This is a genomic window from Methanobrevibacter sp., assembly GCF_030539875.1.
Classification (GTDB): domain Archaea; phylum Methanobacteriota; class Methanobacteria; order Methanobacteriales; family Methanobacteriaceae; genus Methanocatella.
This window is the reverse complement of record NZ_JAUNXI010000013.1, coordinates 1-48,105: the sequence shown is the minus strand read 5'-3', so window position 1 is coordinate 48,105 and position 48,105 is coordinate 1. Positions and strand designations below refer to the sequence as shown.

Here is a 48,105-nt window from a genome sequence, read left to right as displayed (position 1 = left end):
GATTCTGTTGATTTCGGTATTTCTAGGTTGCATACTAGTATCGTTGTTTCTAATGCAACTGGACATCCTGGTGATAAAGTTACAATAACTATTAAAGTCAGTACTGAAGATGGGGTTCCATTTAATGGGGATGTTGATGTTATTTTACCGGATGGTAAGAAAATAACTGTTCCTGTAGTTAATGGAGCTTATGAATTAGAATGGATTATCCCAAAAGATGCAAAAAATAATGATATGTTCAGTATTTTTGTATTGTTTGGAGGCAATTCAACATACTTCGGATCCAACAGCACAGGATTTATTAAAGTCATTGACAATCAAGATCATAATAAGACTAATCATACCAACAAAACTAACCATACTAAACACGGTAGTTTAAATGATAATAATATGCTTATGAATAAGACTGGTAATCCATTATTAGTATTGCTAACTTCATTGGTTGTTTTATTTGTATCATTCAAACGCAGAAAAGACAAATTTTAATATTACTATTTGGTATTAAGGAGAATTTAATTCTCTTTAACTTTTATTTTTTTTACAATAATTTTAAGCTGTATTTTATTTCCAGTATTTCCCGCCTATTGAATATTGATTTGCTTTTACTGGATATTTCATAACTTTATTTCTTGTAATAATTGTCTTTGTAATCATTAGTTAATTAATTTCTATCTGAATTATATTTTATTCGTAAAAAAAGAAAATATTTAGGGCTGTTTTGAAAATTAAAAAAAGAGATTTTTAGAAATTTAAAAAATAAAAAGAAGAGGGTAGAGCTAGAAAGCTCCTCCGCCTCCTCCTCCTGAACCTCCTCCAATATTACCAAAGTCGCTGGAATCGGAATAACTGTTTGTAGTTTCACTGGTGATGAATGCTGTACTCATCATTCCATATCCTCCATAATAATGATACCTTATTATATCATCATCGAATTCGGAAATATTCGGCATTTGCAGTTTCATGGATTCATAAACCTCTTCAGCTACTCCAAGAGCAGCTCCATAAATCAAGTATTCTTTCCAGATAACTATTGATTCTGGAGGGTGTTCTTTAATTAAACTGTTGTCTATTAAAAAACTCTTTAAGTTATTCCATTTGAGATAGTAGGTTCTGCCCTCTTCAGTCCATCTTCCAAAAATATCCTCATCCATCATAATAATTGCAAATGAAAATATTCCTAAAGCAATTCCTGCTACAACACAGAAAAATCCGGTTGAAAGGTTTGTATAAAATCCAAGAGGAGCTATAATTATTGCGTATATGATTCCCAATATTCCCATAATATTAATTATTGTAGAACCGGTATCATCAAAGTATTTCTGAATGTTGATTTCATCTTTAACGGAGGCTTCCCAGTCATGAACTTTATCATTAAACCATAGGGCTTCATCTTCTTGTGTTAATTTATTGCTGAATGATGAGAGATTTAACATGTCATTTGTTGAAAAATTATGCAAAGCGTCATATACAATTTTCTCAGAGTCAGTTAATCCTTCTTTGCTATTAAATTTTAAAAGCAAATCGCTCATTTCACTATCCTCATCAATGCCTGAATCTAATGTAATGGCTTTTTTGTCAATGAGATTCATTATTGAAGCTTCAAAACCTTTCATATTCGGGGTTCCGATTTCTTTTTTGTTTTCAATTAATGCATTAACAATTTCTGGCGGATCATCAGTTGGCAAATCCCTTTCATAAATTCCATCATAGGCTACTTCAGGTTCTCTACCGTATCTTAAATAGATAAATAATGCACTAATAGGGCTTATAAGTGTCAATAATCCCAAGATTATATAAGCCACGCTCCAAAAATTTCGTTCGTTAATGCTGTCTTCTAAATTTTTCAGTATCATTTCGCGACCATTTTTGTCAACGTTTTTTGCATATGCTGCATTGTCATCGAAGTCGGTTAATGGCATTAAAACGAGTAATTCATAGAATTCGCCTTTTGGAATTGAATTGCTTTCTGCTGTAATTGTATTGTTGTTTATTGATGATGTTTCATTGTATTCCTGAGGATTTAGGAAATATTCATTTCCGCTGTCTCCTGGTAAATGTATGCTGGCTGTTAACTTATCTGCCCCTACATCCCACTCTTCACCCCAGAGTTTAAATTGAAGAGCTCCAATATCATTAAAAAGAGTTACTACATTAGTCATATCATAGCTAATGTAAATTTTCACGTTACAGTCTTTTATTCCCTGTGTGTGAGCAGCATCAGAGTATAAATAAATCTTTAAATGTTTATAACCGTCATCATCATCAATTTCTTTTAAAACAGGATATGCTCCCTGGGCATCAACCTTAATATTTTCAATGCTTTCTCCGGATTTTAGGGGAATGTCTCTATAAACTCCATTAAAAGCTCCGTCAAATGAATAATCATATTCTTCTTCTACATGTAGCAGACCATCCTTTCCAACTGTTAAGTCAACAAATGCATGTGTTATTGAATAGCTTCGGTCATCATCATCTGCTGATACACATGAAAGGGTGGAAAACAGTATTAGAAACAACATGATTATACAAAATGTTTTTCTAATAGTCATATAAACCCACCATTTATTATTTTTTTAAAATTCAACTTTAGGTACGGCCTTTTCTGTTTCTGGAGCTTCAAAGAATGTTTCTTCTTTAAAACCGAATAAACGTGCAAGAATGTTGCTTGGGAATTGTTGACATGAATTATTGTATTTTAAAACAACATCATTGTAAAATTGTCTTGAATATGCAATTTTATCTTCAGTTTCACTTAATTCATTTTGCAATTCTTTAAAATTAGTGTTGGCCTTTAAATCAGGATAACTTTCAGCAACCGCAAAAAGTGTTTTCAATGCTCCTGTTAACTGGTTATCTGCAGCACTTACTTCTTCAATAGATGATGCATTCATAACTCCTGCTCTGGCTTTGGTAACTTCTTCAAGAACACCTTTTTCGTGAGAAGCGTAACCTTTAACAGTTTCAACAAGATTAGGTATTAAATCGTTTCTACGCTTAAGCTGAACATCAATTTGTGAATAACTGTTTTTCACACGATTTCTAAGTCCAACAAGATTATTGTACATATGTATTATTGTTCCAATAACAATAACTATTATTACCACTATAACTATTATTATAAGGCTCATTGTATCACCACATTGTTATATATATAAGTAGGATTGATATATAATTTTGTTTTCCGTATAGTAAAAATAAATTAATTGATGCAATCATTTAATTTGTATAAATTATAGCTTTTAAACAATACCTTTATATAGGTGAAAGTTAATACATTATTATATCATATTGTTCTAGACGATATGATTTGCAAGTATTTGCTAGCTATTATATGCCGAGATAGTCTAGCCTGGTAAGGCGCGAGACTGGAAATCTCGTGGGCGTTCAGCCCTCCTGGGTTCAAATCCCAGTCTCGGCGTTTATTAGTTTTTAACTATATTTTTTTAACTTTATTAAAATACTTGTTAAGCTGATATTTTTGCACTCTTAGTTATCATTAACTAAGTTTATAACTGTTGAAAGAACTGTGTTTTGAAAATCAAAACATTCGAATCTATTACTAACGTCTCGTAGATTCGCTCTATAAATGGAGGTTATTTAATGGAAGACGATTTTAAACATTTAGTGCGTATTTCAAGAAAGGATGTAAATGGTAATAAAACCATTGAACATGCTTTAACTGAAATTAAAGGTGTGGGAATCTCTTTATCTAAAACTATGTGCCGTACTTTAGACTTAGATTTAGATGCTAAAATTGGATACATCGCTGACGAAGATGTTTTAAGAATTGAAGAAATTTTGGAAAACCCTCAGAAATTTGACATTCCAAGATGGATGTTAAACCGCAGGGAAGACTATGAAACTGGTGATGACATTCACTTAATCGAATCTGATCTTGATATGACTTTAAGGGATGATTTAAACAGAATGAAAAAGACCAGAAGTTACAAAGGTAGAAGACACGAAGTTGGTTTACCTGTTAGAGGTCAAAGAACCAAATCTACTTTCAGAAAAAGTTCTTCAGTTGGTGTAAAACGTTCACGCGGATAGGCATGGAACTTTTTTTTAAGAAATTTAATATTTTAAATTCAATTTTATAAAGGAGATGTTTTAATGGGACAACCTAGAAAATCAAGGAAAAAGTATAATACACCACCACATCCTTGGAATGCGGAAAGAATTAAAAATGAAAATAAATTAATGGCTAAATACGGTTTAAAAAATAAAAAAGAGATTTGGAAAGCCGATACTTTAGTCAGAAGATACAGTAGGGAAGCAAGATACTTACTTGGGTTCTCAACTGATCAGATGCAAGAAGAAAAATTAGAATTATTAGGACACTTAGCTAGAACTGGTATTTTGCCTGAAGGTGCTGCTCTTGAAGAAATCTTAGATTTAAACGTGGAAGATATCTTAAGAAGAAGATTACAAACTATTGTATACAATAAAGGTTTAGCTCGTACTCCTAAAGAAGCAAGAATGTTTGTTGTACATGGACACATAGCTTTAAATGGTAAGAAAATTAACTCACCAAGTTATGTAGTTTTAAGAGGACAAGAAGAAGATATTGGATTTTACAGATCTTCCCCTGTAGCTAAACAGATTGAAGAGTACAACAATAGTAAAGCTGATAAAGTTAATACTGAGGAATAGAGGGTGTAACTATGGCAAAAGATGAAAAATGGGGTATAGCTAATATTTACTCATCATTCAACAACACTATTATTACTGTAACAGATATTACTGGTGCTGAAACTATTTCCCAATGGTCTGGTGGAAAAGTTGTACGTGCAGACAGACAACAAGCTTCACCTTTTGCAGCTATGGCTGCAGCAACTAGAATAGCTGATGATGCTAAAGAAAAAGGATTCGTTGGTTTGCATATCAAAGTAAGAGCTCCTGGTGGAAACGGACCTAGAAGTCCGGGTCCTGGTGCACAAGCTACTATTCGTGCTTTAGCAAGAGCTGGAATTAAAATAGGAAAAATTGAAGATATCACTCCAATCCCTCACGACGGTACTGGAAGACCTGGTGGTAAAAGAGGAAGAAGAGTTTAGATGGAAGGGTTTAATATGGAGATAGAAGTTAAAAGTCAAAAGGATGATGAAATTGTATTCATTGTTCGTGATGCAGAAGTACCTTTCGTTAATGCTATTAGAAGATGCGCTATGGTGAACGTGCCTAAAATAGCTATTGAAGATGTGAATATTATTAGAAACGATTCTGCAATGTTTAATGAGGTGCTTGCTCATAGGCTTGGTTTAACTCCTTTAGTTTCTGATTTAGATGCTCTTGAAGGTTTATCTTTACCAGAAGATGATGATTGGGAAGAATATTCCAATGGAATTATGTTTACTTTAAATGAAGTTGGTCCTAAAGTTGTTTACTCTAAGCATTTAATATCTTCAGACTCAAAAATTAAACCGGTATACGATACTATTCCTTTAGTAAAACTTAAAGAAGATGAAGAACTCAAAATAGAAGCTGTTGCAAAAGTAGGTTATGGAAAAGAGCATGCAAAATGGATGCCAACTACAGTTTGTGCTTACAAACAGTATCCAGACATCACATTTAATGATGATGTGGAAATTGATTATGACTGTGCATCTGCATGTCCTAGAGGAATCTTAAAATCCGACAGAAGATCTAAAAAGATTAAAATTTTAGATATTGAAAATTGTGCTATGTGCAAAAGCTGTGTTAGGGCTTCAACTAATGGCTACATAAATGTAGGGTATCGTGAAAATGATTTCATATTTAGAATAGAAACTGATGGATCAATGCCTCCTAAGGAAGTTTTATTAAAAGCTTGTGAAGTATTAGGTGAAAAAGCAGATAAGTTTATCAGATTTAGTGAAGAAGGAGGAAGTAAATAATGGCAAAAAAGATTATAAAAACTAATCCTAACCTTATTGAACTTATTAATAAACTTTATGAACAATCAAGAAGTGAAGATGCAGCTATTTGGAAAGATGTTGCTCAAAGACTTGAAAGGTCTAACAGAAGAACCGCTGAAGTGAATTTGTCTGATATTGCAAGACATGCTGATGCAGGTGAAACTATTTTAGTACCTGGTAAAGTTTTATCAAATGGTAATTTAACAGAAAAAGTAGATGTTGTAGCATTAAAATTCTCAGCTAAAGCACAAGAGAAAATTGAAAGTGCTGGTGGAGAATGCATCTCAATTGATAAGATAATCGAATCCAATCCTAAAGGATCAAACATTAGGATCATGGAATAAATAGGGTGTTATTATGATTATTGATGGAGAAGGATGCGTTTTAGGAAGATTAGCTAGTATAACTAGTAAAAATCTTTTAGAAGGCGAAGAAGTAGTAATTATTAATGCTGAAAAAATTATGTTAACTGGTAATAAGGATTGGGCTTATGCTAAATACAAACAAAGAGTTGACAGGGCAAGTATTTCTAACCCTCGTGATTTAGGTCCTAAATATCCTAGAAGACCGGATGATATATTTAGAAGAACTGTAAGAGGAATGTTACCTTTCAAAAAATCTAAAGGTAAAACTGCATTCAAAGGATTAAAAGCATTTGTTGGCGTACCTGCAGAATATGCTGATGCAGAACTCACAGCAGTTCCTGAAGCAGAATACAAGAACATTAAAAAAGGTATCGAATTAGGAGAAATCTCCAAACTTTTAGGAGCTACCTTTTAGATAAATGGATGTGTAATAATGGTTAAAGTTATTCATACAAGTGGAAAACGTAAAACAGCTATTGCTAGAGGTACTGTTCGTGAAGGAACCGGTAAAGTTAGAATCAACAGAGTTCCTTTAGAACTTTATTCTCCAGAGCTTGCTAACTTAAAATTACAAGAACCATTAATCTTAGCTGGTGACTTAGCTAATGAAGTGGATATCAACATTCACGTTGTTGGTGGAGGAGTAATGGGTCAAGCTGAAGCTGCACGTATGGTAATTGCAAAAGGATTCGTCCAATGGTCACAAGATATGGATTTAAAAGATAAATTCATACAATATGACAGAACCATGTTGGTTGGTGACCCAAGACGTTCAGAACCTAAAAAATACGGCGGTCCTGGAGCAAGAGCTCGTAAACAAAAAAGTTACAGATAATTTCGTCTGTAATTTTATATGTTATTAAATTAAAAAAGATGATTTGAATGATTCCTATTAGATGTTTAAGTTGTGGAAAACCTGTATCAGCAGTCTTTGATGAATACAATAAAAGAGTTGCTGCTGGTGAAAAATCTAAAGACGTTTTAGATGATTTGGGTTTAACTAGATATTGTTGTAGAAGAATGTTAATTTCTCATGTGGAAACATGGGAATAGATTTTACAAAATCGTAGGGATATTTTTTTAATTAAAAAATTTATAATCTTGGTAAAATATATGCCTAGAAATGGAGTAATATTCATGGATGTTGAAAAAAAATTAACAAGGTTTGAAAGGGCTAGACTTCTCGGAGCTAGAGCAATTCAAATATCAATGGGTGCCAGGCCTTTAGTTGAAATTAAAGACTCTTTAGATCCTATTGATATAGCTTACGAAGAACTCAAAGCTGGAGTTTTACCATTAGATGTTATTAGATATGAATAAATAGTTTTTCTATTTATTCCTAATATTATATTTAAAAAAAATAAAAAATACCAATATAATACTATAAAGAAACTTACTGATTTTTTAGGAGTATAGGTTAGTTGGTAACAAATTAAATGGCACTGAGGTGTTTTTTTTGGTTAGTATAATAGAAGACGTCCAAGTTCGAAAGATTTTGGATAGCAGAGGAAACCCTACTATTGAAGTAGATGTAGTTACTTGGAATAGTTCGGGCAGGGCTGCTGCACCTAGCGGAGCAAGTACTGGTTCAAGAGAAGTAGTATCTTATCCTAAAGGTGGAATTGATGAAGTTGTTAGTGAAATGGAAGATTTAATCGCTTCCGAACTTATTGGAATGGATGCTGAGGACTTGGCAACTATTGATGAAGTTTTAAGGGAAGTCGATGGAACTGATAATTTGTCTGCTATTGGAGGCAATACTACTGTTGCTATATCAATGGCAGTGGCTAAAGCTGCAGCTGCATCTTATAATATGCCATTATATAAATACATTGGTGGAAATTTAGTAAATGAATTACCTTTCCCTTTAGGTAATATGATGAATGGTGGAGCACATGCAGGTATTAACGCACCGGACATTCAGGAGTTTCTGGTAGTTCCTACCGGAGCTGATAATGTTGCTGATGCGATTTTTGCAAATGCTTCTGTTCACAAAAAGTTGAAAGAATTAATTCAAACTAAAGATTCAAACTTTACTGGCGGTAAAGGTGATGAAGGAGGTTGGATACCTAATATTTCTAATCTCGCAGCTTTAGAAATTCAATCACAGGCTTGTGAGGAAGTTGGCGATGAATTAGGTATCGAAATAAAGCCTGCTTTGGATATGGCTGCATCTGAATTATGGAATGCAGATGAGCAGAAATATATTTATGCTCAGGACGGTATTAAAAAAGATACCGGAGATCAAATTGATTTCGTAAAAGATATTATTGATACTTACAATATGTTTTATGTAGAAGACCCATTTGAGGAATCTGACTTTGAAGGATTTTCCCAATTGTCTGCAAAAGCTGGCGATAAATGTCTTATTTGTGGTGACGATTTGTTTGTTACAAATAAAAGGTTATTGGCAAAAGGCATTGAAATGAATGCTGCAAACGCCATAATTATTAAACCAAATCAAATAGGTTCTTTATCTGAAACTTATGCTACTGTTAAATTAGCTAAAGAAAATAATATTGTCCCTGTTGTATCTCATAGGTCTGGTGAAACTACTGATGAAACTATTGCACACTTAGCAGTCGGTTTTTCATCTCCAATGATAAAAACCGGAGCTATTGGCGGGGAGAGAATAGCTAAATTAAACGAACTTATCCGTATTGAAGAAGAACTTCCTAATCCAATGATGGGTAAATTTTAAAAATAATTTTGAGGAAAAAATTATGTCTAAAATAACTATTGATTATGATAAATGTGATGGTGCAGACTGCGTCGAATGCGTTGATGTTTGTCCTATGGAAGTATTAGTTCTTAAAGGAGACAAAATCGAAATTGTCGATCCTGATGAATGTAGCTATTGTGAAGTATGTATGGACGTTTGTCCTAATGATTGTATTAATGTTGAAGATGATTTTTAAATGAGGTGTAAAAATGGCAAATGATGAACTTTTAATTGACTTAGATAATTACTTAGCAGCTGGTTTACATATTGGTACTCAACAAAAAACCAGTGATATGGAAAAATATATATTCAGAGTAAGATCTGACGGTTTATACGTATTGGATATTCAAAAAACTGATGAAAGAATCAGACAAATCGCAAAACTTTTAGCAAAATACGACCCTGAAGATATTTTGGTAGTTGCTACCAGACAGTACGGTCAGGCTCCTGTTAAAAAATTCGGTGAACTTACCGGTGCAAAAACCATTCCTGGAAGATTCATCCCAGGTACTTTAACCAACCCGAATTATGCTAAATTCATTGAACCAAAAGTTATTGTTGTAACTGACCCAAGGTCTGATGCACAAGCTGTTTTAGAATCCAAACAAAACGGCATTCTCGTTGTTGCATTATGTGATACTGAAAACTTACTCAGTTTTGTTGATATTGCAGTGCCTGTTAACAACAAAGGTAGAAAAGCTATCGCTTTAGTTTACTGGTTACTTGCAAGACAAATCTTAAGAGAAAGAGGGGAAATTCCTGAAGACGGAGACTTAGATATCGGTCCTAATGACTTTGAACTTAAATTTTAAGTGAGTTAAATGTTAAGACAACCTGCTGTAGCCGGATCATTTTATCCGAATGATGCCGAGAATCTAAAAAGAATTATTGAAAGCTGTTTTTTAGATAAATCAGGCATAGGTTTCATACCTAAATTAAATAAGTTTGAAGGTAATGATTATCCTATCAATGTTATGGTCCCTCATGCAGGTTATCAATATTCTGGTGCAATATCCACTCACGGCTATTGCAGCATAGTTACTAATGGTTTTCCTGATGTTTTTATTATTATAAGTCCAAACCACACTGGTTTCGGTAGTGAAATTTCTATTTTCAATGAAGGTGAATGGATAACACCTTTAGGCAATGTTGAGGTTGACTGCGAATTTGCAGACGAAATCATTTCCATTTCAGATATTGCAAGTTCTGATTTCACTGCTCATGTCAATGAGCACAGCATAGAAGTTCAACTACCATTCCTTCAATATTTTTCTTCTGATTTTAAAATTGTTCCAATAACTATGGGTGTGCAAACTTTTGCCACCTCAAATGATTTGGCTAATGCTATTTTTGAAGCCGGAAATAATCTGGATAAATCTTACTGCGTTATTGCAAGCACTGATTTATCTCATTTTAATAATCAGGAAAAGGCAAATAAAGTTGATGGATTTGTTTTGGAAGATATTGCGGAAATGAATGAATTCAAATTATTTGAAGAAGTCGTTCAATATAATATTACTATGTGCGGATATGGTCCTGTAATGACTGCCATTTCACTTTCTAAAATGTCCGGAAAGGATTCTTGTGAAATATTGGCATATCAGACCAGTGGTGATGTTACTGGCGATTTAAGTTCTGTTGTTGGATATGCTTCAGGTGTTTTTAAATAAGGTGTTTTTATGATAGCTAAAGCTTCTGCTCCGGCAAAAACTATATTATTTGGTGAGCATTCTGTTGTTTATGGCGAACCTGCTATTGCAGGTGCTGTTAATAAACGTGCTTTTGTCACAATTAAAGATTCAGATTCGGATATATCTATTTTTAAAGCACCGGATATAGGATTTGAAGCAGAATTGATTTCAACACATAAGAAATATGTTTTAAGAAAAGGAAAACCTGGTATTATTAGATATATTTTAGAATGTCTTTACAAAGCACATGACCACTCTCCAATTGAAATAACATTATCTTCCAATGTTCCTATTGGTTCAGGGCTCGGTTCATCAGCGGCAGTTACAGTAGCTACACTTGCTGCATTATATAGATATCATAATATTCGTTTTAATAAAAAATCTCTAGCTCATGATGCTCATATGGTGGAACAGGCTGTTCAGGGAATGGCCAGCCCGCTTGATACTTTGGTTTCCACCTATGGAGGGCTTGTTTATTTATCTAAAAATAAAAAGGTTGAACGTTTTAAGGTAAACTTCAATGCTCCATTTGTTGTAGGGTATACTAATAAGCATGGAAATACTGGCAAAATGGTTAGAGATGTTAAAAATTTAAAAAATAGAAATCCAAAAATTATAGATCCTGTAATTGCTGCTATGGGCAATTTAACTAATTATGCAAAACAGGCCATCTTGAAAAAGGATTATAATAAAATTGGTGAATTAATGAATATCAATCACGGATTTTTAGATGTTATTGGTGTAAATACATTGGAATTGTCTCGTATGGTATATAATGCAAGAGAAGCCGGAGCTATTGGTTCTAAAACTACTGGTGCAGGTGGCGGAGGCAGTATTATTGCTCTTTGTCCGGGAAAAGTTGACGAAGTTGCAGATGCTATTGCCTGTGATGATAATATTTTGAAAGTTAAATTTACTAAAAGAGGCGTCTCTTCAAGGGTTTATAAGTGATTTCATGATTATTTTAAAAATTGGCGGAAGTATTTTAACAAACAAGGATTCTTCCAAAAGCGAAGTTGATTTTGAAAGTCTTAATAGAATAGCTTTGGAAATTAAGTCTTCCTTAGATAATTCTTCTAAAGAAATGCTTATTGTTCATGGTGCAGGATCATTTGGACATCCGCCTGCTAAAAAATATAAGATTGGTGAGGTATTTGACGAATCCGAATATCCTCAAAAGCGTATTGGATTTTGTGAAACTCAAAATGCCGTTAAAAGATTGAATATGAATGTTTGTGAAGCATTCATTGAACAGGGATTGCCCGTTGTTGCAATTCCTGCTTCAAGTTTCATGACAGCCACCAATAAAAGAATCACTCAAGGCAACTTGGATTCATTTGAAAGATATCTCAAAAAAGGTTTCATTCCTGTAATTTACGGAGATGTTGTTTTGGATGATGAACTGGAAATATGCGTAATTTCCGGTGACCAGTTAATCCAATACCTTGCGGTGAATCTAAATCCGGATAGGGTAATTCTTGCAACAGACGTTGACGGAGTATATAATAAAAACCCGAAAACACACGATGACGCTATATTTTTTGATAAATTCTCTTCACTTGAGGATTTGGACACCCTGGAGGGAACCACAAATATTGATGTTACCGGCGGAATGGTTGGAAAAATTAAAGAATTATTATATTTAGCAGATTTGGGAATTGAATCTAAAATAATAAATGCTGAAGTTGAAAATAATATTTTCAAGGTATTGGAAAACGAAGACGTGAAAGGAACTGTAATTTCAAGGGGAAATTAATATGATTTCAGATAGAAAATTGGAGCATTTATTAATTTGTGAAAATTATGATGTTGAGTTTAAAAATAAGACAACCGGATTTGAGGATATTGAATTAATTCATAATGTTTTGCCTGAAATTGATAAAAATGAAATTGACTTATCCACATCTGCTTTCGGTAAAAAATTAGATTCACCACTGTTTATCACAGCTATTACTGGAGGTCATCCTGCCGCAAAGGAAGTTAATAAACAATTAGCTATTGCAGCTGAAAATAACAATATTGCTTTGGGGGTTGGTTCCCAAAGGGCAGCATGTGAACATCCTGAACTTGAAGATACTTATACTGTAGTTCGTGAAAATGCACCTAATTGTTTACTTGTCGGCAATATTGGAGCTCCACAGTTAAATCTGGCTGAAAAAGCAGTGGAAATTTTAGATGCGGATATTTTGGCTATTCATTTAAATCCTCTTCAAGAATCCATACAGCCGGAAGGGGATCTTGACGCCAGAGGCTATTTGGACTTAATTGGCCAAATTGCAGGTTCTGTTAAAATCCCTACTGTTGCAAAGGAAACCGGTTGCGGCATTTCTGCAGAATCAGCAAAATCACTTGTAGATGCCGGAATTGATTTTATTGATGTGGAAGGTGCTGGCGGAACTAGCTGGGCAGCTGTTGAAACATACAGGGCAGATGACAGATATCTTGGAGAAACATTTTGGGATTGGGGTATTCCAACTGCAATCAGTACTGCTGAAGTTACAAATGCTGTAAATGTTCCTGTAATTTCATCCGGTGGAATTCGCAGTGGTCTTGAAGCGGCCAAAGCTATTGCTCTTGGAGCAGATGCTGTTGGTATGGCATTGCCTTTCTTAAAAAATTCCACTTCTCAAGACCAGTTAAATAAATTCATTTCCAGATTTAATGATTCATTAAGAATTGCAATGTTTTTGGTTGGAGCCAATAACATTGAAGAATTAAAACAAAGTAAATTAGTCATACGTGGGAAAACAAGAGAGTGGCTTAATGAAAGAGGTATTAACACAAAAATTTATTCGAGGAGATAAGACATGAGCGTTGAAGTTATCGCTATTGGTGGATACCAAGAAGTCGGGAAAAACATGACTGCTGTCAAAATTGGTGAAGATGTAATCATTTTTGATATGGGTATTCATTTGGACAGAATTAGTATGCATGAAGATACAGACATCGATAGAATGCATAGTTTAGATTTAATTGAAAGAGGAGTTATTCCAGACGACACATTGATGAAAGATGTTGATGGAAAAGTCAAAGCAATAATCTTCTCACACGGTCACCTGGACCACATCGGTGCAGTTGCCAAATTGGCACACAGGTATGATGCACCATTAATAGGAACGCCGTATACTGCTGCTTTAATTGAAAAACAAATTAAAGGAGAACGTAAATTCAAAGTAACCAATCCTATCAGGCCTTTAAATGCAGGCAGCAAATTAAAACTTTCAAAGGATATTACATTGGAATTCGTTCAGTCAACTCACAGTATTCCGCAGGCGGTATTTCCTGTTTTACACACTCCTCAGGGAGTCATTGTTTATGCATTGGATTTCAAATTTGATAATCATCAGAAAGTATCTCCACCACCTGATTATAAAAGGTTAAGGGAATTAGGTAGGGAAGGAGTCCTTGCTTTAATAGTTGAGACAACCAATGCAACAAATTATAATGAGGTCAAAACTCATTCGGAGCGTATTGCTCGAAATATTTTAGAAGATGTAATGAAAGGGCCTTTACAGGAAAAAACTGGTATGATTGTCACCACATTTTCATCTCATGTTGAACGTGTACAGTCTATTGCAGATATTGCCAAAAAAAGTCACAGGGAAATTCTTTTCCTTGGCAGATCAATGGAAAGATTCTGCGGTATTGCACAAAAATTAGGTATTTTAAAATTGCCGAAAAATGCCAGTATTTATGGTTCTCCTAAAGCCATAAATAAAGCTTTAATGAGAGCCGATGAAGACAGGGCTAATTATTTGCTTGTAACTACAGGACACCAAGGTGAACCTGATGCGTTACTTCCAAGAATTGCTAATGGTAGAACCCCATTCAACATTAAAAAAGGAGATAATGTTATTATTTCAGCACCTATTATTCCTAATCCTACCAATGCTGCTAACAGGCACATTATGGAGAGAAGATTAAAATTGAAAGGTGCAAGAATTTATCCTAATGCTCACGTTTCCGGACACGCTGGAAGAGAAGATCACAGAGAATTCTTACGTATGTTAAAACCACAACATATTATTCCTGCACACGGAGACTTAACCATGCTTTCTGCTTATGCTGAACTTGCTGAAGAAGAAGGATACAGAATTGGATATGATGTTCATATTTTAAGAAATGCACAAGCACAAGTTTTTAAAAGTTAAAGGAGGAATTTAAATGAGTGATGTAAAAGAAATATTGGGAAATTATTCCACTGATATTACAAAAACAATTGAAGAAGAATTATCTGCCATTACTCCGGATAATCTTGCTGAAGCATCAGTTTATCTTACAAGGGCTGGTGGTAAAATGCTTAGACCAGCTTTAACATTGATAACTGCTGAAGCTGTTGGGGGATCTCACAAATCAGCATTAAGGCCTGCTGCAGCTATTGAATTGATTCACACATTTTCACTTATCCATGATGATATTATGGATCAAGATGACATGAGAAGGGGAATGCCTTCTGTTCATAAAGTTTGGGGTGATGATGTAGCAATTCTTGCAGGAGATACCTTATTTTCAAAGGCTTTTGAAATTATTATTGGCAATGTAGGAACCAGTCCTGAACAAAATAATAAGGCTTTAGCTACCGTTGCTGATGCATGTGTAAAAATTTGTGAAGGTCAGGCATTGGATATGGGTTTTGAAGAAAGATTCGATGTGGCTGAAGAAGAGTACATGGAAATGATTTTCAAAAAAACCGGTGCTTTAATAGCTGCTGCTACCAAAGCGGGAGCCATTATGGGAGGGGCATCGGATGAAGTCATTGATGCAATGTATGATTATGGTCGTTTAATAGGTCTTGCTTTCCAAATTCAGGATGATTATCTTGATTTGGCATCTGATGAAGAAACATTAGGTAAACCAATAGGTTCTGATATAGGTAAAGGTAAAATGACTGTTATTGCAATTAAAGGTTTGGCCAGTGACGATTCCGGCAGATTGCTTGAAATCCTAAAAGATGATGAAAACTCACCTGAAGATATAGGCGAGGCAATTGGAATTTTAACAGATTGCGGAGCTATTGAATATGCTCGTAATTTGGCATTGGAATCTGTAAATCAAGCAAAAGAACTGCTTGAAATTTTGGATGATTCTTCATTTAAACATACACTTGTTAAAATTGCTGATTTTGTACTTGAGAGAAGTGCATAATTATTTCTCTCACTTTTTTTAATTTTTATATAACTGGACGATGTTTTATTCTTTCATGTAACTTATAACGGAATATAACTTCATTTTTTTAAATTTTTGGATGTTGGAATGGTGAGGTTTAGGGGTATTTTCTCAATTGTAATAATTTTTTATAAATTTTTATTATTTGAAGTAGTATTATTTTAGTAAAAAGTATTACTAAATTTTTTTTATCATAAAAATCACTCTTTTGTTTTGATTTTAATTTATTGTCTGTTTTTTTAACAGTTATGAATTTATATTCTTTTTTTTAATTATTAATCCATTTAGAATTCTTATCTATTGTTTTTTTTCTAATGTTGGCTTTTTTTAAAAATTCATCAATGTATTATTTTTTCGTATTTAAGGATTCTATGATATTAATTTTAAATAATATCTGTTTATATTAATTTTTGTTAAAAAATACTTTTTTATTATTTTTTATTTTTAATTTAAACACTAAATCAATCAAAATAATTTTGATAAGGTTTATATGGTTATTACTTGTTATAATAGTATAGATTATTTGATTAGTTTGTTAATTAGATAATTTTGGTTATTAATTATTAATAAATAGTTTGTGAGAGTTATGGAAATTTATATGCAAAAAATTGGACTGATTAGACCAGATTCAAATCCTAAAAATTCAAGTTTGGATTTAGGTATTGACTGGAGTATTGATTATATTCATAATAGTCGAAATGAACTAAATTTTAATATTATTTTAAAATCTACTGAAACTTTTAATTTAAGCTTTAAAATTGAAGGGATCGTGTATTTGGATGCGTCTGAAGTTTTTGTTCAGGAAGATGTTTCTCAAATAATATTTTCCCGTGCATGCAATGTTCTTATGAATATGGTCTCTTTAACCGCTCAATCAAGTCATATTTTGTCAAATGAAGAGAAATGTCCAAGTTTAGACAGTGAACATGTTCCAGATACTCTTTATAACTAAGTTTGGTGATTTATATGTTGGAGATTAAACATACATTATGTCCATCCTGCAGTGTAGGTTGCGGAATTAATGTAGTTTTAGACGATGGAGAAATTGTTGGTACTTTTCCTTATAAAAGGCATCCAGTTAACTCTGGTAAAAATTGTTTAAATGGAAGAAACTCTATCGATTGTTATTTAAATAAGTTTAAAGAGATTGATGTTGATAGTGCTGTTAGTGATGCATTGAAAGAATTAAAATCCGTTGATGCATCTGATGTCACTGTATTTTGTTCAGGTAACAACGATATTGATGAAATTAAAGCCATTAAAGAATTTGCAGAATCTAAAAATTATAATTTGGCATTTTTTGCCGATGATTTAAAAGATTTTAATGATGTTGCGACTTATGATGAGGTTGCAGGTGCAGGGAAGGTATTTGTAATTGGTGATCTTTTATACGAAAATCCTCTTGTAGGTAGAAGAATTATTCATGCAAAACAGAATGATGCGAAAATTTATGCATTGGGAAAAACTGAAAATTCAGTTACTTTCAATATTGCAGATGAAACTTCCAATTCTTCTGTTCAGGAATTTTTAGATGCAAATGCAGATAATATTGATGAATCATCTGTAATTGTATTTAATTATGTTGATTCAGCAGAGGATTTGGATAAAATTGAAGCACTCAACTGCAAAGCTTTACCGGTATTTAGCAAATCAAATTCTAAAGGCGCATTTGATGTTGTTGAAGCCAAATCATCAGATGACATGATGGAATTATTGGACAATACCAAAGTACTATTGGTATTTAATGATGATATTGCTGATGAAATCGAATTTGATTTTACAAAGATATCTAAAATTATTAGTTTTGCCCCATGTGAAAATAATACAACAAAAATTTCAGATATCATTATTCCTATTAAAACCTGGCTTGAAAAAGACGGGTCATTTGTAAATGCAATGGGTGAAACTCAATCTTTCAGTGCTGTTGTTGATTCAGATGCATTAAGTGAAATCGAAATTATTGGGAGATTAAATGGTTAAACAGGTGATAAAATGAGTTATGTTTTAGCAAAATCTCAAAAGGATGATATTCATAGCGTAGGTGAATGTGGTGGAGCCGTAACAAGCATTCTTAAATATTTGCTTGATGAAAATCTTGTTGACGGGGTTCTGGCATTGCGCCCATATGATGACATTTATGACGCTATGCCTGTATTTGTAACTGATTCTGAAGATTTACTTAAAACCGCAGGATCATACCACTGCGCACCTACAATGATTGGGGACCTTATTGAACAGTTTATTGATGAGGATACTAAACTTGCCGTTACTGTTAAACCTTGTGATATGAGGGCTATGCACGAGCTTGTCATAAGACACAAAATTAATAGAGATAATATTTACTTCATCGGTTTAAACTGTGGAGGTACTGTTTCACCTATTAGCGGTAGAAAGATGATTGATTTATTCTACGAAGCAGACCCTGACGATGTTGTAAGTGAAGAGATTGATAAGGGTAAATTCATCATTGAACTTGCAGATGGTGGTGAAGAAGCAGTAAAAATCCATGACCTTGAAGCTGAAGGATATGGACGCCGTAACAACTGTCAGAGGTGTGATGTGAAAATCCCTAGAGGTGCAGATATTGCCTGCGGAAACTGGGGTGCTGAAGATGGATGGACATTCATTGAAATTAATGACGATAAAGGTCAGGAATTAATTGATGGTGCTAAAAATATAGGCATTCTTGAAACTAAATCTCCTAGCGATGCAGCTGTTGAAGCAAGGAGCAAAGTTGAAAACGTCATGATTAACATGGCTAAAAAGAACCAGGAAGCAACTTATCCGTTAGTAAATGAAATGGATGAATGGAGTCGCTGTATTGGCTGTTATGCTTGCCGCGACATCTGCCCTGTCTGTTGGTGTTATGAAAACTGTGAATTAAATAAGCCTTACTTTAAAGATGAAGCAAATATACCTCCAAGCCCGATTGCTTTTCATGGTGTAAGATTATCTCACATGAGTTTCAGTTGCTGTGACTGCGGCCAGTGTGAAGATGTATGTCCAATGGATATTCCTGTTTCATTAATTTTCGATAAATTGCAGAAAAAATACTATAATAGAACTGGTTATGTAGCTGGAGTTAGTGAAGATATCAAACCTCCTTTATACAGTCCAGAAAAAACAGAATTATAAGGGGTGGTTTGATGTCTGATGATTTAAAAATCGTAGGTTTATTATGTAACTGGTGTTGTTATGGTGGAGCAGATACTGCAGGAACTGCACGTATGCAATATCCATCAAATATTAGAATCATTCGTGTAATGTGCTCTGGAAGAATCAATCCTTCCATGATATTTAAGGCATTCCAGGAAGGTGCTGACGGAGTGTTTGTAGGAGGATGCCATATTGGCGATTGCCATTATGATGCAGGTAACTACAAATGGTCTAGAAGATCCAAAATTGTTGAAGATATTCTTGAAGAATTTGGAATTGAAAAAGAAAGATTCAGGCACGAATGGATTTCAGCATCTGAAGGAGAAAAATTCCAAAAAACAATGGAGGAATTTTATAAAACATTAACTAAACTGGGTACTTTAGAACTAGAATAATTAAAAAATAGTCCGCCATATTGTAAATAGCTATTTCATATAGCTATTTACTCTTTCTCATAATTGTCTTTCTAAGATTAGTATTTTGTTACTAATGTTAGAAAAATAGTTAAGTAGCGAATATTTGATTATTTTTCGAATTAATTAGGTCTATATTGATAATCATCATTAGCCGATAACTATTAATTATTAGCTCAGGAATTTTTAGTTATTAATTTTTCTCCATCGATATAGAAATGATTAATCAAAAAAAAAGAAAAATATATGAAACTCATATAGGTTTCTTTCACTGTCTACAATAGCTATTAAAGTTAATCTTTAATAGCTATCCACCTATTTTTATAATTTTATCTGCTAATCATCTTATAAACTGATTTTTTAAGCGTGTTTAACATATCCAGTTTGAAAAAATCGGTTTTATTTGAATTTATTTATGTTTTTTGTTGAGTTAGTGAAACGAAAATTAACGGTTCATGTTGAGATGTCTTTTTTCGCAGTTGTATGTCATTAAATATATGTTTCTTTTTTTAAAATGTAATTTAATCGACCATCTTTTTAATATTTGACACTGATTATATTGATTCAAAAGATTTTCATGGTTGGATATATATTTAATCATTCCCGGTTTGAAGTTGTGGTGATATTGGTGAGTTTTCAGCTAATTTCTAACTTAAAAAAATAAAAAGGAAAAAGAGAAAATTATCTTGTCGGGATAATAATTTCTCTTTCACCGGCAGGTTCGAATTCTCTTAATGCCCCTCTTGCAATTTCTTTTCTCGGATGTTTGAAATCAAAGGTTATGTGGCTATCTGCAAATGCGATTTTAATTAAAGGATTTGTACAGAATGCATCTCCTCTTGCCGCATGAGGTGCTTGAGCAATACCTGCATATTCAGGCTGGTGTCCTACGTTCATTGCATAGTTCGGATAGTTCGGACCTCTTAACTCATGGATTAAACCTTCATCACTTCTAATTGATAGTGAGTTAGATGCACCAGCCTGATCTTGTAAATCGTATACATAAAATCCAAGTCTTGAATGTGTCTCTTTATGTAAAAATATACTTAGATACCAGCCATTTACTCCTGCATTTGAATTTCCTGTAGCAAATGCAGTGGAACAGCCTGCAGCAGCAGATACTACTGAAGCCCTTTGTGAACCTCCAAAGTGTGTTTCTAAAAGTGTAGGAGTTTCATATTGTTCTAATCCGTAAAGGGTAACTTCAGTTGCAATGTCCCGAACAGTATCCATGCTTAAATCAGCATTACACATTCCATAATGGTCTTCTACATAGTCTTTACCATAATAGAGGAAATCGTCTAAAATATCATCTGTATATGCGGCACTTGCATATTGGGTAAATCCGACTCCTCCGGACATGTATGATCCTAACCACACCTGGTCATATAATACTGCAGCTGCTGTAATCACTTCTAATGAAATTTCACACGAGTCATCGGAAATTCTTGAAGTTTGAACGATGTCTGCCAAGGTACCGAATGATACTCCTCCGGGTTCATTAGGACCTCTTGCACGTCTTGACGGTAAGAATGACCCCATACCAATAACGTCTGCATGTTTTGCAGCATATGAAAAGTCAGCAATAGCTGCTTCTCCTGCACATAACTTATATGCATTAATAAAACTCATACCTATTTGCATTGCAGACCATCTGGAAACTGTACCTCCATCACAGGCTCTAACAACAAGTGTGGGAACTCTGCTCACCTGGTAGGTTTTATTTCCAACATAGCTTTTAAGCATTTCAGCCTGTTCTTCTGGAAACTCTTTGTTAATATCAATTAACATTCTTTTATCTAATTCATCAGCCAAATCGTCATTTCCGGTAAATATTTTAGCGTAACAATCATCTACAAGACCTGGATGCACTTCCACCATATGTTCTTGTACAACCGCACCCCCTGGTAGAGCGTGGTTAATGTTTTCCATATATTCATTAATTGTTTCCGGAGTTACTTCCACTCCTAATCTTTCTTGTAATACTGAGTGTGCAGTGTCCATTCCAACAATGATTGTTCTTTTAATGTCATCAACTAATTGCTGGATAGCTGAATTGTTACAGAAGTGTAAATCGTCACCTTCAACATAATCCTCAGTTCCAGAAACTTTGTAAGCCATTAACTGTCTTTGACCTAAAGGCACACCAATGTCGGGGTTATAAAAAGGAATGTTTCTTTCTTTAGCTAATTTTTCTGCAGAATCATTAAATTCTCTTTTTCTGGCAGATTGTTTCCATCCATCGAAACAGTAGAAACTGGTGTGGTCGTTTTCCTGATCTTCACCTTTAAATTTTTGATTTAATGCGCTTAAAAATTTTTTATTCTCTAAACCCATTTCATTCACCTAATTTCTTTTTTAAGTCTTTTGAAAATACTCCCATGCCATAACCACCTTCTGTACGTGCTGTATGAATGTTTTCTATAACTTCTAACGCTTCTTTATCTTGCCTCATACCTACATTATCTTCTCTGTATATTGTAGTAATTTCTTTAAGATAGTTTTCGTCCAAAGGAGCGCCTACATCAATCGCTTCGTCAAGTTGACGTCCCACCTGATCTTTTACATAGTAAACATGACCGTCCTCTTCGTTGAAGATATATCTTTGAAGACCATCAAACATTAAACCATTTTCATCAAGTCTTAATGAGTGGCCATGTACTGTAGCTCCTCTCATTCCGCATCTTGCAGGGTCGAAAATATCTGTTTCAATCAGTTCTTTAGAAATCTTTTCTAAATCCTGTTCTCTTATTTCGATAACCTGTCTTCCGGATAAGGTACCTGTATCCACTCCTCTGTATCTCCACATGTATGTTCTTGCCCGGTCATAGGGTTGTGCTGGAGCATTATACATTGAATCTGCAAATTGGATATATCTTACTCTAATTCCTTTAGCAGCACCGGGAGTAGGTTCAACGATACTTTTAATAATATCTCCGTCATCTTCCATTTCTTCTAATGGAGGGTGTACTGTTTTATAACTTTCACCAGGGTTTCTGTGACCTAAAATTTTAACTAATCCTTCATCAGAAACTGATCTGATTTTTTTAAATTCATGGTCGGGGTTCATGTGTTTTCTTCTATTTTCAGCAATTATTGTTTCGCCCGGACCATATTGTGCTTTATATTCCATAATTCACCAACTTAATTTCATTTAATAACTTTAACTGTTTCAGAAGTATTTGCCCGTGAATCGACTAAACCAATGTAACGTTTGTCAATAACACTTTCAAAATTATTCCCATATTTTAAATAATCTGAAATTGTGGTTTTTGTTCTTGTAAATATGCCGATTAGTATATAATAATCGCATGGCATGTGTTTTTCCAGAATCTCTTCTAAATTGTCCATAAATTCATTAAATTTGGATATGTCCACAGTAACGATTAATTCTCCAACCATTACTCGTAATTCGACATTGTTGCCTTTTACATTTATTTCTTTCCTGTCAGTATGGTTTACTACATGACCCTTTCCAGGTCCATAAAATACCTTTTTTGGAATGGACGGCCCATGAATTAGTACTCTCTGGTGTCCGTCCAATTTATAAATATCATTTAATATTTTTTCAGTAGTGTTAGGTTTTAAAAATCTATATGGGGTAATTTTAACGTCTATAACATTAATTTGTTCGGATTCATCCATAAAAACACCTTTAAAGTTTATCTTTAATTTCACCTGCAACTTTAGCTACATTTGGAATTGGATTTCTAAGGTTGTCAATAGTGCCGTATACAGTTCCGATTAATGAAGAAGTTTTTTTAACGGAAAACATTTGAGTACCTGCATCTAAACACATTGCAGCAGATGCACATGGAATTGCGGTTCCTTTTGCATGTCTTGTTACAACGTGGTTTCCGTGAAATGTTCCAGGTCCTCCTCCGCCGTAAATGGAATGTGAGAAGAAACTAAATCCTACCCCAACACCTTCTGTTCTACCATAATCCACACCTGGAAGGCCTGTTTCAAATTCCAGCATGTCATTGTAATATAATACTGTTGATGCAACTGCCTGTGCAGCTCTTGCAGCGCCTACGTTTACAATTACTGCTGCAAGTAATCCTGCTGCTGCATAAGCGTTCCATAATGCCCAATCCACTGGTTCGTACATATTATATCCTGAAGGCATTCTTTTAGCTACTCTAATGACATTGTCTTCAATTGCTCTTCCAACTAATGTTGGCATAACGCACTTCAAATTATCTACTACTTTTAGTGAAATTTGTTCGATATGATATGAACAAAAAAAATTAAAAAGTAAATGAATTATCTACTACTTTTTAGTTAGATTTGTTTTATAGTTTACGAACAAATATTACTTGTCAAATGCTCTCACTATAATCCTATAATATTAAAAAAATAGAAAGTGATATTATGGACAACGAGTTAATTGAAGAAGTACATATTATGAAAAATCACAGAGAGAGAGAACGGAGAGAATCTACAAACACGCTGTGAAAAAGTATACTGAATTTTGTGGAAAGAGTTTGACTGAACTCTTGGAAGAAGCTGAAGCAGAAGAAGACGCAGGCATAAAATGGAAAAAGAGAAAATTGAAAAGAAGACTGTTGACCTTTAGACAATATCTTCTTGACAATTTTTCATTGAATACTGTAAAAGCAATGTTCACACCCATACTTGTAATCTACAGGTATTATGAAATTGAACTTTTCGAATTGCCTCCAATAAATAAAAAAGCTGCAAACACCTCCGCACCTATACAATTTGAAGACCTGCCCGATAAGGAAATCATCAGAAATGCCGTGGATGTGGCTACACCAACAATTAAACCCATCATATTATTTATGGCATCCAGCGGTTGTGCCAGAATGGAAACACTAAACCTGACAATCGGAGATTATATTGAGGCAGTAAATGAATACACAAACGAAACCAATATCTTTGATATAATTGCGGATTTGGGAAACTGTGAAGGTGTAGTTCCAACATTTCACATCAAAAGACAAAAAACAGGAAAACATTTTACCACATTCTGCAGTCCTGAAGCAACTCTTGCAATAAACAATTACCTGCTGTGGAGAATAGACTCTTTACTTGATCGCCGTCGACTTTTTAAGGTAGACCCCAATTATTTTACACATGGATTTTCACTTGTAAATGAAAGATTAAACTTAGGTAAAGTAGGTAACTACAACCGTTTCCGCAGCCACATGCTGAGAAAGTTTCATGCAAGCGCATTGTACAATGACGGCATGCCAATGGAAAAAGTTAATGAACTGCAGGGGAAAGCTAAAAACCAAACAGATACCGCTTACTTTATGGCCAATCCTGATGATTTGAAAGAAGAATATATTCAGCATTTACCTGCACTTACCATGAGCAAGGAGATTGAAAAGATTACCGTCAAATCTCCAGAGTTTATTAAGATGGAAAAGGAAAATGCAGAGTATAAAAAACGAATGGACGGTATTGATGAAGAAATCAGACAGCTTAAAAAGGAAGTCTTAATGAATATCAAATAAAAATTATTAAGTTGAAAATGTAAATTATACATTTCAACATTTTTTCTTATTTTTTTCTAAACACCAATTTTCAAAACACCGATGATTATTTTTTAGGGTGTACAATTTAATATAAAATAACTCTTTTTACTGAATATTATTCATTAAAATAAGAATAGTAATGTTTATATATTCATTTTAACAAACTATGATTAGCCATTACTAACTGAAAGCAATTTTACGAAGTGAGAACAATTTTTCACACTCGTACAACTTTTTTTAGTACGGCTTGAAAATCAATATCTGGAGGTAAAATATCAAAAAAAGCAATGAGAAAAAAAGATCATGATAAAGGATTATACAAAAATAATTTTTCGTGGACAACGAGTTATATTATTTTTTAATATAATCCTAATGGGTCAGTAAGAAAAATAAAAATAATTAGACACGTCGCCAAACGATGTTAAAAATTAATACTTTTCAAAACTTAACCCAATATTTAGTTTATTTTAAGGAATATATAAATATTTATACATTTTAAATTAAAAGACTTATTTTACTCTAAATATCCGGCAAAGAATTGAAAACTATTTTTAACAACCTACTATTTTTATTTCAAAGACTTCTGACCCACATTGAGTTTTAGATTGTTGAATATACACCCACAAGGGAAAAATCAGGAGACAAAACATAATGTGTGAAGTAATTAAACCCAAGCCCAATGAAATAATTATTTTCAATAATTTCAGGGCACTTGAAGAATGTATTGCTGAAATTCAGGAAAACGAAAACATTCAAAGTGAAAGGGAATTTTTCAAGTCATACAGGATCAAGATAATGAAACTTGATTAACACCAGACGGATGAACTACATTAAAACATTAACAGGAGTCTTAATTATGATTGAAATGAAAGACATTGACGGAGAACCTCACATAATAGTTCCAAAAAACATATGGGACAGAATGTGGGATTTATTTAATAAAATTGAATCAGGTGAATAGTATGAATAGCTATTCACCATTTTCAAAACATTGCATTAACGGAGATGATCAAATGACAACCACCGTTAATCAATTCCAAGATAATTACCATGGCATTTTAACTCACAATGGTGAAATTAAAGTTGCCAAATGTGATGTAGAACAAACAATCCTCCATATTGATGACAATGGAACTGTATTGGTTATGGGTAGAGAAAAAGCATACGTTACTCAAATTCATGCAAAGCTATTGTCATTAATGCACTATGCTGCTGAAGGGGATATTGGATTTGTAAAATTCAGAAGAGGTGAAGCTTTCATTGTAGGATTTAGGAAAAATAAAGGAGCTCGTAAAAATGTCTAAGCCAGCTAGATTATATCCTAAACCTGAACCGCTGAACGTCAATCCCAGATTAATTTTAATTGGCAGCATATTATTTGCTTTAGTCATAGGTTGGATTGGAATTGTAACAAGTACTGTAGGATTATAAAAGGTGATAAAATGGTTAAAGCCGAAATTATAGAAAGTCCAGAAGTTTCTAAAGAAACCGGAATAATAGCTACCGATAATGTTCCAAATGTTGATGTAGCTATTGAACAATGGGACGCTTATCAAAAACTCTGTAAAGGATTATTAAATGAAACAGATTATCAGGAAATTATTGTAAAAGAAAAAGATGAGAACGGAAACTATGTTAAAGTGAAAAGACACTTTAAGAAGAAATCAGCATGGCAAAAGCTATCACGTGCATTCAATGTTGACACCCACATTGTTGACCGGGACATTGAAAGAACAAAAATGGGAAGAGTAAGAGAAGCTTACTATTGCGTTAGAGCAACATTACCTAATGGCCGTAGTGTTGAATCAGATGCATTATGTTCCCGTTCAGAAAAAGGAAAAGATAAAGTGAGCAATCACACTATAATGTCTACTGCAAAGACACGAGCAACCAACCGTGCAATAGCTGAACTGATAGGTGCTGGAGAAGTTAGTGCTGAAGAAATGACAGCTGAAAAAGTGATAGCACCAAACCAGTCAAAATTTCTAAAAGAGGATAAAAACTAAATCCTCTTTAATATTTTTAGGAGATAATTGAAATGAGTTTCGAAAACACAAAACAAACTATATTCACAGGTACAGAACTAGATTATGAGGAAATTGTAGATATTCCAGAAGGATATGAAAAAGCAGAATTGAAAGATTTTGAAGATGGAACATTAATCACCGGCAGGCCTGAAATGGCTTCAGTTTCATCATTCACTTTCGATGATGACGGTGAAGAAAAAACCGTTAACAGATTCAAAGTATACATCTTCCAGGATGCTGACCAATTATATGTTGAAATCAATGTTAATCTTAAAAATGATGGAGACATTCACAAAAACGTTAAAAAAGGAAGTGTGTTATTTGATTTCTTAACCAGTATTTTTGAATTGGAAAATGCAGGTTCAGTTGGTAAATCAAATATTCTCAGAAATGTTGATCTTTCCGAATACCGTGAGTTCGTAAACAGATTATCTGAGATGACAATTCAAGTCAAAGAAAGATCCGGAACCTACATATTCTACAGTTTCATTGTGAGGGACGTTCAGGTATAAGGTAATTAAAATGAGTGAAGGAAGTTCAGCTATACAAATCAAAAAAGCTATTGGTAATGTTTATAAACCGGATTATGAGTTTACATACTTTAAAAACATTATCAGTGCTTTCTATTTGCAGGGTACAGACCCCGAAGTGGTTGAAAAGATTCTTAGAGAATTATACAACCACCTTCCTTCTCATGAGAAAACATTGGATGAAATCATCAAACTCTTCGAGGACATTTATCTTGGTGAGGAAAATCCAAATAGTGGAATAAAAGGCATTGAGAGGTTCATATCAGATAACTATGACAAAAAGACCAGTATATTGGTAGGGCGTGAATTGAATAGGGCAATCATACCATATGATACCAATAAGATTTACAAACTCCAAACTGGCTCAAACAAATATATCGTTATGGACTACAGAAAAAATGAAGTCACTACACAGACTATAGAATGGAAAAAAGGAAATGAAGTGGCCGATTATACAAGAGTATTGCTTTGCTATCCGTTACAGATTACAATACATGACAATCCAATAAGTGAAGCCGGAAGAACATTCAGCATTGAATGGAAGACAATAGAAGGAGGGCATTTCCACACTAAAGACATGAACATTGTTGAAATGGAACAATACTTAGTGGAACATGGTTATGTTCTCTCACGTTACCAATTAAAGGAAGTACTTCCAGGTATAATTCAAATAGCTATTGAAAACGATTTGGCAATCATGAAAACAGATATAGAAACACCAGGTTTCTACTATAACAACGAAACCAAAAGCCTGACAATAGTTGAATTTGAATTGAATGACACTGACATTAACAAAATGAATATGGCATTGGATTTGATTGAAGATTTAAGAAATTACTTCATAGGTCAGGAAGGAAAACTGGCAACAACACTAAAGCATGCAATGATAGTTCCTTTCGGATTTGCCAAAAAACAGATGGGATTGCCGTTGGAGAACCTGATTCCGTATATGTTCCACTTTGGAAAAGGTGGAAGTGGTAAGACAACTCTTGCCCGTATTGGGACTTACTTTTACGGTGAACCTGACAGCGAAACCGATATTGGCGGATCTGAATTTGATACCGTTCCAAGAATTGGTGCTCAAATATCCAAATCCACTTTTGGAAAGATCATCAATGAACCTGTAGGTGTGTTCAACTGTAAAAGCTGCACAGAAACATTGAAAACCTGTGTGGAAAGGACAAATGCAAGACGCAGATACGAAGGAAGGAACTTAGCTATAATCCTTGCATTATCTACTTTGTCTTTCACATCCAACAGTCCGTTGCCTAATGTCGAAGGGTTGACAAGAAGATTTGTTCAGCTAATGTATACTCACAGTGAGAAAAAACAGATGATGAAAAAAAGGAATTCATGGCACATTTCCAAATGGACTCTCCTAAAGATTGTCTGTTTCATCATTTGAAGTATCTTGCAGACTTTGTAGTAAACGAAATAAACGAGGATATAGAACTGTTAAGATTACCCTGGCAGGAACTAAGCAATGAATTAATATTAAGAGCATACAGTACCTGTGGCCGTGAATGTCCGAAATGGCTATTGACATTTACTGAATCAGTAACACCTGAAGGATTGGATGAAGAAGAAATAGAATATTTAAGGATGTTTTTCATTGAAGAGATTAACAAACACAACAAAAGCATTAAAGTCTATTCAGCTGAAGACGGATATCCAATTAAATATCATGACTATTTCACAGATTCAGTTAAAGACTCAAATGACTTTTACGAACGTGTCTTTAACATTATCAATGAGCGTCTGATACCTTATATGGTGTTGCATCATGGACGTGACGGCCTTGACTATGTCTGCTTTACAAGCGGTCTTAGGAAAGCATTGGAAAATGCAAATGAAGTATGCTATAACATAAAAAGCATTGCTGAATTGCTGGGTTGGGAATATAAAACTGTTAGAATACCAGAATCCACAAAGGTTATGGTTGTTAGGTTTGATAAGTTTTTAAATTTCCTATATCCTAATTTAAGTGAAAAGGAGGTCAATCAATAAAGTAACTTGTGATGTAACTTTTGCAAAAAAATGTAACCTGAGACCCCAAGTTACTTCAGTGAAAAAATTCCAAGGATTATTAGCTCTTTATTTTTAGATTAAAGCTATTTAAATTCATTTTATTTTTTTACATTTTGAAGTAACTTGACCCTCCCGGTGAGGGGATCTATGGTAGTGAAAAGTAGTTGGGATTGTTAAGTTACAAAGTTACAAAGTTACTATATTTTGATAAGTTACTAAGTTACTTTAGAATAACGAGCTGATAAAAATGTTTAGATGTGATTGTTATCCAAACCATGAAATATGTAAAAACAAAAACACCTGTGAATTCTGGATACCATTAAATCAAAAACTCAAACAATTAAATCAACAGATATCATATGAGTTGAATGCATTAGAAAGCCTAAATCAAAGAAAAAAAGACTACTTCAAAATACTGTCTGAAATTCAACAGGAAAGATATACTGAAATATTAGCTATTGACGGAAGATTAAAAAGAGTACCAAAAAAGAATGTGAGAGGTGAAGCTATATTAAATCCTGATGATGTACAAGTCGGATTGAATTTTAATGTCATATCTAAAGAGATAACAGACACAGAAACAATAATTCATGAATTAAGAATCAGAGAAAAGAATATTTTAAAGATATTAAAGAAACGAGCTAAAAAATAAGAATAATCATGATGATTAAATTAATATATTGTCCCAAACATCTATTAATTTATCATCTCCAACATACAACAATTCATCAATTTCTTCATATTCTAAATTGGTATATATTGAAGTTATCTCATTTATTTTTAAATCATATTCAACAACATTATAATTTCCATAAATATAAATATAATTATCTTTTTTTAACAGACTATTTACTTCAATTTTTCTACATAAATCTTTAGAAATAAGATCTAATTCAAATGTATCCAAATTAAATCTATATAATCCATTATATTCAGAATTTGAATAAAAATAGAGATAATTTTCTTCTGCATAATATCCTCCAAAATCCAAATCCCAACTGTTAAAAATTGTTAAGTCCAAATATTTATCTTCAAATTCAACTATTCTATGTAAACTACAGTCATAACCTCCCATATGACATAAAGTTGTTATAGCATATACTTTATCATCATATTCAAATATATACTCAAAACTTCCGAATCCCATAACTTCTAGACCGTCATTTGTATTCTTATATATTACACCACCAAATTCCCCATGATTTTCACATATTATTGTTCCTAATTTTGTATCGAATTTTCTCGAATAAATATGGTCATTCATTGTAATAATACTTAATTTGTTATTTTCTTCAGATAGATAACACTCATGCCCCTGACCATAAATTGTATAATCTTTTCCATTTACTCTTAAATTATCAAACATGAGATTAATTTTTTTCAAATCAGAAATACTTTGTCTCTTTACGATTTTATTTTTATTTAAATTATCTTCATAAAAATCTTGTCTTGAAAAATAAAATACTTTATAATCTTCATCACGTGGATATTCACGTATTTTATTTGGAAAATTAAGTTTTGGATATTTTTCATCAAACATATGAATTTCCATAATATTCCTCCCTTATTAATTTTTGAGTAATTTTAGCTAAAATATCCTTTCTAAAATTAATCAGCATCCGCTTCCCGAAATATAAGTTCCCCTCCGCATTTAGGACATGGCATCTTTTTATTTAAGTACAAATTAATTTCATTACAGCAGTTAGGACAATTAGCTTTTTTTAAATTATTGCGTTGATTTTCAATAACATAAACTGTATTAATGCATCTTTCTAATTTTTTATTTAAAAATTCAATTTTTAAATCAAGCCCCAAATCATCTACACTCATCCTATGAATCCAACATTTTATTTTAAAAGATGTTGAAGACTTTTTTCTTTCTTCATTTTCTATTAATTCCTGTAGTTCCTCAATTTTTTTATTCACATTATTATTAATACCTTCTTTTATGAGTTCATATGCTTCTTTGGAGTAACTGCCAACTTTTAATATAGTATACACTTTAACATATTTATTGCAATGACTACAATATGTTTCAATTATCTCTCCTTTAATTTCTGATTTTTTATCCCAGTCTACTGTTGCCTTACAGAAAGTATAATCAATAGTTTCTCTTAAATCAGCATCATAATAAAATAATCTTGTATTATAAACCAATTCAAAATCACATTCACTACACTTATACACAATCATATAACACCTTTTAGTTAATTATTTTCAATGCTCTGAAAAGGATTTTCTGATATTGAAAACTTCATTTAATTGAATTAAGAATATTAATATTATTCTCTTGAACAATAATTGTTTTAAATGAAAAATATATTTTTATATTGTCAATTTTTAGATATTGATTTTTATCAATTCTTTTTTTGATTTTAGAAATCATTGTATCGTAAAGATAAAATTTAGTTATTTACTCGAATCATTTAGTTCGATTAATGATTTATAAAGTAAACTTCTTAAATTCTTAACATCTTTTTGTAACTCTTTAATATTCTTTATGAATTTACCTTTGGCTCTAATGAGTTTATTAGTCATTGGAGGAATTTTATCATATATTTCAATAACTTCATGCATTTGTTTAGTAGTGGTGTTTAATACTTCAATATGTGCTTCAATTGATTTTTTCATGTCTTGTCTAGTATTATCATCCATATATTCTCCAAATAACTCTAATGATTCTATTAAACCATTTATCCCCTCGGAATAATGGGTTAATAAATCATTTTTTTTATCTTTAAATTCAATGGATAATTCATTTAAAATATCTGCAACAGAATTTGAATATATTTTATAAGATTGAATATTGTCTTCCTTCGGCGGATTAATATTTTCAAAGTCTTCATTTAAACTATTAAATAATGCAGATAATTCTTTAGAATCATTTTCAACTTCCTTAAAATTATTAAGTGTACTCTCAATTAACTCAAACATTGATTTTTCTTCACTTTTCTCTTCTTTTTCAAATTTTTTTGTCGGTTGAGGTTCTTTATTATTTTTTTCTATTGCTAATATTCTTAAGTTATTTTCAATCAATTCTTCAAATTCATCTAGTGAAGAATATTCAAAATAAAGCCCTTCATCTGAAATATCATTTTTGAAGTTCAATATTTTTTCAAGTTGTTTAGGGTCGATTTCATCGGGAGCTACAGGCAATTTTGAAAAATAAAACATTACTTCCTTACCATTTTTCAAAGCATTTTCAAATTCTTGTTGGGTTCCTGATTCATGAGTTTTGGTAGGGGTTCCGAATCTTTTCCATAAAATTCCTATAAATAAATCATAATCTCCAATATTTTCATCGATTACTTCTTGTGCTTCTAAGCCTGAACCAATATCTGATCTTACATCCTTTTTGAGTTCAATTAAATCAAATTTTGAAAATCCTGTTCCTCGATAATATTTATTCATATTATTAATAATTTTTTTGATTATTTCTCTTTCCGGGTTAACATCGCTTGGCGCTCCAATAAAAACACGTATAATATTGTCCATTTAATCACCATTTGATTTTATAAATTCACCTTTTATACAAATAGATAATTCCATAAATAACATATATCTAAATTCTTCAATTGTTTGGTAATGTTTAATTATGCCAATGTTTTTTTATTTCATTTTCAAAATTTTTTACTTGACTAAATTGTTCTATTTCATCTTGAGTTTCTAATCTAAATTCTCTTTTAGAAATATACAGACCATCATAATTTTATTAATATTATCAAAAGATGAAGAATGTTATTTAACATTCTCCAAATAGTTTTTAGATACCCACAACAGTTATTCGTTCTTCTCTTTTGAATTGTTTGTCAAAAGTTACAAGAAAATCAATATTGTACTCAAGTACAGTTACAATCATGCTTGAATCCGTATAACTTAATTTTCCATTGAACTTTTTAAATACTTTAATTGTCTTTGTATTGTAATTAGGTATCTCATGTTCATTTATAATTTTAAAATTATCTATCATGAAGTTATACAAAGTTTCTGCTTTATTAGAATCTCCTTTAAGGTTAACTACATTTACAACTTCTTCTATTACATTATCTCCAATGTAACATTCTTCAGATAATAAATCTGTAAGTTCTAAGGCTTTACTTTTATTACTATCATTATCTAACGCTAATGCAATTATAAATGAACTATCAAAGAAATATTTACTCATTTTCGATAAACCTCTTTTTTCAGTTCTACACTATTTGTAACTTCCTCCGTTTTCACAATACCAATGATATCATTTAGTTTGACTTTGTTTCTGAAGTTAACTTCTGGTTGCCCATCATCAGTTATACCCCATTCCACAATTGTATCATTATCAATATCAAAAGCTTCCCTTACTTCTTTTGGTATAGAAGTTTGAAAATTTTTGTATATTTTGGTATTTGCAATCATCATAAGTTTCTCTCCACATTATATCATTTTTCATATTTTAAATCAATCATATAAGGTTTTCTACATCTTAAATAAATAAATCTTCTTTGTCATTTTATCATCGCTGGCATTAAAACAAAAGGAAGTTGTTCTAGTGCTATTTATTACATATATTTTCTGCCACATATAAACTTATCTGTTAATAAAAAAATTTATGATATCATTTAAGTAACAGAATTTAGAAAAATTTAAAAAAATAATGGATATCATAAAATATTATACTTTTTATGATTAAGAAAAAACATGATAATAATGATAATTCCTAGTATTTTACTTCAATTACTCTAAAAACATCTAATTTTTCCATTCTAAATTTATAAATCTTTTAGTTTCAATAAATCTATTTATTCAAGTTTCATATATCATGTTTTGGTTTAAATCGCATTTTATGTTAAAGATTTACTTCAAAATAAATTATCATGAGGAGTACCATTTATCCACATTAACTCTTTTAGTTTGACTTTCATTAGCTATTTTTTCATAACCACCCGTAAATGCCACAACACAATCATCGTGAATAGCTTCATTTGGATAAGCTGTAATTTTTTCTAAAAATTCCATGGCCCATTTTTTCGTAAACCCTGTTCTATCCTTTCCAACAAGGTAGATTCCATTCAATTGAATATCTGATGAAACTCTTCTTGCACGGTCTACTTTATTCTCTCTTGAGTTACCAGTACCTGTAGTGAATCCTCTTCTTGTTAACTCATCAATAATTAATAATCCGAAGTTTTTACCGGTGCTTCCATCGAGTTCAATATACTGTACATCTGACTTGTCACGTGCTGCAGTGTTGATAATTTCATTAATCAAGTTTCGTGACTCAAGCTGAAATTCATATGAATCCAAAATGTAAATGTTACCGTTTAGATCTTTAGCCAGCAGAACTCCTGCAGTAAAATCCGGATCACTACATTTAAGTTTATCATCGTTTAATACTTCAGTTGCAGCAAGATCCCAATACCTGATAACTCTAACGATTGGTATTTTCATGTATTCATCATGAGAGATTATGTGGAAGTCTGATTCATCAAATAGCTGACCTTTAACTGAAGCATACCAGTTACCGTTCATTAACTGTTCCCTTGTAACTCTATCAAGTCCCATTAGGTATTCTTCATAGTCTTTTCTGTCCAAATAAATATTATCTAAATAACTGGAGCTGATGAATCTTATTTGGTCTTTATCTTGGATGTCAGTATCTATTTTTTCAATGAATCTTTCACGTACCCATTTGTTTCCACGCTTACCGGGATTACTTGAGCACATTAACTGTGTCGGAAGTTTATTGTCTTTTGTTTTCCTTACTCTTGAGCGCATATAGATATATTTGAATCTTTCCAATTGTGTTAACTCATCAATACCAATGAACTGGTATTCTGAACCCTGATACGTATCTAAGTCATTAATGTTTCTTAAATATCCAAAAGTTAGTGAATTGCCGTTTGGAAATGTCCATGAATGTTCTGTTCCATCCCACTTTGGTTTGATGCTTGGATTATTTTGAATTTCCTTTCGATTTAACCATTGGCTAGCCTTATGAATTAAAGCTCCTTTACGCTTCAAGTCAGATAAAGTACGTCTCAAGATTAATGCATGGTATTCATTAACATCGTCCTGAACATAAAATAATGCTCTCATTAACAAGCTGGTTGATTTGGAACCTCCTGCAGCTCCACCAATCAACACTTCCTTTTCAGTAGCTAAAATCATTTCTGCTTGCTTTGGAAATGGATTGAATGGTATATATGGGTTTTCATATACACATTTCTGAAGAATAGCTTTATCTTTAGCATCTAAATAGAATTTGCCGTTTTCATCATACATTGTTATCATCTATTTGTTTTGCAAGAACTTCTATCTCATTCATAATGTCTTTTTGTGAAAGCTCTATTTTCTTATCTTCTAGTTCAAGAACTCTGTTTTTAAATAGCCTATCCATTTCATCTTTGAATAGTTTGTTTTTAGCTTCAAATGCTCTTACAGATAATTCTAAATATTTGACTTTTAATTCAGCTATATCGAGTAAATATCTCGGTAGACTTTTTTCATTGGCGATGTGTCTTATTTCCTGATCTATTTTTGCAAAGTCGATTTCAATGTCTACAGCATTTTTAGTTATCTTGTCAAGATTGTCAAGGCCTGTTTTAATGTCTGTGACCTGTTGCTGAAGGATTGTATCAATAGCTATGTCAATATTGTCTTGATGAACATTATTGTCTGTTATTTGCTTTTGGCTAATGGCTCTCTTTGTTAATGCTTCTTTATCTCTTGCTCTTGGGTCTTTGTCTTTGTCTGTTAAATTATATTTCTTTTTGAATCTTGAAAATGATGCTCTGCTTACTTCGAATTCATGTTCTTCTGCCAGCCATCTTCTGACGCTTTCATCTGTTGCTCCAGATGTTTTCATAGCTATTATTTCATCTAATAATGTTTCAAGAAAATCATTTTTAGTCAGATTTAGATTTGCTTTGAATTTCCTGTATGTAATGTCTGCTACATCTCTTTCATATTTTGTTTTTAGAAGTTCTCTGACTTCGTTGTTGCTCATTCCTTTTCTGCAGCAGTTTATTATTTCCTGTTCGTGTTGTTCTAGAAAATATATGATGTCTGAATTTCCTCGACCCATAGTGATGGTACTCCTATAAATCTCTTAATTCTCTTTCCAGTTCTTTTTTCCTTGCTTCAATCAATCGGTATTCTGTTTGCTTGATGATTCTTTCAAAATCAGGATTGGTGTTTATTAATGCTAAAGTGTCTTCTGCATTTCCCATAGCTATTAGTTTTGCTCCAAGTTCATATGCGTCCTTGTGGGTGAAGGTTGAGTCTTCAACAATTTTTTTGAGAGTTATTTCCACTCTTGCACTAATATTGGTTTTTTCAGGTAACATAATATATAATTTTATTATATATTATATATAAAATTATATTATGTAAAAAATATAAAAGTAATAATAAATTTTATTATTACCTTTTACAATCAAAAATAGTTTTTGTTAAGAGTTATATCCTGGAGATATATTTTTTGAAGTATTTATTACTCTTCTTTATCCATTTGATCAAGTTCTTTTTGGAGGTCTGCAATTTGCATTTCTTTGTAGAATCTTTCGAACCTTCCGGTTTCAATAAGAAAAGCTGAAACTTCAAGAGCATCTCTATAGGTATAATTAGACTCTTTGATAATTTGCTTTTTGTCTTCATCCATATAGGATGAGGTATTATTTATATTGGCCATACGTATTACAACCTGTATATAATAATTAATATAATATTTTATTATTACTTTTATATAAAAGTATCAATTATTATACTTTCAACATCACAACTTTAAGAATAATTGTTTTATTCTTTTGAATTAAAAATCTCTTCAAATGTTTCAAAATTATCAACAGGATAATAATCAACTTCTAATTCTTTAAAATGTTTTTTGGCACAGTCAATTTTATAACACTCTTCCCCACGTAATTTATCACAATCCACATTCGACTTAGTTTCAATGACAAAATATGAATTTTCAGCATCTTTTTGCACACAAATAGACCAATCAGGATTATATGTGCCGAAAGGAGTGTCTAATTTATACCAATTAGGTAATTTTGCATAGAATTTTATTCGATTATCAATTTCTAATTTATTTGCAAATTTTACTTCACCACCAGAATCATAAAGAAGATAATCATATAATGATTTTTTATCCTCCATTGAAATAGCTTGGCTAGTATACGTATAAATTTTCTTTTGTTTAAACAAATTTTTGTCATAATACTTTTCTGTTTTACTATAAACAATATCTTTAATTTTCAATTTTCTCATTACTGAATTGATAATTTTAGTGGCTCTCTTAATATACTCTTCAGGATTTTCAATGAAAATATTTAACGTTCCACTCTTTTTTAAAATTTTAGCAATAGTGTCTCTAGTAACATCAGTGTTCTTCTGAAGAACATCGAGAATATTTGGCAAATTATCATAATTCGGCTCTATAACAATTGATTCTCTTTCAATATTATCAAAAGTAACTCCAAAATAACCCATATCTAATTTACTGTTTGTTACTTCAACAAGAGACTTAATATTATTTAAAGATTGCATTTCTTCACAACATAAATCTATTAACTCTTCAGTATTTATTTTAACACTATAAAATGTTTTATATTTGATTTTATCCCAAAGTTCATCAAATTCTTTAAGATTAAATATATCATCATTAATTTTTATTTCTCTGCGCTCATTTGCATCTTTGACAAAACTCACTGAATATTTTAATAATACATCATAGATTTCATCATAAAAGTCCATAAATTCTACCGGTATCTCAATAAGTTCATTATGCTCTAAAGAATATTTTAATTCATTTTCCAATTCACCATTTTCATCAATGTAGTTTTTTTCTTTGAAAAATTCAAAAATCTTTTTTGATTGATCATAATTTAAAGAATATTTATTGCCCTCATAATCTTCATAGCTTAATCCAACAAAGGAATTTTCTTTAATAACACCTAATTCATATCCTTCTTTCATTAAATCATCTTGTAATGCTTTAGCAAATGAAGAATAACTTTCATTAGCCATAATGGTCAATATATTTATATTTTCATCATGAACTCTTTCCCCATTTTGATTTACACATAAACGAAGCCCACGACCTATTTCTTGATGTTTTTTCAAATCTGATTTTGTAGGATTTAAAGTACATATTTGGAATACATTTGGATTATCCCATCCTTCTTTTAATGTAGTATGTGAAAAAATAAAACGCAATGGGTGGTCTAAATTTAAAATTTCTCCTTTAGATTTCATTATTAAATCATAAGTAGTGATATCCTTTTGACCTTTTCCATTAGTATCGACATATAACCCATTACCATCTTCGGAAAAATATCCTTGATGAAATTTTTTAACATTATTAACATCCAAATATTCTTGTTTTAAATCTTGATAATAAGGGTCCGAGATTAGTTTTAAATATTCTTCTTCGAATATATCTGCATAAATTCCATTAATATAGTCATTTTTATTTTTTTTATCTTGAAAAATTCTATATTTATCAACTTTATCAATGAAAAATAAACTTAAAACCTTTATTCCTTTTTTATTTAATTCTTTTTCTTTATCTAAATGTTTTTTAATTGTTTGTCTAATTTGAACTCTTTTAATATTTAAATCATCAATATCTTCATTATTTGGATTAACATCCATCACTTCTATTTTTTTAACTAAATTTAATTGAAAAGCATCAATTGCATCTAATTTATAAATTAGATTTTTATTATCTTTTGGTGTAGCAGAATATTGTAAAGTACATAAAGGTTCCAAATAATTAATTGCTTTTTTACTTTGTTTACCACTGGCTGTAGATTGAGGTTCATCAATAATAACTAAAGGTTTAGTTGCTTTTATTAAATCAATTGGTCTTTTACCGTTTAAATCATCATGAGGTTTATATATAATATTTGTCTTTGTTTCATCATCAAAATCCCTATTGAATGCAGAAATATTAATTATCATTATTTGAATATTATCTTTATTATAAAACTCAAAAATCTTTGACAGATTCTTACTGTCATAAATAAAATAATCATAGTTGACATTCTCAAATAAACGTCTAAAATGATCTTTAGTGCTTTCTAATGTTTTATATACTCCTTCTCTAATAGCTATACTTGGAACAATAATAATAAATTTTTTAAAATTATATTTTCTATTTAATTCTAAAATAGTTCTTAAATAAACATAAGTTTTCCCCGTACCAGTTTCCATTTGTATTGTAGCATCCAACCTATTTGTTAAATCTATTTTACTTATCAAATTGTTATGTTTTTGAATATTTAATAAGTTTTCACGAATTTGAGGGGATTTTAATTTTAATTGATTACCTACACCACTGATTAAATTAAATTTAGAATCAAAGCTTCTTTGTCCGGAAGAAATAATATTCACATGGGATAATTCATCTTGACCTTGAAACAAATTAACTGTTGAGTCTATCGCATTTTTTTGATAGGTTAAATTAGGATTAAAGTGTAATTTAATCTCTTTGTTTTGCATAATACCTCCTCCTCATAATGTTTTAAATAAAGCTATATCATATTTCAATTTTTCTTTAATGTTTGATTTAAGTGAATCATCTGATTTAAAACATTTTTCTAAAAATATTACGCAAGTGTCAGGATTACACTCATCAATAATTTCATTTGAAATATTTTCATCAACATTATCTTTTAAACAAACAATGTATTGTCCAGAATTTATTGAAAATAGGTTTTCTTGAATTTCCTTTATAGGAATCGATAATTCTAACCCTTCTTTTATTAAAATTTCATACAAAATATCAAATTTGTTTCGACCAGGCAAAATATTATTTATATTACTATCTAATGCATCATACAAACTTTCTAAAGGTTTTTCTTTATCTAAATTAGGTTGCCATAAAGAAAAATTTGAAGAATCTAACTTAAACACTTTAAACCCAATATCCAAATTTTCATTTTCTGAATTTTGAATTATTTTTTCTCCAGCGAGATTTATTCTCTCTTTAGATAATTCAACATCAAAATGTGGTTTATCCAAACCATCTAAAAAATTAATAGCATCTTTAGCATATTTGTCATTAGCTCTTTCTTGAACTATTTGTTTAGGTATTTGCACCAGAATAAAATTATTATTAGTGCCTTCTTCTTCATTCAATTCCATTACTGCTTGAGCAGTTGCTGCAGATCTAGAAAAGAAATCTAAAATTGTTGCATTTCCATTTGTTGAATATTTAATTAATTTTTTAATTAATATCACTGGTTTAGGGTATTTAAATAAATCTTTATCAAACAGAGCTCTTGCATCTTTGGTGCCCACCTCATTTAAATATGGATTTTTATCTTCATCGTCATCGTCAGAAGTAGTTGCAAATAAACTATTAACTGGATTATATAATGATTTTAATTCGTTTTTATATGTTTTAAATATGAATCCTCTATGTCCGTCATCTTCCTCTTTAAATTTAATTTTCCCAGATTCAATATATTTTTTCATAGTATTTTTACTAAAGGACCAGTATCGACCTTCAGGAGGATAATCTACTTTTTTTGTATATGGATTTTCTATAGGGAAATATGTTGAGTCACTACCACTTTTTGCACTAGGATCGCTAGATTTCCAATCGCCTAAAGAATCGTTATCAGGATTTTTATAATTTGAAAATTCTTTTTTTTCACCATTTAAATAAATTTTATCAATATTCTTTGCATAAATTAAAACATAATCATGTTGTAAGTTAAAACCGGTATTTTTATCAGCAGTAGTAGTTTTTGTTTTACGTATAACTTCACCAACATAATTTATTTTCCCAAATATTTCGTCACAAATCTTTCGTAAGTTAACCATTTCATTTTCATCAATTGTAATGAAAATTAAACCATTTTCTTTTAATAAATCTCTTGATAATAAAATACGTGGAAAAATCATATTAAGCCAATCAGTATGAAATTGGGGATTAGATTTTTTATTTACAAAGAATTCCGAATCATCAAGATTATCTTCTGATTGTTCAATTAAATCAGGACAATCTTTAATTATTACCTCATCTCCATTATTGTATGGACAATCAATATAAATCATATCTACTTTATCAGTATAGTTATCCCTTAATATTTTCAATACTCTTAAATTATCTCCTTCAATGAAAATATTTTTTGTATCCTCCCAATATTTGCTTTCATTTATACTTGGCCTTAATGTATCATATGATTCTTGTTTTAAACAATTATAACATCTATTTTTCCCATACCAAGTGAATCCATAATGTTCTTCATCTTTAATTAAATCTTTACTCAATAAACTTTTTAATTTCTCAAAATTAAGAACATCCTCTTCAAAAACCTCAGGAAATATTTGTTTTATCTTATCAATATTTCCCTGTACAAAATCTTTATTTTCTCCGGTGATTGATGATTTCTTCAAATTAATGTATTCAAATGATAGTAAAAACATTAAAAAAGCATATAATTTAAAAAATAAAAAAATGCCGAAGGCTCTTTATAAATATAAATCTATTGATGCCAATGGATATGCTTTTGATTTATTAGAAACAGACCTAATATTTTTATCCAATGCAAATAATTTAAATGATTTATATGAAGGCGAAATTTTTTATGATAATGAAGAATTACTTTATAATAGATTCAAATCTAACGGTTTGCCTTATTTTATGAAAAAAACAAAATTTAACATTAATCAAAAAGAACAAATAAAAAATTCTAAAAATCCTTATTTGGATACAATGAAAATAATTTATGAAACAGACGATAATATTAATTCCAAAATTTCGTTTAATGAATTTAATAATGATTTATCTAATTTCATTTTAGGCATGTCCGATGATATTTTAAAAAATGGAAATATTGCCCGTAAAGAAAACACTTATTTAACTTGCTTTTCTGAAAATCAGGATATAAAATTAATGTGGGCACATTATACTGACAATAATAAAGGAATTTGTATAAAATACAATATTAAGGATTATGAATATTTAATGCATGTATGTTACCCAATTAAATATGAGGATGGATATGATTACACTGAAGAATTATCCAATTTTAAAGAACATATGTATAAACTTGCATTTGATCCATATTTAAGAAAGGAAACAGACTGGAGTTATGAAAAAGAGTGGAGACTATTATTTAATCATGAAATTTTTTTAAGAAATGCATTGAAACTTGGGGATAAATATTTTCTCAAATTGCCAAAACCTTCTGCTATATATTTGGGCAAAAGAATCAGCAGCGAAAATAAACGGAAAATATTTGATATTTGTAAAAAAAGAGAAATTTCACTTTATCAAATGGAAAAAGATTCACGTGAAGCTAAACTTTATGAAATTGAAATTTTAAAATATTCTGAAAAAAGTTCGGAAAATGAATTATTTATTGTAGAATCTATTAAAAATAAGACATGTAAATCAATTATTCGTGATTATTTTTACTATCCTATTTTAAGAAACATAGATATAGAAAAAAGATTTTCAAAAATTATTGACTCATTTAATAAATTAACTGATGAAGAAATACAATTCTTTTTAGAGGAACTATTATTTAAAAATAATATTTATCCTGTGTTATATCCCTATTACACTAATGTATTATTATTTTTGATAAAATTATACGATAATAAATCATTTAATCACATAACTACTATTGATGGATTATCTATTGAAAAAAACTTAGAAAAATGGATTGGATATTGTATTTCAAGTTTCTATAATAAAAAAATTGTAAGATATTTGATTTTTTTTGAAAGATTATTCATGAGATTTTATAATCGTTATGTTATTCTCTCTGATAAAGAAAAAGAGAGTTATGAACGAGAATTATTTAACTATAACTTAAAAAATAACTATGTTACCTTAATCGAAGATGATACTTCTGATGAATCTAAGTTAATGCATCCATTCACAAATGAAAATCAAAAAGAGTTAATTAGAAATAATATTTTAGATAATATCCAAAGAGTAATTGATTTATTTTATATTAATGGTCACTTCGATGAAGATGGATGTTATGAAGAATATCTAAAATTAAAATTAATTGTTGAAAAAATAGAAAGTAATACTAAATCACGTTACCAAGAAATTTTTTTAAATTCAAAAGACCAGTACATTATTGGTTATGACAATTTATTTAATAAATCATATGATATCCAATTAGAGAACACTGGACTCTTTTTAACACTGAACAAACATATTTTACAATTAATATCTCCTAAAGATAAGATGTTATTTGAGATTTTAGGAAAAATTAATTATAATCATGAAATCACAAAATTCATCTTTGAATGTTGTAATGAATTGAATATACCATATAAAGAAGACATTATGATAAATATTAATGATTATTTTAATCCTAAAACCAATCCATATATCCTTTATAATAATTTAAAAATCAAATAAGGTGGTTTGTTTTGGTTCAATATATCTTATTACTTCTGTATCAATTAGATTATCATCTTCCTTAAGATGTCCAAGCAGCAATGGTGATTTCTCATCATGCAATTTTATAACATTTTTTGGAATTTCAGGTTTTCGATTGGCGTAGCAATATTTACATTCACTTAAACAGGAATTATACGCACCTATGTCTCTTGATGGAAGGCAGTGACAGTTTTCCCTAATTCCAGTTCCTTTAACATTTTTATAAACTACATTGTGTGCCTGTTCTAAAATTTCCCGAGTTGTGCAACCTGCTGCATGAATACCATATTTTTCATAGCTTTCATTTGTTGCACATGATTGAGTGTAAAGATTATATCTCTCTGATATCTCACCAATCCCTTTCAATAGCTTCACTTTATCTTCCTCAGTAAGTGGAATTATCTCAGGCATGTTCTCTTCAACTTTTTTGTACATATCAACAAAGCTGAATATGCATCTGTAAACTAATGGTGAGATCTTTTCGACTATATACTCGAATGTTTCCAGATGTTTTTCAATAGTGTATTTTTCAGTCAGGAGTATTGGGTCATATCTCCAGAGAATCTTATTGCTACCAACAATATCAGATAATTGTTTTAACGTTTTAATAGATTGATTTATTGTTGGAACTTTCGGTTCTATGTCCTTGCCGTATGCAGTAATTGTGTAGTTGCACAATATATTGTACTTTTCATCAATGTCACCTAGTTTCAGTATGGGTTGGTAGTTTTTGGAGCAGAACAAAAGACAATCAACATCTTCAGGCCTTAAGCTTAACTTGTATACATTCTCCCTTGCAAATGGATTTCTTGAATATGCATATCCTTCAGCTAGTCTATTCAGTAGCCATGGAGTGTAGTAGTTCACTATATCTGTTCTTCCGCCGACATTTATTATCATATTATCACTTACTATATCTGGTGCCATTAACATTTCTTATTTGTGTTTTGACCAGCATCATACAGCCAATTCTGATAAATAATAACTGTTCAAGACAACATTTTTATTTCTATACATTCACTAATGTTTTTATTTTATATCTGAATATATGTTAAAATTCTACGATTTGAACGAATTTCCAAAACTTTAATTACTGAAGAAAATAAAATTAGTATCTGTAGTGAGAGAAAAGTAGTAGATAATTTCTATACTATTGGCATAACAGTACCTACTGTTCCTTTTCCGTTTTCTTTAACTATGTCAAATACTAAGTTATTGGCATTTAGTCCCTGATAAGCTAAAGTCAATAAGTGCATCCTTTCAAATGCTCCGGTAGCATCTCCTGTTTCAAACATTGCTGTCTGTTCCATAATCGAGGATAATGCCGCTGCATTTAATGTTTGTTTGTTGGTAATAGCTACTACATGGTTTGCCATAATGTTTCTTAAACCATATCCTAATCCCTCTAAAAGAACCGGAGGTCCTAAAAGTGCACTGATATTTGAACCTGCAAGATCAACGGTTCTTGGATAAGCTCCCATTACTACAGTTTTGATGGTTGACGCATCAAACATATTAATTTCAAAACTGTCTATAATAGTCCGGATAGTTGCTGCACTTGCCTGTAAAGTTGATACGCTGTAATCGGCAGCTACATTCAATCTTTCAAATGGTATTTGAACCAATAACTGCTGTCCGTCATTAATTAGATTAACGCTGGTGTCATCATCTTCATTTACTTGCAATATTTTTTTCATTTTTGTTGCAATAAGTTCTGCATTTTCGACAATAGGCAAATCTAATTCCCGTCCGGGAACATATGTAGATTTTCCACCCATTGCACCTGTTTTTAAACCTTTTTCAATACCTGCTAAGTTAACAGCTGCAGACCTTTTAATATCATAAATCATCTGTTGTATAGCAGAATTTTTAAGGGGGCTAATTGATTCAAGTGGTACAGATTCTTCGATAATCTTTCCGTCTGGACCATATAAATCTAGATTGTCATCATATATTTTCATTAGTTACCTCCTAAAAAGTAATATTAATTTTTAGCGTATGCTAAATTTTTAATACTGATTATTATATCATAATAATCGTAATTAGTTAATAGTAATAATTATATAAAGTTTTCTTCATCTTAAAATAGTAAATTAATGTTTAATTTGAATTCTATCGATTTTTAAATGGATTTTACCAATTTAATTAATTAAAATAAGTTATTTTTTTAAAATAATCTCATGTAATATTTTTTTTATAAAAAGTATTATTTAATAACCTTATTGATAATGCATGATTTGGTGATATTTTATCAAATTAGGGATAGCCGTTTTAATTTTCATCTTAAATTGTAAGATTTGTGTGTTTTTATTTTAAAGAAAAGTAATTTAAATTTTACTTACTATAATCTAATTGTTTAAACAGTTTAAGAAAAAGTAATAATTATTACAAAGAGAATTTGTATTAAATAATATTTTTTTATCAAAATTTTGTATAAAATAATAATTTATGCATAATATAAATCCTATGTGTGCTGGTAAAAATTAATGATAAAAAAATAAAAATAAATTTATACTTTAGTTAGTTGGCAAAATTTGATGATAAAGACAATTTATTAATATTTTTTTATATTGGGGTGTCCACCAAAGGCAAATTCCGTTATGCAAAAATTTTTCTATTCTGCAATCGAATCACTATTTGCCTTTTTTTCAAAAATTTTCTTTTGAATTTGGCGAATACCCTATGGATGTAAAAGTTGATTATTTTATTAGCAATAATCAAATAGTGATTAATAGTAATAATTATTTAAATGTTTCTTTTATAAAATCAGCTTAATTAGTCTTATTTTTTTTAAAAAAAGTGTTTTAATAGGTAATATGTTCATATTAATAAGGAATATTTCTTTTAAAATCTAAAAAACAATATTGTGGAGTTATTTGAATTTTATTGTTTTATAATTTTTTATTATTGTCCTTATTTTGGCTAAATTATTGTTGTTTTTTTCATTTTATTGTTAATTTTTACATTGTTATTTTTTGAATTTGCCATGCGGGAGCATTTCCGTATCTTTTTTTTGAAAAATAAGTCTTTATATTCTATTTTCATTTTAGTAATACTTTTTTCTAATTTAATATTATTGTTAATATTTTTTCATTCAATTGGTATTATTATTTTTTAAAAATTAATTCAGCATTCTTTTTTTGTTCAATAAAATGATTTAAAATATTTATTTTATTATAATATTTTTCAATTTATTTGTATTATAATAGTTAAGGTTATAAACTTGAATCATGTAATAATACATCATTCATGTTAATTGGTGATATTATGAGTTGTTATAAATACTGGGGCAAACTTGAAGAAATAGCTAGTAAATTATCATCATATGGGGATTTAGATAAATATGGTGATTCTGCTTTAGATGATGTGGATATTAATGAAATTATTGAAATCCTAGATGATGTTGAAATCATTGCACATGATAAAACAATAGATTTCGACTCTGCAAAGCATATTCTTGATGATGAAAAGATGAATAATGCTTTAAAATTGATTAGAAAATTTTATGTTTATGTAGGTGCAAGACTTGAAACTGAAAACGCATTGGAGATTCTAGAATCAGACAATGTTAGTGAAACTCTTGATTCATTCCAATTCTATGACCGTTATGTTGGATTATTGAATAACGAAAGTCAGCTGGTTAAATTTAACAAAGATAAAACATTTCTGTTTTTAGGTTCAGGGCCTCTTCCATTAACATTGATAATGTTCAATAAACTGTTCGGATGTAAATGTATTGGAATAGAACAACAGGAAGATGTTGCAGAATTGTCAATAAAAGTTTTAAAGAAATTAGGACTTGAAAACGAGATTGAGATTGTTGTTGGAGATGAAACCGCTATAAAAGATTTGGATTATGACATTTTAATGGTTGCGGCATTGGCAGAACCAAAAGACAGGGTATTTTCAAACATCTGGCAATATGTTGATGAAAAAACTCCTGTAATTTATAGGACATATACCGGAATGAGAGCAATCTTGTACTCTCCTGTTTTGGATAAGGATACAAGAGGATTCCATAAGGAAGTAATGATACTTCCAACCGGAAATACAAACAACACTTCTGTTTTAATTAGAAAAATTCTTTAATTTTATTAATTTATGATTCTATTGTAAAAATAGAATTTCCTTTTCTTTTTTTAAAATCCTCATTTTTACATGGCTCTTTCAAAAACTTAAGTGATTTGGATCAAACTTAATTTATTGGAGCAACC

At 31.0% G+C, this 48,105-nt stretch carries 52 protein-coding genes, 1 tRNA gene and 1 pseudogene; 35 read left to right on the top strand and 19 right to left on the bottom strand.

What is annotated here, in order from left to right; all coding sequences use genetic code 11:
* On the top strand, positions 1-486 hold a 486-nt coding region (locus Q4Q16_RS06305), incomplete at its 5' end, for a hypothetical protein (protein WP_303346874.1).
* A 290-nt stretch (positions 487-776) separates the two neighbouring features.
* Here Q4Q16_RS06305 and Q4Q16_RS06300 read toward each other — a convergent pair.
* A complete protein-coding gene (locus Q4Q16_RS06300; protein WP_303346873.1) occupies positions 777-2,549 on the bottom strand; it encodes a DUF2207 domain-containing protein in 1,773 nt (590 codons plus the stop codon).
* A 24-nt stretch (positions 2,550-2,573) separates the two neighbouring features.
* On the bottom strand, positions 2,574-3,128 hold the full coding sequence (locus Q4Q16_RS06295) for a LemA family protein (RefSeq protein WP_303346872.1): 555 nt from the start codon (positions 3,126-3,128) through the stop codon (positions 2,574-2,576).
* Between the two features lie 205 nt (positions 3,129-3,333).
* Between Q4Q16_RS06295 and Q4Q16_RS06290 the strand changes: the two genes are divergently transcribed.
* The 23 genes from Q4Q16_RS06290 to Q4Q16_RS06180 all read left to right on the top strand — a co-directional run bounded on the left by Q4Q16_RS06290 (position 3,334) and on the right by Q4Q16_RS06180 (position 19,392).
* Positions 3,334-3,418, top strand: a tRNA-Ser gene (locus tag Q4Q16_RS06290).
* Positions 3,419-3,600: 182 nt separating this feature from the next.
* Positions 3,601-4,050: a 30S ribosomal protein S13 gene (locus Q4Q16_RS06285; protein ID WP_303346871.1), complete on the top strand. Its 450-nt coding sequence runs from the start codon at positions 3,601-3,603 to the stop codon at positions 4,048-4,050.
* 63 nt (positions 4,051-4,113) lie between these two features.
* Positions 4,114-4,653 (top strand): 30S ribosomal protein S4, encoded by a 540-nt coding sequence (locus Q4Q16_RS06280; protein WP_303346870.1) that lies wholly within the window; start codon positions 4,114-4,116, stop codon positions 4,651-4,653.
* 11 nt (positions 4,654-4,664) lie between these two features.
* Positions 4,665-5,057 carry a 30S ribosomal protein S11 gene (locus Q4Q16_RS06275; protein ID WP_069574667.1) on the top strand — a complete coding sequence of 131 codons (393 nt, stop codon included), beginning with the start codon at positions 4,665-4,667 and terminating at the stop codon, positions 5,055-5,057.
* Positions 5,058-5,072: 15 nt separating this feature from the next.
* Positions 5,073-5,876: a DNA-directed RNA polymerase subunit D gene (locus Q4Q16_RS06270; protein WP_303346896.1), complete on the top strand. Its 804-nt coding sequence runs from the start codon at positions 5,073-5,075 to the stop codon at positions 5,874-5,876.
* Positions 5,876-6,241 (top strand): 50S ribosomal protein L18e, encoded by a 366-nt coding sequence (locus tag Q4Q16_RS06265; RefSeq protein ID WP_303346869.1) that lies wholly within the window; start codon positions 5,876-5,878, stop codon positions 6,239-6,241. The genes Q4Q16_RS06270 and Q4Q16_RS06265 overlap by 1 nt, the downstream gene beginning before the upstream one ends.
* Before the next feature lie 13 nt (positions 6,242-6,254).
* Positions 6,255-6,677, top strand: a complete 423-nt coding sequence (locus Q4Q16_RS06260; protein WP_303346868.1) for a 50S ribosomal protein L13 — start codon at positions 6,255-6,257, stop codon at positions 6,675-6,677.
* 18 nt (positions 6,678-6,695) lie between these two features.
* Positions 6,696-7,097 (top strand): 30S ribosomal protein S9, encoded by a 402-nt coding sequence (locus Q4Q16_RS06255; RefSeq protein WP_303346867.1) that lies wholly within the window; start codon positions 6,696-6,698, stop codon positions 7,095-7,097.
* Between the two features lie 47 nt (positions 7,098-7,144).
* Positions 7,145-7,315 (top strand): DNA-directed RNA polymerase subunit N, encoded by a 171-nt coding sequence (locus tag Q4Q16_RS06250; RefSeq protein WP_303346866.1) that lies wholly within the window; start codon positions 7,145-7,147, stop codon positions 7,313-7,315.
* An 84-nt stretch (positions 7,316-7,399) separates the two neighbouring features.
* Positions 7,400-7,582, top strand: a complete 183-nt coding sequence (locus Q4Q16_RS06245) for a DNA-directed RNA polymerase subunit K (protein ID WP_303346865.1) — start codon at positions 7,400-7,402, stop codon at positions 7,580-7,582.
* A 136-nt stretch (positions 7,583-7,718) separates the two neighbouring features.
* Positions 7,719-8,963 (top strand): phosphopyruvate hydratase, encoded by a 1,245-nt coding sequence (eno, locus tag Q4Q16_RS06240; protein ID WP_303346864.1) that lies wholly within the window; start codon positions 7,719-7,721, stop codon positions 8,961-8,963.
* Positions 8,964-8,985: 22 nt separating this feature from the next.
* Positions 8,986-9,180, top strand: a complete 195-nt coding sequence (locus Q4Q16_RS06235; protein ID WP_303346863.1) for a 4Fe-4S binding protein — start codon at positions 8,986-8,988, stop codon at positions 9,178-9,180.
* 13 nt (positions 9,181-9,193) lie between these two features.
* Positions 9,194-9,796: a 30S ribosomal protein S2 gene (gene rpsB, locus Q4Q16_RS06230; RefSeq protein WP_303346862.1), complete on the top strand. Its 603-nt coding sequence runs from the start codon at positions 9,194-9,196 to the stop codon at positions 9,794-9,796.
* 9 nt (positions 9,797-9,805) lie between these two features.
* The gene (locus Q4Q16_RS06225; protein WP_303346861.1) at positions 9,806-10,654 is read left to right on the top strand and encodes an MEMO1 family protein; all 849 of its coding nucleotides are present in this window, start codon (positions 9,806-9,808) and stop codon (positions 10,652-10,654) included.
* Between the two features lie 9 nt (positions 10,655-10,663).
* Positions 10,664-11,626: a mevalonate kinase gene (gene mvk, locus Q4Q16_RS06220; RefSeq protein WP_303346860.1), complete on the top strand. Its 963-nt coding sequence runs from the start codon at positions 10,664-10,666 to the stop codon at positions 11,624-11,626.
* A 4-nt stretch (positions 11,627-11,630) separates the two neighbouring features.
* The gene (locus tag Q4Q16_RS06215) at positions 11,631-12,431 is read left to right on the top strand and encodes an isopentenyl phosphate kinase (protein WP_303346859.1); all 801 of its coding nucleotides are present in this window, start codon (positions 11,631-11,633) and stop codon (positions 12,429-12,431) included.
* Between the two features lies 1 nt (position 12,432).
* Entirely contained in the window at positions 12,433-13,479 is a 1,047-nt protein-coding gene (gene fni / locus Q4Q16_RS06210) for a type 2 isopentenyl-diphosphate Delta-isomerase (RefSeq protein WP_303346858.1), read from the top strand.
* Positions 13,480-13,482: 3 nt separating this feature from the next.
* A complete protein-coding gene (locus Q4Q16_RS06205; protein ID WP_303346857.1) occupies positions 13,483-14,826 on the top strand; it encodes an RNase J family beta-CASP ribonuclease in 1,344 nt (447 codons plus the stop codon).
* A 13-nt stretch (positions 14,827-14,839) separates the two neighbouring features.
* A complete protein-coding gene (idsA, locus tag Q4Q16_RS06200; protein ID WP_303346856.1) occupies positions 14,840-15,820 on the top strand; it encodes a short chain isoprenyl diphosphate synthase IdsA in 981 nt (326 codons plus the stop codon).
* Positions 15,821-16,427: 607 nt separating this feature from the next.
* Positions 16,428-16,793, top strand: a complete 366-nt coding sequence (locus Q4Q16_RS06195) for a pilus assembly protein (protein ID WP_303346855.1) — start codon at positions 16,428-16,430, stop codon at positions 16,791-16,793.
* Positions 16,794-16,807: 14 nt separating this feature from the next.
* Positions 16,808-17,821: a molybdopterin-dependent oxidoreductase gene (locus Q4Q16_RS06190; RefSeq protein ID WP_303346854.1), complete on the top strand. Its 1,014-nt coding sequence runs from the start codon at positions 16,808-16,810 to the stop codon at positions 17,819-17,821.
* Between the two features lie 12 nt (positions 17,822-17,833).
* Complete coding sequence (locus Q4Q16_RS06185) at positions 17,834-18,976, top strand: Coenzyme F420 hydrogenase/dehydrogenase, beta subunit C-terminal domain (protein WP_303346853.1); 1,143 nt, start codon at positions 17,834-17,836, stop codon at positions 18,974-18,976.
* A gap of 11 nt (positions 18,977-18,987) precedes the next feature.
* Entirely contained in the window at positions 18,988-19,392 is a 405-nt protein-coding gene (locus Q4Q16_RS06180) for a hydrogenase iron-sulfur subunit (protein WP_303346852.1), read from the top strand.
* A gap of 699 nt (positions 19,393-20,091) precedes the next feature.
* Here the strand turns inward: Q4Q16_RS06180 and mcrA are convergent.
* From mcrA to Q4Q16_RS06160, 4 genes and pseudogenes are all read right to left on the bottom strand, one after another.
* The gene (gene mcrA / locus Q4Q16_RS06175; protein ID WP_303346851.1) at positions 20,092-21,747 is read right to left on the bottom strand and encodes a coenzyme-B sulfoethylthiotransferase subunit alpha; all 1,656 of its coding nucleotides are present in this window, start codon (positions 21,745-21,747) and stop codon (positions 20,092-20,094) included.
* A gap of 1 nt (position 21,748) precedes the next feature.
* A complete protein-coding gene (gene mcrG, locus Q4Q16_RS06170; protein ID WP_303346850.1) occupies positions 21,749-22,543 on the bottom strand; it encodes a coenzyme-B sulfoethylthiotransferase subunit gamma in 795 nt (264 codons plus the stop codon).
* 17 nt (positions 22,544-22,560) lie between these two features.
* Positions 22,561-23,055, bottom strand: a complete 495-nt coding sequence (gene mcrD, locus Q4Q16_RS06165; protein WP_303346849.1) for a methyl-coenzyme M reductase operon protein D — start codon at positions 23,053-23,055, stop codon at positions 22,561-22,563.
* Between the two features lie 10 nt (positions 23,056-23,065).
* A pseudogene (locus Q4Q16_RS06160) lies at positions 23,066-23,599 on the bottom strand (methyl-coenzyme M reductase subunit beta); the annotation flags it as partial.
* Between the two features lie 298 nt (positions 23,600-23,897).
* Between Q4Q16_RS06160 and Q4Q16_RS06155 the strand changes: the two are divergent.
* The 9 genes from Q4Q16_RS06155 (at position 23,898) to Q4Q16_RS06115 (ending at position 30,151) form a co-directional block, all read left to right on the top strand.
* Positions 23,898-24,893: a tyrosine-type recombinase/integrase gene (locus tag Q4Q16_RS06155; protein WP_303346848.1), complete on the top strand. Its 996-nt coding sequence runs from the start codon at positions 23,898-23,900 to the stop codon at positions 24,891-24,893.
* A 672-nt stretch (positions 24,894-25,565) separates the two neighbouring features.
* Entirely contained in the window at positions 25,566-25,724 is a 159-nt protein-coding gene (locus Q4Q16_RS06150) for a hypothetical protein (RefSeq protein WP_165814064.1), read from the top strand.
* A gap of 152 nt (positions 25,725-25,876) precedes the next feature.
* Positions 25,877-26,218: a hypothetical protein gene (locus Q4Q16_RS06145; RefSeq protein ID WP_303346847.1), complete on the top strand. Its 342-nt coding sequence runs from the start codon at positions 25,877-25,879 to the stop codon at positions 26,216-26,218.
* On the top strand, positions 26,211-26,345 hold the full coding sequence (locus Q4Q16_RS06140; protein ID WP_303346846.1) for a hypothetical protein: 135 nt from the start codon (positions 26,211-26,213) through the stop codon (positions 26,343-26,345). Before Q4Q16_RS06145 ends, Q4Q16_RS06140 begins: the two co-directional genes overlap by 8 nt.
* 11 nt (positions 26,346-26,356) lie before the next feature.
* Positions 26,357-26,920: a hypothetical protein gene (locus Q4Q16_RS06135; RefSeq protein ID WP_303346845.1), complete on the top strand. Its 564-nt coding sequence runs from the start codon at positions 26,357-26,359 to the stop codon at positions 26,918-26,920.
* Positions 26,921-26,952: 32 nt separating this feature from the next.
* Positions 26,953-27,453 (top strand): hypothetical protein, encoded by a 501-nt coding sequence (locus Q4Q16_RS06130; protein ID WP_303346844.1) that lies wholly within the window; start codon positions 26,953-26,955, stop codon positions 27,451-27,453.
* A 10-nt stretch (positions 27,454-27,463) separates the two neighbouring features.
* Complete coding sequence (locus Q4Q16_RS06125) at positions 27,464-28,876, top strand: hypothetical protein (protein ID WP_303346843.1); 1,413 nt, start codon at positions 27,464-27,466, stop codon at positions 28,874-28,876.
* A complete protein-coding gene (locus Q4Q16_RS06120) occupies positions 28,825-29,478 on the top strand; it encodes a hypothetical protein (RefSeq protein WP_303346842.1) in 654 nt (217 codons plus the stop codon). Before Q4Q16_RS06125 ends, Q4Q16_RS06120 begins: the two co-directional genes overlap by 52 nt.
* A gap of 268 nt (positions 29,479-29,746) precedes the next feature.
* Complete coding sequence (locus tag Q4Q16_RS06115; protein WP_303346841.1) at positions 29,747-30,151, top strand: hypothetical protein; 405 nt, start codon at positions 29,747-29,749, stop codon at positions 30,149-30,151.
* A gap of 15 nt (positions 30,152-30,166) precedes the next feature.
* Here Q4Q16_RS06115 and Q4Q16_RS06110 read toward each other — a convergent pair whose 3' ends face one another.
* The 11 genes from Q4Q16_RS06110 to Q4Q16_RS06060 form a co-directional block, all read right to left on the bottom strand.
* Positions 30,167-31,039, bottom strand: a complete 873-nt coding sequence (locus Q4Q16_RS06110; protein ID WP_303346840.1) for a hypothetical protein — start codon at positions 31,037-31,039, stop codon at positions 30,167-30,169.
* Between the two features lie 68 nt (positions 31,040-31,107).
* Positions 31,108-31,686: a hypothetical protein gene (locus Q4Q16_RS06105; RefSeq protein ID WP_303346839.1), complete on the bottom strand. Its 579-nt coding sequence runs from the start codon at positions 31,684-31,686 to the stop codon at positions 31,108-31,110.
* A gap of 222 nt (positions 31,687-31,908) precedes the next feature.
* Positions 31,909-32,994, bottom strand: a complete 1,086-nt coding sequence (locus Q4Q16_RS06100; RefSeq protein ID WP_303346838.1) for a DUF4062 domain-containing protein — start codon at positions 32,992-32,994, stop codon at positions 31,909-31,911.
* A gap of 268 nt (positions 32,995-33,262) precedes the next feature.
* Positions 33,263-33,664 carry a type II toxin-antitoxin system VapC family toxin gene (locus tag Q4Q16_RS06095; protein ID WP_303346837.1) on the bottom strand — a complete coding sequence of 134 codons (402 nt, stop codon included), beginning with the start codon at positions 33,662-33,664 and terminating at the stop codon, positions 33,263-33,265.
* Positions 33,661-33,894 (bottom strand): hypothetical protein, encoded by a 234-nt coding sequence (locus Q4Q16_RS06090; protein WP_303346836.1) that lies wholly within the window; start codon positions 33,892-33,894, stop codon positions 33,661-33,663. Before Q4Q16_RS06090 ends, Q4Q16_RS06095 begins: the two co-directional genes overlap by 4 nt.
* A 453-nt stretch (positions 33,895-34,347) precedes the next feature.
* Positions 34,348-35,757: a phage terminase large subunit gene (locus Q4Q16_RS06085; RefSeq protein ID WP_303346835.1), complete on the bottom strand. Its 1,410-nt coding sequence runs from the start codon at positions 35,755-35,757 to the stop codon at positions 34,348-34,350.
* The gene (locus Q4Q16_RS06080) at positions 35,750-36,559 is read right to left on the bottom strand and encodes a hypothetical protein (RefSeq protein ID WP_303346834.1); all 810 of its coding nucleotides are present in this window, start codon (positions 36,557-36,559) and stop codon (positions 35,750-35,752) included. The genes Q4Q16_RS06085 and Q4Q16_RS06080 overlap by 8 nt, the downstream gene beginning before the upstream one ends.
* A 13-nt stretch (positions 36,560-36,572) precedes the next feature.
* Positions 36,573-36,821: a hypothetical protein gene (locus tag Q4Q16_RS06075; protein ID WP_303346833.1), complete on the bottom strand. Its 249-nt coding sequence runs from the start codon at positions 36,819-36,821 to the stop codon at positions 36,573-36,575.
* A 146-nt stretch (positions 36,822-36,967) separates the two neighbouring features.
* Positions 36,968-37,165 carry a hypothetical protein gene (locus tag Q4Q16_RS06070; protein ID WP_116592752.1) on the bottom strand — a complete coding sequence of 66 codons (198 nt, stop codon included), beginning with the start codon at positions 37,163-37,165 and terminating at the stop codon, positions 36,968-36,970.
* A gap of 107 nt (positions 37,166-37,272) precedes the next feature.
* A complete protein-coding gene (locus Q4Q16_RS06065) occupies positions 37,273-39,978 on the bottom strand; it encodes a DEAD/DEAH box helicase family protein (RefSeq protein ID WP_303346832.1) in 2,706 nt (901 codons plus the stop codon).
* 12 nt (positions 39,979-39,990) lie between these two features.
* Complete coding sequence (locus Q4Q16_RS06060; RefSeq protein WP_303346831.1) at positions 39,991-41,541, bottom strand: site-specific DNA-methyltransferase; 1,551 nt, start codon at positions 41,539-41,541, stop codon at positions 39,991-39,993.
* Positions 41,542-41,887: 346 nt separating this feature from the next.
* On the opposite strand from Q4Q16_RS06060, the gene Q4Q16_RS06055 reads away from it, so the two are divergent.
* Positions 41,888-43,870: a DUF2971 domain-containing protein gene (locus Q4Q16_RS06055; protein ID WP_303346830.1), complete on the top strand. Its 1,983-nt coding sequence runs from the start codon at positions 41,888-41,890 to the stop codon at positions 43,868-43,870.
* On the opposite strand, the gene Q4Q16_RS06050 is transcribed toward Q4Q16_RS06055, so the two are convergent.
* Positions 43,856-44,791 (bottom strand): DUF1848 domain-containing protein, encoded by a 936-nt coding sequence (locus Q4Q16_RS06050; RefSeq protein ID WP_303346895.1) that lies wholly within the window; start codon positions 44,789-44,791, stop codon positions 43,856-43,858. The two genes, Q4Q16_RS06055 and Q4Q16_RS06050, sit on opposite strands and share 15 nt — an antisense overlap.
* 245 nt (positions 44,792-45,036) lie before the next feature.
* Positions 45,037-45,852 carry a hypothetical protein gene (locus Q4Q16_RS06045; protein WP_368660215.1) on the bottom strand — a complete coding sequence of 272 codons (816 nt, stop codon included), beginning with the start codon at positions 45,850-45,852 and terminating at the stop codon, positions 45,037-45,039.
* A 1,306-nt stretch (positions 45,853-47,158) separates the two neighbouring features.
* Here Q4Q16_RS06045 and Q4Q16_RS06040 point away from each other — a divergent pair.
* Positions 47,159-47,980 (top strand): nicotianamine synthase family protein, encoded by an 822-nt coding sequence (locus Q4Q16_RS06040; protein WP_303346829.1) that lies wholly within the window; start codon positions 47,159-47,161, stop codon positions 47,978-47,980.
* The last annotated feature ends 125 nt before the right edge of the window (positions 47,981-48,105 follow it).

Coding starts and splice junctions, on each gene's coding strand:
- Q4Q16_RS06300 (WP_303346873.1), bottom strand. CDS start 2,549: ATGACTATTAGAAAAACATTTTGTATAATCATGTTGTTTCTAATACTG.
- Q4Q16_RS06090 (WP_303346836.1), bottom strand. CDS start 33,894: ATGATGATTGCAAATACCAAAATATACAAAAATTTTCAAACTTCTATA.
- rpsB (WP_303346862.1), top strand. CDS start 9,194: ATGGCAAATGATGAACTTTTAATTGACTTAGATAATTACTTAGCAGCT.
- Q4Q16_RS06065 (WP_303346832.1), bottom strand. CDS start 39,978: ATGCAAAACAAAGAGATTAAATTACACTTTAATCCTAATTTAACCTAT.
- Q4Q16_RS06100 (WP_303346838.1), bottom strand. CDS start 32,994: ATGGACAATATTATACGTGTTTTTATTGGAGCGCCAAGCGATGTTAAC.
- Q4Q16_RS06235 (WP_303346863.1), top strand. CDS start 8,986: ATGTCTAAAATAACTATTGATTATGATAAATGTGATGGTGCAGACTGC.
- Q4Q16_RS06060 (WP_303346831.1), bottom strand. CDS start 41,541: ATGATTTATATTGATTGTCCATACAATAATGGAGATGAGGTAATAATT.
- mcrA (WP_303346851.1), bottom strand. CDS start 21,747: ATGGGTTTAGAGAATAAAAAATTTTTAAGCGCATTAAATCAAAAATTT.
- Q4Q16_RS06295 (WP_303346872.1), bottom strand. CDS start 3,128: ATGAGCCTTATAATAATAGTTATAGTGGTAATAATAGTTATTGTTATT.
- Q4Q16_RS06275 (WP_069574667.1), top strand. CDS start 4,665: ATGGCAAAAGATGAAAAATGGGGTATAGCTAATATTTACTCATCATTC.
- Q4Q16_RS06270 (WP_303346896.1), top strand. CDS start 5,073: ATGGAGATAGAAGTTAAAAGTCAAAAGGATGATGAAATTGTATTCATT.
- idsA (WP_303346856.1), top strand. CDS start 14,840: ATGAGTGATGTAAAAGAAATATTGGGAAATTATTCCACTGATATTACA.
- Q4Q16_RS06180 (WP_303346852.1), top strand. CDS start 18,988: ATGTCTGATGATTTAAAAATCGTAGGTTTATTATGTAACTGGTGTTGT.
- mvk (WP_303346860.1), top strand. CDS start 10,664: ATGATAGCTAAAGCTTCTGCTCCGGCAAAAACTATATTATTTGGTGAG.
- fni (WP_303346858.1), top strand. CDS start 12,433: ATGATTTCAGATAGAAAATTGGAGCATTTATTAATTTGTGAAAATTAT.
- Q4Q16_RS06095 (WP_303346837.1), bottom strand. CDS start 33,664: ATGAGTAAATATTTCTTTGATAGTTCATTTATAATTGCATTAGCGTTA.
- Q4Q16_RS06190 (WP_303346854.1), top strand. CDS start 16,808: ATGTTGGAGATTAAACATACATTATGTCCATCCTGCAGTGTAGGTTGC.
- Q4Q16_RS06225 (WP_303346861.1), top strand. CDS start 9,806: ATGTTAAGACAACCTGCTGTAGCCGGATCATTTTATCCGAATGATGCC.
- Q4Q16_RS06245 (WP_303346865.1), top strand. CDS start 7,400: ATGGATGTTGAAAAAAAATTAACAAGGTTTGAAAGGGCTAGACTTCTC.
- Q4Q16_RS06055 (WP_303346830.1), top strand. CDS start 41,888: ATGTATTCAAATGATAGTAAAAACATTAAAAAAGCATATAATTTAAAA.
- Q4Q16_RS06185 (WP_303346853.1), top strand. CDS start 17,834: ATGAGTTATGTTTTAGCAAAATCTCAAAAGGATGATATTCATAGCGTA.
- Q4Q16_RS06135 (WP_303346845.1), top strand. CDS start 26,357: ATGGTTAAAGCCGAAATTATAGAAAGTCCAGAAGTTTCTAAAGAAACC.
- Q4Q16_RS06255 (WP_303346867.1), top strand. CDS start 6,696: ATGGTTAAAGTTATTCATACAAGTGGAAAACGTAAAACAGCTATTGCT.
- Q4Q16_RS06085 (WP_303346835.1), bottom strand. CDS start 35,757: ATGTATGATGAAAACGGCAAATTCTATTTAGATGCTAAAGATAAAGCT.
- Q4Q16_RS06110 (WP_303346840.1), bottom strand. CDS start 31,039: ATGTTTGATGAAAAATATCCAAAACTTAATTTTCCAAATAAAATACGT.
- Q4Q16_RS06050 (WP_303346895.1), bottom strand. CDS start 44,791: ATGATAATAAATGTCGGCGGAAGAACAGATATAGTGAACTACTACACT.
- Q4Q16_RS06140 (WP_303346846.1), top strand. CDS start 26,211: ATGTCTAAGCCAGCTAGATTATATCCTAAACCTGAACCGCTGAACGTC.
- mcrG (WP_303346850.1), bottom strand. CDS start 22,543: ATGGAATATAAAGCACAATATGGTCCGGGCGAAACAATAATTGCTGAA.
- Q4Q16_RS06120 (WP_303346842.1), top strand. CDS start 28,825: ATGGCACATTTCCAAATGGACTCTCCTAAAGATTGTCTGTTTCATCAT.
- Q4Q16_RS06205 (WP_303346857.1), top strand. CDS start 13,483: ATGAGCGTTGAAGTTATCGCTATTGGTGGATACCAAGAAGTCGGGAAA.
- Q4Q16_RS06285 (WP_303346871.1), top strand. CDS start 3,601: ATGGAAGACGATTTTAAACATTTAGTGCGTATTTCAAGAAAGGATGTA.
- Q4Q16_RS06280 (WP_303346870.1), top strand. CDS start 4,114: ATGGGACAACCTAGAAAATCAAGGAAAAAGTATAATACACCACCACAT.
- Q4Q16_RS06195 (WP_303346855.1), top strand. CDS start 16,428: ATGGAAATTTATATGCAAAAAATTGGACTGATTAGACCAGATTCAAAT.
- Q4Q16_RS06150 (WP_165814064.1), top strand. CDS start 25,566: ATGTGTGAAGTAATTAAACCCAAGCCCAATGAAATAATTATTTTCAAT.
- mcrD (WP_303346849.1), bottom strand. CDS start 23,055: ATGGATGAATCCGAACAAATTAATGTTATAGACGTTAAAATTACCCCA.
- Q4Q16_RS06215 (WP_303346859.1), top strand. CDS start 11,631: ATGATTATTTTAAAAATTGGCGGAAGTATTTTAACAAACAAGGATTCT.
- Q4Q16_RS06130 (WP_303346844.1), top strand. CDS start 26,953: ATGAGTTTCGAAAACACAAAACAAACTATATTCACAGGTACAGAACTA.
- Q4Q16_RS06040 (WP_303346829.1), top strand. CDS start 47,159: ATGAGTTGTTATAAATACTGGGGCAAACTTGAAGAAATAGCTAGTAAA.
- Q4Q16_RS06145 (WP_303346847.1), top strand. CDS start 25,877: ATGAATAGCTATTCACCATTTTCAAAACATTGCATTAACGGAGATGAT.
- Q4Q16_RS06125 (WP_303346843.1), top strand. CDS start 27,464: ATGAGTGAAGGAAGTTCAGCTATACAAATCAAAAAAGCTATTGGTAAT.
- Q4Q16_RS06260 (WP_303346868.1), top strand. CDS start 6,255: ATGATTATTGATGGAGAAGGATGCGTTTTAGGAAGATTAGCTAGTATA.
- Q4Q16_RS06080 (WP_303346834.1), bottom strand. CDS start 36,559: ATGGGTCGAGGAAATTCAGACATCATATATTTTCTAGAACAACACGAA.
- Q4Q16_RS06265 (WP_303346869.1), top strand. CDS start 5,876: ATGGCAAAAAAGATTATAAAAACTAATCCTAACCTTATTGAACTTATT.
- Q4Q16_RS06045 (WP_368660215.1), bottom strand. CDS start 45,852: ATGAAAATATATGATGACAATCTAGATTTATATGGTCCAGACGGAAAG.
- Q4Q16_RS06115 (WP_303346841.1), top strand. CDS start 29,747: ATGTTTAGATGTGATTGTTATCCAAACCATGAAATATGTAAAAACAAA.
- Q4Q16_RS06075 (WP_303346833.1), bottom strand. CDS start 36,821: ATGTTACCTGAAAAAACCAATATTAGTGCAAGAGTGGAAATAACTCTC.
- Q4Q16_RS06250 (WP_303346866.1), top strand. CDS start 7,145: ATGATTCCTATTAGATGTTTAAGTTGTGGAAAACCTGTATCAGCAGTC.
- Q4Q16_RS06070 (WP_116592752.1), bottom strand. CDS start 37,165: ATGGCCAATATAAATAATACCTCATCCTATATGGATGAAGACAAAAAG.